Here is a 41619-nt window from a genome sequence, read left to right on the forward strand (position 1 = left end):
CGGTCTGCACACCCTCTATATCTCGCCGCTGAAAGCGCTTGCCGTCGACATCGCGCGCAATCTCGAGCGTCCCATCGCCGAGATGGGATTGCCGATCAAGGTCGAGACCCGCACCGGCGACACGCCGGTGTCGCGGCGCCAGCGCCAGCGGCGCTATCCGCCTGATATCCTGCTGACGACGCCGGAGCAGCTCGCGCTGCTGCTGTCCTCCGACGATGCACCGTTCCTGTTCTCCTCCCTGAAGCGCATCGTGCTCGACGAGCTGCATGCGCTGGTGACCTCCAAGCGCGGCGACCTGCTCTCGCTCGGCCTTGCGCGGCTGTGGCGCCTTGCGCCGCAGATGCGCGCGATCGGCCTGTCGGCGACGGTGGCCGAGCCGGACCAGCTCGCGCGCTTCCTGGTGCCGCAACCCGGCGGCAATGAAGCCGCCGCCGACATCGTCATTGCCGGTGGCGCGGCGCCGCCGTTGGTCGAGATGCTCGACACGAGCGAGCGGCTGCCCTGGGCCGGGCACAGCGCGCGCCACGCGCTGGCCGAAGTCTACGAGCTGATCAAGCAGAACAAGACCACGCTCGTCTTCGTCAACACCCGCAGCCAGGCCGAGATGCTGTTCCAGGATCTCTGGCGCATCAACGAGGACGGCCTCGCGATCGCGCTGCATCACGGCTCGCTCGACGTCGCCCAGCGCCGCAAGGTCGAGGAGGCCATGTCGGCGGGGCGGCTGCGCGGCGTGGTCTGCACCTCCTCGCTCGATCTCGGCATCGACTGGGGCGATGTCGACCTCGTCGTCAATATCGGCGCCCCCAAGGGATCCTCGCGCCTGATGCAGCGGATCGGCCGCGCCAACCACCGCCTCGACGAGGCCTCGCGCGCAGTCCTGGTGCCCGCGAACCGCTTCGAGGTGCTGGAATGCCGCGCGGCGATCGACGCCATCGCCGAGAATGCGCGGGATACGCCGCCGTTGCGGACCGGCGCGCTCGACGTGCTCGCCCAGCATGTGCTCGGCCGCGCCTGCGGCGAGCCGTTCCTCAGTGATGAACTCTATGAGGAAGTGCTCACGGCGGCGCCCTACTCAAATCTCGCACGCCAGGATTTCGACGACGTCGTCGATTTCGTCGCCACCGGCGGCTACGCGCTGAAGACCTACGAACGCTTCGCCCGGATCAAGCAGGACAAGCAGGGCCGCTGGCGCGTCGCCAATCCGAAGGTGCGGCAGAGCTATCGCCTCAATGTCGGCACCATCGTCGAGGAGCAGATGCTGAAGGTGCGGCTGGTGCGCGGCCGCTCCACCGGCAGCGGCTCGACCGGCGCCATCGCCCGCGGCGGCCGCGTGCTCGGCGAGATCGAGGAATATTTCATTGAGGGCCTGACCGCCGGCGATACTTTTGTCTTTGGCGGCGAGGTGGTGCGCTACGAGGCATTGGCCGAGGACCAGGTCTATGTGTCGCGCGCCAACGACAAGGACCCGAAAGTGCCGTCCTATATGGGCGGCAAGTTTCCGCTCTCGACCTATCTCGCCGAGCGCGTGCGCCGCATCCTCGATGACAAGCGCGCCTGGAATGCGCTGCCCGAGCAGGTGCGCGACTGGCTGTCGTTGCAGAAGGACGTCAGCAGAGTGCCCGGCGTGCGCGAGCTCCTGGTCGAGACATTTCCGCGCGGCAACAAGCATTACCTGATCTGCTATCCCTTCGAAGGCCGCCTCGCGCACCAGACGCTCGGCATGCTGCTGACGCGGCGGCTGGAGCGCGCCCGCGCGCGGCCGCTCGGCTTCGTTGCCAATGAATATGCGGTGGCGATCTGGGGGCTCGGCGATGCCTCCTTCATGATCCGCCATGGCGAACTCGATCTCGACACGCTGTTCAATCCGGACATGCTGGGCGACGATCTCGAAGCCTGGCTCGCCGAATCCGCGCTGATGAAGCGCACGTTTCGCAATTGCGCGCTGATATCAGGCCTGATCGAGCGCCGCTTCACCAGCGAGGACAAGAGCCGCCGCCAGGTGCTGTTCTCCACCGACCTCGTCTACGACGTCCTGCGAAAGCACCAGGCCGACCACGTCCTGCTGCGCGCCGCGCGCGCCGATGCCGCCACCGGCCTGCTCGATCTGCGCCGCCTCAGTGACATGCTGATGCGCATCCAGGGCCGCATCACCCATCGGGAACTCGACCACGTCTCCCCGCTCGCCGTCCCCGTGATGCTGGAAATCGGCCGCGAGTCAGTCTATGGCGAAGCTGCAGACGAGCTTTTGGCGGAAGCCGCCGACGAGTTGGTCAAAGAGGCGATGTCGTAGACGGCGAGAATGTTTTTTCGGGGCACAACTCCATCCACATCGTCATGCCCGGGCCTGTCCCGGGCATCCACGTCTTTCTTGCGGAGCCAAGAACGTGGATGGCCGGGCATAGGCGAGCGGAAGCGACGCCGTTCTTCGAACGGCTGGGCCCGGCCATGACGGAGAATGTGGCGCTGTCTATCACTTCTACGCTGGCACTAGACATTGCCGGCGTGTCGCTCCACACCGATCTCTCCGGCGCGCTGTTCTGGGAAGAGCAGCGCCTGCTGATCGTCTCCGACCTGCATCTGGAGAAAGGTTCCAGCTTCGCCGCGCGCGGCGTACTGCTGCCGCCTTACGACACGCTGGCGACGCTCAGCCGCCTCGCTGCTGTCATCTCCCGCCATGATCCCAAAGCCGTCATCGCCCTCGGCGACAGTTTTCATGACCGCGCCGCGCACGAGCGCCTGTCGGCGGAGGATCGCGACGCCGTGGCCGCACTCCAGACCGGCCGCGACTGGATCTGGATCTCGGGCAATCACGATCCGATGCTGCCGCGCGATCTCGGCGGCACCATCGCTGACGAAGTCGCAATCGGACCGATCACGTTCCGCCACGAGCCGACCGGCGCCCAGGGCGAGATCGCCGGCCATCTGCATCCCAAAGCCCGCGTCTCCGCGCGCGGCCGTTCCATGGAGCGCCGCTGCTTCGCCAGCGACGGGATGCGCGCCGTGATGCCTGCCTTCGGCGCCTATGCCGGTGGCCTCAGCATCCGCGACGCCGCGTTCGCAAAAATCTTTCCGAAGAACGGTTTTGTGGCGCATCTCCTCGGCGATCGCCGCGTGCATGCCATCGCCGCGTCGCGGTGCTATAGGCCGCGCTCTCGTAGGGTGGGTTAGCCGAAGGCGTAACCCACCACTGTTTCTCTCCCCAGATGCAAAAGAGGTGGGTTACGCCGAGCAGATGCGCTTCGCACATCCGCTCAGCTAACCCACCCTACCTATCCCGTCACGCCGCCTTCGCCTGCACGTCCTCGCAGAACTCCGCGAGCCGGTCCGCCAGCCGCAGCGTCGCCGGGCTCGCGCCGGGCGAGGCCATCAGCGCGACCTCCGTCTTGTTGATCGGCGCAAAGCCGTCCTTCGCCGTCAGCACACGGTGGTCGGACTGGATCGACATCTCGGACAGAATACTCAGCCCCATGCCGGCGGCGACCGCGGCCTGGATGCCGGCGAGGCTCGATGACGAATAGGCCATGTGCCACGCACGCCCGGCGCTTTCCAGTGCGTGGATGGCGCCGGCGCGATAGAGGCAGCCGAGCGGAAAGCCGATCAGCGGCACCGACGCGGCGGTCACATCCACCGGGTGGCTCTTGCTGGTGACCCAGTGCACCCGTTCCGGCCACACCGCGATCGCGCCCTTCTCGCCGGCGGCACGCTTGAACAGCGCCAGGTCGAGCTCGCCGCGCTCGAGATCGCGGGCGAGGTTCTTGCTCTGGTCGGCGCGCACGTCCATCCGCAGGCCCGGATGCGAGCGTGCGAACGTGCCGAGCAGCTTTGCAAGACGATAGGCGGCAAAGTCTTCGGGAATGCCGAGCCGGATCGCGCCTTCGCCGCCGGGCTCGCGCAAGACGTCGCGGGCTTCCTCGGCAAGCGACAGCAGCCGCCGCGCATAGGACAACAGCCGCTCGCCGGCCTCGGTCGGGCGCACATCCTTGCCGTCGCGGTGCAGCAGCACCTGGCCGACATCCTCCTCCAGCCGCTTGATCTGCTGGCTCACGGTCGATTGCGTGCGGTGGACGCGCTCGCTGGCGCGGGTGAAGCCGCCGGCCTCGACCACCGAGACGAAGCTGCGCAGAAGCTCGAGATCGAGCATGTCCGGCCTCCATTCAGAAATCCACTGGACGGCAGTTAATCATTTAATTTCCAAATGGCAAGCGGCGTCCCTAGATCGAGGGCCAGGAGAATGCCCCCATGTCCCTCGCCACCTCGATTCCCGCCCCCCGCAGCCGTTTCAACACGCTGCCGCTCGCCATCGGCCTGTTCTGCCTGCTCTGGAGCTATGCCTTCGTCGCCGGCAAGATCGGCGTCACCCATTGCCCGCCGCTGATCCTGCTCGCCGCGCGCTTCTCGCTCGCGGGCATTCTGATCCTGGGTGCAACGCTTGCTCGCGGCGAGGGCTGGTCGCTGTCCTGGCGCGATGCGGTGGTGTTCGCCGTGCTCGGCATCGCCAACAACGCGCTCTATCTCGGCCTCGGCTACACCGGGCTGCAATCGGTGTCCGCCGGCCTCGGCGGCCTGATCGTCTCGGCCAATCCGGTGTTCACCGCGGCGCTCGCCGCGCTCCTTCTCGGCGAAGGCATGACCTGGCGCAAGGCGAGCGGACTGCTGCTTGGTGTCATCGGCGTGACGGCGATCGTCTGGCATCGCCTCTCGGTCGGCACCGACAGCCTGGACGGCATCGTCTTCACGCTGGCCTCGCTGGCCTCGATCGTCGCCGGCACCATCCTGTTCAAGCTGCTCGCGCCGAAGGGATCCTTGTGGGTCGGCAACGGCGTGCAGAACCTCGCCGCCGGCATCGTGCTGACGCCGGTCGCGTTCACCTTTGCCGATATCCACGCGATCGACGTGACGCCCGGCCTGATCGGCGCCTTCTCGTTCCTCGTGCTCGGCGGATCGATCCTGGCCTATTGGCTCTGGTTCCATCTCCTGAAAGTGTGCGGCGCCACCGCCGCCAGCGCCTATCATTTCCTGATGCCGCCGCTCGGCATGCTGTTCGCCTACATCGTGCTCGGCGAGCACGTCGAGGCCCGCGACCTGCTCGGCATCATTCCGGTGGCGCTCGGCATCTATCTGGTGACGCGCCCCGCGAAGTCCGCATCGTAAGGAGAGTTCATCATGCCCATTTCCATCACCCTGATCGGCGGCCCCACGGCGCTGATCGAGATCGACGGCTTTCGGTTGCTCACCGATCCCACTTTCGATGCGCCCGGCGCCTACCAGCTGCCGCATGTGACGCTGGAGAAGACCATCGGACCCGCGCTCAAGGTCGACGCGATTGGTCCGATCGATGCCGTGCTGCTCAGCCACGACCAGCACTCCGACAATCTCGACAATTCCGGACGCGACTATCTGCTGAAGGCGAAGCGCGCGCTGACGACGGAGGCCGGTGCGAAGCGCCTGGGCGGCCATGTCGAGGGCCTCGCGCCCTGGGCGACGGCGCATCTGAAGGACCGCGACGGCAACACGCTGACGATCACGGCAACGCCGGCGCGTCACGGCCCGGCCGGGATCGAGCCGCTGTCCGGCGACGTCATCGGCTTCGTGGTGACCTCGAGCCGCAAGGACACGAGCTCGGTCTATATCAGCGGCGATACCACCTGGTTCGACGGCGTCGCCGAGGTCGCGCGCCGCTTCAAGTGCGGCGTGGTGCTGCCGTTTGCCGGCGCCGCGCAGACCCGCGGGCCGTTCCATCTCACCATGGACACCAACGACACCATCGAGACCGCCCGCGCGTTTCCCGATGCGATGATCGTGCCGGTCCACACCGAAGGCTGGGCGCATTTCCGCCAGAACAGCGAGGATCTGCGCAAGACCTTCGACGTGCTGGGCTTCGGGACGCGGCTGCGGCTATTGGAGCCCGGCGTGCCGACCGTGGTCGAGGCGCCGTAAGGTCAGCCGCATACTCCTTCTCTTCGTCATGGCCGGGCTTGACCCGGCCATCCACGTCTTTGTCACCGCGTCCAAGAATTTGGATGCCCGGGACAAGCCCGGGCATGACGGCGACGAGGCAGCGTGCGCCCCCTCAATCCTTCCGGAACACGATCGAGGCCATCCACCCGGTCATCAGCGCCATGGCCGCGGTGGCGAGGCCGTAGATCAGGCCGTTCTGCCGCGCGGTGGTGGCGACGAACTGCTCGAAGCCGACCTTGACGATCTCGAACGCGGTCTCGGTCTTGGTGACCAGCGCGCCGTTCGCGAACAGCTTGATCTCGATCTCATAGGTGCCGATCGGCACTTCCGCCGGCAGCGGAATGCCGGTGCGGAACAGCGTCGGCGTCAGGAACGTCACCGCGCTCGGATCCTCGCGATAGAGTCCGCGCTGGGTGCGCAGGCGGATGAAGGCCGAGCGGAAGGCGTCGTTCGGCACCACGTCGGCATAGTCGCCGCTGACACGCTGGGTCAGCAGCACGTTGTTGAGTCCGATCTGCTGCCGCCGCGCGATCTCGGGCGAGGTGATGGCGTCGAACGGGCGGTTGGAGAACAGGGCCAGATAGCTCGGCACCTCCAGGAACTGGCGGTAATCCGTGTTGATCCAGATGCCGAACTTCCGCTCCTTGCGCCGCGTCACCATGTCGGCGCGCGGGCCGATCACGGTGACGACGAGGTCGTAGGCGGTGCGGTCCGCAGGTGTCGTGGCGTCCTTCTCGACCGAGCCGAACAGCACCAGCTCCTCGCCGGAATAGTTCGGCGTCACCGTGACGCGATGGTTGGAGACCGACACGATCAACCGCTCGGCGCGCGCGACCGAGCCGAGCATCAGGACGAGAAGCACTGCGAGGAGGACGCGCATCAGCTGCTCACCCCCAGCTCGCGGATGGTGAAGAGATCGGCAGGCTGGATCACCAGCTCGATGGCAAAGCGGATGCCGACCGAGAGGATGAGCAGGCCCAGCAGCAGCCGCAGCTGCTCGCCGCGGATCTTCTGGCCGGCACGGGCCCCGAACTGCGCGCCGGTGACGCCGCCGACCATCAGGATCAGCGCCAGCACGGCATCGACGAGGTGATTGGTCACCGCATGCAGCATGGTCGCGACCAGCATGGTGACGAGGGTGAGGACCATCGAGGTCCCGATCACCGTCGAGGTCGGCACCCGCAGCACGTAGATCATGATCGGCACGAGGATAAAGCCGCCGCCGATGCCCATGATGGCGCCGATGAAGCCGATCACGATGCCGACGATCACCACGGGGATCACGGAGAGATAGATCTTCGAGCGCTTGAACCGCATCTTTAGCGGCAGGCCGTGGATCCAGTTGTGCGTGCGCCGCGGCGGCACCGCGCCGCGGCGGGTCCGCATCAACGCGCGCAGGCCCTCGGAGAACATCAGGCTCCCGACGGTGGTGAGCAGCACGACGTAAGACAGCGCGATCATCAGGTCGAGCTGGCCGAGCGCGCGAAGCTGCGTGAAGGCCCAGACGCCGAGCGCCGTCCCGGTCACGCCGCCGGATAGAAGGACACTCGCCAGCGCCGGATCGATCGCGCGCCGCCGCCAGTAGGAGAGGGCGCCCGAAAACGAGGAGGCGGCGATGTGGCTCGCCACGGAGGCGACCGCGACCGCCGGCGTGATGCCGATGAAGATCAGGAGCGGCGTCATCAGGAAGCCGCCGCCGATGCCGAACATGCCGGAGACGAAGCCCACGGCCGCGCCCATCGCCAGCACCAGGAAGACGTTGACCGGGAGATCGGCGATCGGAAGGTAAAGCTGCATTGAACCTGCGCACCGGCGAGACGGATCGACGAATGCGGAATGCTCGCGGAAAGAACGGAACGATTGCCGCGTCCCTCAATAGCGGAATTTGCGGCGAAGCGGATCAGGAAATTTGGGCGTGGTGAACGGTGCGCCGAGGGTGTGTTCGCTGCCACGAGGGAGGTGCTCTCCCTCCCCCGCTCGCGGGGCAGGGTTGGGGAGAGGGTATCTCCGCAGTGAGACTCCCCAAGAGGATAGAACCCTCACCCGGCGCGCGGGACGATGCTTTGCATCGCCCGGGACGCGCCGACCTCTCCCGCAAGCGGGAGAGGTGCAGCGAGCTCGTGGCCCGCTTGGTTCGATCTAATGCTATGCGGCTTAACGCGCCGCCGACGCCGACTTCTTGCTCGCTACCGCTTTCGGCGCGGGCTTGGCGTTTGCCTGCGGTGCGCTGTCCCAGCCGCCGTTCGGGGCCGAAACGTTGACGGCATCGTCGGGCTGCGGCTCGGCGCTGAAGGTCTGGATCGCGAGCTTGGCGGCGGCCAGCGATTGCGGGTCGAGGCGCTTGGCGACGTCGTCACGCTTGCCGGCAGCGTCCGCATCGCCCTGGGCGGCTGCGAGGCTGAACCATTTGTAGGATTCGGCGAGGTTCTGCTCGACGCCGATGCCGCGGGCATAGAGGATGCCGAGGTTGAACTGGCTGTCGGCGACGCCGCGATCGGCGGCTTTCCGGAACCACTGCGCCGCGCTCTTGTAATTGGCGCCGCGTCCGCCGCCGTCGGCATCGAGCACCGCGAGATTGTGCATCGCCTTGGCGTTGCCGCGCTCGGCGGCCTGGGTGTAGTAGCGACGCGCGATGTCGGCGTCCTTCTTCACCCCTAAGCCCTTTTCGTAGAGCGTGCCGAGGCGGAAGGTCGCCGGCACCACGCCGGCCTGGGCCGCGCGGTCATACCACTTCGCTGCTTCGTCGTAGTTGTTGGCGACGCCCTTGCCTTCCGCAAAGCGTACGCCGATCTCGTAGGCGGCGGTCGCATCGCCCTTCATCGCGGCGGTGCGCAGGGCCGGCCCGCCGATGGCGTCGGGCAGCTTCTCGCTCGGCGGCACCTGGACAACGCCGAGTCTCGCGCGGCTGGTGCCCGACAGCGCGCCGGTGACGTCGCTGCTCGCGGCAGTCGGCGGCGCTGCCGTCGCAGGCGCCGGCGGAATCTCGACCGAGGCCGAGTTGCCCGTGTTGGCGGGCAGCGCCGGTGCGGCATTGTTCTGGGACTGCCGCCCGATCGGCGTCGGCGAGGTCATCGACGGCGTGATCTGTTCGGGCGCGGACGGCTTGGTCTCGACCGGCGGCGGCGGGGCGGGCAAGACCGGCTCGCTCGGAACGGTTTGCATCGCCTGCGGCGCAGGCGGCGCGCTGCCGCCATCGAGCAGGTTCATCGCCATCTTGAAGGCGCCGAGCACGATCACGACCACGCTCGCCCCGACCAGCAGCGAGCGGATTTTCGAGGTGATGGTCGAGGCGCCTTCCTGGCCCTTGTCCTTGGCGCGGGCAATGGCTGCCTTGGCGCCGCGCGCGGGCTTTTCCGGCGGCTGCGCGGCGGCGGCTTGCGCCGCGCGGCGTGCGGCGGCGATGAAGCTCGACGACGACACCGGCTCCTTCGGAGCTGCGGGAATTTCGCTGATTGCGCTCTCGGAGGCGGCGATGCGCTCCGACGGCGTGGCGGCGCGGCCGCCCGGCCGTGTGCCCGGCTCGAGCGGATGATCCGGCGGCAGGTCCGGCGCGATCGCGGCGCGCGCGGGCGCCGTATGCGGCTCCAGGATCTCGCTGATCGCGCGCGGCGGCACGGGGGCTGTGACTTGCGGCGCCGGCGGAGCCGGTGGCATCGGTGGCGGTGCGGCGGGTGCAGCGGCGTGGAATTCGCGCGGCGCGGCGACGAAGGCGGCCTGCTGCGGCTGTTGCGCAGCGGCCGGATTGGGCAGCTCGGGCTTTGGATCGTATTTCGGCTGTTGCTGCGGGGCTTGCGGCCGCGGCTCGCGCGCGACCGGCGCGTACTCCATCGGAGCTGCCGCCGCCATCGGCATCGGCATCGGCTGCGGTGCAGGAGCCGGCGGCGCGCTGCGCACGGCGCGCAGATCGCCCTCGATCATCGAGAGGCGGTCGACGACATGGCCGAGCGCGCTGTGGACCGCGTCCAGCGAGTCCTGGGTGCTGCGGTTGGTCTCGGCCTGGCTGAAGCGGATGTCGGAAAGCTCGCGCTTGACGAGATCGACCACGCCCGTGTCGGCGGGCGGCGCAGCGTTGCGGCTCTCGGCGAGCGCCGAATAGGTCGCCTGCTGGCGCTCGAGGTGCCTGAGGATGTCGTGCAGGCCGTCCTCGACGCGGCTCAGATTGCCGTTGCGCGGATCGGCGGCGGCCTCGATCCGCTCCAGCAGATACGAGACGCGCTGCTCGAGATGCGCGAAGGTCGAGGCGGAATCGTTGCCGACCTGCATGCGGTCGAAGCGGTCCGACAGCGCGCGGATCGCGGATTCCAGATGCTCGGTGCTCTCGGTGGCTTGCGGCCGTTCGCGGGTTTCGAGCGCGGCGGTGAGTGCGGCGATGCGCTGCTCCAGCACCGCGAAGCTGTCGCTGTGGCCGGACGAACGGGTGATCTGGTCGACCTTGGACGACAGCAGCTGCACGTCCTCGGACAGCCGCCCCAGCGCCTCGTTGGAGGCGACATTGGAGACGATGCCGCGCAGCGCCGAGATCGCGCCTTCGAGCTGGCGCACCGTGGAGGGATCGTCATTGGCGCGCAGGATCAAATCGAGCTTGGCGCCGAGATTGCGGATCGCCTCGTCATAGCCGGTGAGCTGCTCGGCCGGGGTCAGCGTGCGCAGCACCTGCTTGATGTCGGAGAGCGCGCGCTCGATCCCCGACAGCACCTGGCCGTCGGTGCCGTTGGAGCGGGTCTCGTCGATGCGCCGGTGCAGCGAGCGGATCTCGTTCTCGATCGATTCGATCGCACGCCGCGGCATCGCCTCGGTGATGGCGGTGCGAATGTCCGCGAGCTCGCTGCGGAAGGCGTTGATCGCCTGCTCGGTATGGTCGGGCCGCTGCAGCGATTCGATCTGGCTTGTGATCTTGAGCAGATGGCGCTCGAGCGCCGAGAAATCCGGTCCCGCCTGCGGCGGCGGCGGGGCATAGGCCGGCGCAGGCGGCGCCATCGGGGGCGCGTAAGGTGCTGCGGGTGCAATCGGCGGCGCGGCGCGCGGCGGCATCTGCCGGGGCGTAAAGCCGTCGAGCTCGCTCTGGCGCGCGGTGATCTCGGCGACCGCGACGTCGAACGAGGCGGGGCTCAGGGGTGGTGAGCTGCGATAGACCTGCGCGGCGGCGCGCTCGACCGCATCGGCCTGGCGCTGGCGCATTTCGACGGGAGACGGGGCAGGGGCCGGCCGCGGAGCCTGAGGCTGTTGCGGCTGCTGCGGGCGGGAGATCTGCGACAGGCGCGCATCGAGCCGCGAGATCGCGTCGTTGAGCTGGCGCGCAACGCCCTGCTCGCGCGACACATCCTGGCGCGGCGCAGCGGGCTTTGAAATCCGTTCGATCTGCTGCGTGATCGCGTCGAGCCGCTGGTGGATGTCGGCGACTTCGCGAGCCTCCTGGCTCGGTCCCTGCGGCGGCATCTGTTGCGGACGCTGATCCTGACGCTGATCGTAAGGTCCGCGAAATTTCGGCGGGGCAGTCTCGCCGAGCGTGGAGTTCAGCCAATCGTTGAGTGACATGCCAGCGCGACGCGCAGCAGCTTCGGCCCGCTCCCTGACGGATGGATCGATGCCGTCAACACTCCACGATACGCGCGAATTCATGACTCTGTCCGGTTCCGACTCCGGCGCCCCACCCGGCGCCTCCAGCCTTCCCACGCGTGCCGGTTGCAAAGACAATCGAATTTGGCGCGGGTCGTCTGCCTCGAAAACCGACTTTTTCCTGTTACGGTAAATAACGGGTTAAGGAACGCTGGCCCGGTGTCTTAAAGTTGGGCGGGGGGAACCTTGGTCTTCAGCTTTCGCCACACAACCGGTGCGCTCCCTCCCCCGCTTGCGGGGGAGGGCTGGGGAGAGGGTGTTTCCGCAATGGGACAATCCCCAAGAGGAGAGAGCCCTCACCCGCGCCTTCGGCGCGACCTCTCCCGCAAGCGGGAGAGGTGATAACACCGCCGCCGCCGATCTAACCCTTCTCCCGCTTACCCTCCTCGATCGGCACCACCGCGGCCTTGCCGCTCATCGACGACAGCGCGTCGAGGGTCTCCTCGCAGAAGTCGGCCACCATCTGCTCGTGGCGGGCGCCCAAGCGGAGCAGGAGCAGATTGCCGAGATCGAGGCGGCCTTCCGCCGTGCCGTCGGGAAAGCGCTTCTTCAGGATGCGCTCGTAATTGGCGTGGCGGTCGCGATGGTGCTCCAGGCGGGCCATCAGGTCGGTGCGCAGCGGCTCGATGTCGATGCTGTCGAGCGCATGGAGGCGGACCAGCAGGTCGTCCTTGGTCGAGGCCGGCGTGCTTGGCCGCGCGGCCCAGTGCCGCAGCGCTGTTCTACCTTCGGGCGTAAGCGTATAAACCAGCTTGTTGGGCTTGCCTGTCTGCACGACCTCGCGACCCTGGATGTAGCCGCGGTCGCGCAGCTTGGAGAGCTCGCGGTAGATTTGCTGGTGGTCGGCCTTCCAGAAGAAGCCGATCGAGGAATCGAACGTCTTGGCGAGCTCGTAGCCCGTCATCGGACGTTCCGTCAGGCATGCGAGGATTGCGTCGCCCAGTGCCATGACCGGCCTCCTGTTCTCGAACTCTGACCAATCCGCTTGACTTTATGCGCATCGGCGCATATGCGTCAATGTGCATATGAGGCGGCTCGCGGGAAGGGCCGAAGGCCCGTCCCGAAATCCAATGGAATCAACCTCCTCGCTACTGTGCATGGGGTTGTTTTCGCAACTTTTTGGACAAGGCTCCTGGAAAGCCCGTTAGGGAGGCACCCGAGAATGACCGGCCTCGATTCCTGGTACGCCTACATGAAGTCCCATGACCGCGCTGCAGCCCGTACAGCGCTCTGGGACCTGCTCCACCCCGACGCCGTGTTCGAAAGCCCCGTGGTGCATTCGCCCCAGCGCGGCCGCGACATCACCTTCAAATACCTCTCCAGCGCCGAGAAGGTGCTCGGCGGCCCCGGCTTCACCTATGTCGGCGAGTGGAAGAGTGAGAGCGGCGCCGTGCTCGAATTCAAGAATGTGATCGACGGCATCGAGATCAACGGCGTCGACATCATCAGCTTCGATACCGAGGGACGCATCACCCATTTCAAGGTGATGGTGCGTCCGCTCAAGGCGATCAACATGCTGCATCGCCTGATGGCGGAGCAGCTTGCCGCCGCCCAATCATAAGCCCAACATCATCCCTTAGAAGGCCCTGCCGGGAGAACGCCATGCCGATCTACAAAGCCCCCGTCGAAGACGTGAACTTCCTGCTCAACGACGTCTTCCAGATCGACCGCTACGACAACCTCGCCGGCTTCTCCGATGCGTCGAGCGATGTGCGCGAGGCGATCCTGGGCGAAGCCGCCAAGCTCGCCGAAGAGGTGCTGCAGCCGCTGAACCGCGTCGGCGATCTCGAAGGCTGCAAGCGCGCCGACGACGGCAGCGTCACCACGCCGAAGGGTTTTAAGGACGCGTTCAAGCAGGTCGCCGAAGGCGGCTGGCTCGGTCTCTCCGCGCCACAGGAGTTCGGCGGCCAGGGCCTGCCGGTGACGCTGTCGCAGGCGGTCAACGAATTCCAGATCTCCGCCAACATGGCGTTCTCGATGTATGGCGGCCTCACCATGGGCGCGACCGCGGCGCTGCTGGTGCACGGCACGCCGGATCAGAAGAAGACCTACGTTCCGAAGATGATTGCCGGCGAATGGACCGGCACCATGAACCTGACCGAGCCGCATTGCGGCACCGACCTCGGCATGCTTCGCACCAAGGCGGTGCGCCAGCCCGACGGCAGCTTCAAGATCACCGGCACCAAGATCTTCATCTCGGCCGGCGAGCATGACCTTGCCGACAACATCATCCACCTCGTGCTCGCCCGCATCGAGGGCGCACCCGCCGGCATCAAGGGCGTGTCGCTGTTCGTGGTGCCGAAATTCCTGGTCAATGCCGATGGTTCGGTCGGCACCCGTAACGGCGTCGTCTGCGGCTCGATCGAGCACAAGATGGGCATCCACGGCAATTCGACCTGCGTGATGAACTACGACAGTGCCACCGGCTGGCTGATCGGCGAAGAGAACAAGGGCATGCAGGGCATGTTCGTGATGATGAACGAAGCCCGCCTCGGCGTCGCCGTGCAGGGCCTCGCGCAGTCGGAAGTGGCCTATCAGAACGCCGTCGCCTATGCCCGCGAGCGCATCCAGGGCCGCGCGCTCACCGGTGTGAAGGCGCCGGACAAGGCGGCCGATCCGATCATCGTGCATCCCGACGTGCGCCGCACGCTGCTCTCGATCCGTGCCTTTAACGAAGCCGCGCGCGCCTTCGTGATGTGGACCGCGCTGAAGAGCGACGTCGCCCACCGCTCCGAAGACCCGAAGGACCGCCAGGCCGCCGACGACCACATGGGCCTGATGACGCCGGTGCTGAAGGGCTTCCTCACCGACTACGGCTTCGCCAACGCCGTGCAGGCGCAGCAGATGTATGGCGGCCACGGCTACATCGCCGAGCAGGGCATGGAGCAGTTCGTGCGCGATGCGCGCATCGCCATGATCTATGAAGGCGCCAACGGCATCCAGGCGCTCGATCTCGTCGGCCGCAAGCTGCCGCGCGACGGCGGCCGCGCCATCATGACCTTCTTCGGCGAGGTCATGGCCTTCGCCAAGGAGAACGGCGGCGACGAGGCGATGAAGCCCTTCATCACCCCGCTCTCGGCTTCGCTCGGCCATCTCCAGCAGGCGACGACCTGGCTGATGCAGAACGCGATGATGAAGCCGGACAATGCCGGCGCCGCCGCGACCGATTACCTCCATCTCTTCGGCTTCGTCGCGCTCGGCTACATGTGGGCGAAGATGGCCAAGGTGACGAACGCCAAGATTGCCGAGAGCGGGGCGACGCCCTATCTCTCGACCAAGCTCGTCACCGGCCGCTTCTTCATGGAGCGGATGCTGCCGGAGACGGCGGCCAATCTCGCGCGCATCCAGTCCGGCTGCGCCACCATCATGGAATTGCCGGCGGAAGCCTTCTGAGGCCTTCCGCTTCGCCAGAGATCGCGACCGCGCAGCGGTCGCCGCGACAATAACTGCAATCAGGAGGCTCCCCATGGCAGATGCCTATATCTACGATCACGTCCGCACTCCCCGCGGCCGCGGCAAGGCCGACGGCGCGCTGCACGAAGTCACCGCGCTGGCGCTCGCCACGGTGCCGCTGAAGGCGCTGAAGGACCGCAACAATTTGCCGGAAGATTCGGTCGACGACGTCGTGCTCGGCGTGGTCGATCCGGTCGGCGAAGCCGGCTCCGACATCGCGCGTTTCGCCGCGCTGAAGGCGGGCCTCGGCGAAGCCGTCCCCGGCGTGCAGATTAGCCGCTTCTGCGCCTCCGGCCTCGATGCCGTGAACTTTGCCGCCGCGCAGGTGATGAGCGGACAGCATGAGCTCGTGATCGGCGGCGGAGCGGAGTCGATGAGCCGCGTGGGCATCGGCGCCTCCGGCGGCGCCTGGCCGATGGATCCCTCGATGGCGGTGCCGGCTTATTTCATGCCGCAGGGCGTCTCGGCCGACCTGATCGCCACCAAGTACGGCTTCTCCCGCGACGACGTCGACGCTTATGCAGTGCAGAGCCAGCAGCGCGCGGCGAAGTCCTGGGAGGAAGGCCGCTTCGACAGGTCGATCGTGCCGGTGAAGGACATCAACGGCCTCACCATCCTCGCCAAGGACGAGCACATGCGTCCCTCGACGACGATGCAGTCGCTAGCGCAGCTGCAGCCGTCGTTCACGATGATGGCGCAGATGGGCGGCTTCGACGGCGTCGCGATCCAGTCGCATCCGGAGATCGAGCGCGTCAATTACGTGCACCATGCCGGCAATTCCTCGGGCATCGTCGACGGCGCCGGCGCCGTGCTGCTCGGCAGCAAGGAAGCGGGCAGCAAGTACGGCCTCAAGCCGCGCGCCAAGATCCGCGCGTTCGCGAATGTCGGCTCCGAGCCGGCGATGATGCTGACCGGTCCGGTCGACGTCACCGAAAAGCTGTTCGCGCGCTCCGGCATGAAGAAGTCGGACATCGACCTGTTCGAGCTCAACGAGGCCTTCGCCTCGGTCGTGCTGCGCTACATCCAGGCCTTCGACATCGACAATGCCAAGATCAACGTCAACGGCGGCGCCATCGCGCTCGGCCATCCGCTTGGCGCGACCGGTGCGATGATCCTCGGCACCGTGCTCGACGAGCTCGAGCGCACCAACAAGTCCACCGCCCTGGTGACGCTGTGCATCGGCGGCGGCATGGGCACCGCGACCATCATCGAGCGCGTGTAACGAGCAGCCGTAGGGTGGGTTAGCGCAGCGTAACCCACCTCTTCTGTTTCCGCGGATGAAGACAGCGGTGGGTTACGCCTTCGGCTAACCCACCCTACGAGACCCCGATCAACCGCCGCGCCTGAGACCGGCTGCGGCACCGAGGAGCAACCAACATGTCGTACAAGAACTTCAGGGTTGAGACCGATTCCGACGGCATCGCGCTCGTCACCTGGGACATCCCGGGCCGTTCGATGAACGTGCTCGACGAGACCTCCACCAGCGAGCTCGACGCGATCGTCAAGGCGACCACGGCCGATGCCGCCGTGAAGGGCGTCGTCATCACCTCGGCCAAAGAGGCATTCTGCGCCGGCGCCGACCTCTCCATGCTCGAGGGCATGAACCAGGCCTACGCCAAGGTCTTCAAGGAGCAGGGCGAGACCGCCGCGAACCAGATGCTGTTCGACCAGAGCCGCCGCTTCTCGCAGGTGCTGCGCTCGATCGAAACGTCGGGCAAGCCGTGGGCGGCTGCGATCAACGGCCTCGCGCTCGGCGGCGGCTTCGAGATCACGCTGTGCTGCCACTACCGCGTCGCCGCGGAGAATCCCAAGACCCGCCTCGGCCTGCCCGAGGTCAAGGTCGGCCTGTTCCCCGGCGCCGGCGGCACGCAGCGCGTGCCGCGCCTGGTCCCACCGCAGGATGCGATGACCATCCTGCTCAAGGGCGATCCTGTCACCGTCGAGAAGGCGAAGGCGCTGAATTTGATTCACGCCATCGTTCCCGCAGCCGACCTCGTCAAGGCCGCGAAGGACTGGATCAAGGGCGGCGGCAAGGCCGTCGCGCCCTGGGATGAGAAGGGCTTCAAGCTGCCCGGCGGGCCGGTGTTCTCCAAGGCCGGCATGATGATGTTCCCGGCCGGCAACGCGATCTATCGCCGCGAGACCTACGACAACTACCCGGCCGCGCGCGCGATCATGAGCTGCGTCTATGAGGGTCTGCAGTTGCCGATCGACGCGGCGCTTCGCGTCGAGTCGCGTTACTTCACCTCGGTGCTCCGCTCGAAGGAAGCGGCTGCGATGATCCGCAGCCTGTTCCTGTCGATGCAGGAGCTCAACAAGGGCGCGCGCCGTCCGAAGGACGTGCCCGCGACCAAGGTGAAGAAGATCGCCGTGATCGGCGCCGGCTTCATGGGCGCGAGCGTCGGCTACGTCTCGGCCCGCGCCGGCCTCGACGTCGTCCTGATCGACCGCGACCAGGAGAGCGCCGACAAGGGCAAGGCGCATGCGCAGAAGGTGATCGAGGACCAGATCAAGAAGGGCCGTGCCAAGCCCGCGGACGCCGAGGCGCTGCTCGCGCGCATCACGCCGACCGCGGACTATGCCGCGCTGAAGGACGTCGATCTCGTCATCGAGGCCGTGTTCGAGGACCGCAAGGTCAAGGCGGACACCTTCGCCAAGGCGCAGGAATATCTGAAGCCCGACGTGATCTTCGCGTCGAACACCTCGACGCTGCCGATCACCTCGCTGGCCGAGGGCTTCAAGGACCAGGGCAAGTTCGTCGGCATTCACTTCTTCTCGCCGGTCGAGAAGATGATGCTGGTCGAGATCATCCTTGGCAAGAACACCGGCGATGTCGCGCTCGCGACCGCGCTCGACTACGTCCGCCAGATCGGCAAGACGCCGATCGTGGTCAATGATAGCCGCGGTTTCTTCGCCAACCGCTGCGTCGGCCGTTACGTCGCCGAGGGCAACGAGATGTTCCTCGAGGGCGTGCCGCCGGCGATGATCGAGAACTGCGCCAAGATGGCCGGCATGCCGGTCGGCCCGCTCTCGCTCTCGGATGAAGTCGCGCTCGACCTCGGCCTCAAGATCATGAAGGCCACGGAAGCCGATCTCGGCCCCAACGCCATCAACCCCGATCAGAAGAAGCTGATGGTGGAGATGGTCGAGAAGCAGGGCCGGCTCGGCCGCAAGAACAGCAAGGGCTTCTACGACTATCCCGAGAAGGGCAAGGGCTCGAAGAGCCTGTGGCCGGGTCTGTCGGCGCTGCAGCCGAAGCAGCTCGACCCCGACACGCTCGACATCGAGGAGCTGAAGCAGCGCTTCCTGGTGGTGCAGGCGGTGGAAGCCGCGCGCACGGTCGAGGACCACGTCATCACCGATCCGCGCGAGGCGGATGTCGGCTCGATCCTCGGCTTCGGCTTCGCGCCGTTCACCGGCGGCACGCTGTCCTACATCGACTTCATGGGCACGAAGAAGTTCGTCGAGCTCTGCCACAAGCTGGAAGCGAAGTACGGCTCGCGCTTCACGCCGCCGAAGCTGTTGGTGGAGATGGCCGCGAAGGGCGAGACCTTCTACGGCCGATTCGCGCCGAAGAAGGCGGCAGCCTGATCGGATCTCGTAGCCCGGATGGAGCGTAGCGAAATCCGGGACAGAGTTTGCAACAGGCAAGACCCCGGATTGCGCTTCGCTGCATGCGGGCTACGCGCCTAAACAAAAGGCCGGATCATCGATCCGGCCTTTTTGCTTTCTGCGGGCGTCATCACGGTTGTGTCAGATTTGTTCCAGGTTGTGGAACCGATCACAGAATCCGCGTAGGAACCGTGCGAGAGTCCCTGCTGCCGCAGCGTCGCGCAATTGTCATAGGCGCGTCAAAGCGGCGCCGTTCTTTTGCTCGGCCCTGGCACTAGTCTTGCTGCGGGTCAGGGTCACGAATGCGTTGGGACACTTGCCGATCCCGTCGGCAAGCCGAAGACGAAAAGAAAGTTGTCCTTGATGAACTCCTTGGTGCTGCGGAAGACCGCGCTCGATCGCGATCTCACCGCAAGACATGCCGTTGCGTCCGCAACGGACCGACTCCATTCGCAACAGAAGCCGGCGCGCTTGCGCCGCAAGGGTCCGGCGCTCTGGGCCGCGTTGGCGCTACTTGTGCTGGCGGCGGACTTTTTGCTGGCCTATCTCGCCTGGGTTGCCGTCGACTTCGTCATGGGGTGAGACCGCGCGCGCGTGCAGCAGGTACGATGCCGCGAGATAGGCGAGCTGGGAGGCGGCAAGACAGATGGCGACGACGGTCACGCCCCCCACCATCCCGAAATCGTAAGCGCGCAGAACGATCGCCGCGACGATCGCGATCACAGGCGAAAAGACGACCAGCGCCCAGATCCTGAAAAAGCGACCTGTCGCTACTCCTACCAGAGCGCTTGCAACGATCAGGACGATGGCAATCGTCAACTTCAACCTCAATGAGCGCGCAAATAATCTTCAATCAATAGTGCTAGACTCGCCCGCTTCGCGGGTGCTGACAAGACAGCACCACTTAATCTTCGCGAACAGTAGTTCATAAGTCTAATCAAGGTACGATGATCCGGCGCAAACGGGGCTCGCGCCTTTGCTGTACTGCAGCAAATATGGCGGCGGGATCGGCGATCCGGCCTGCTTATTTCTGGTCGCCGAACGGCGAGAAGGCGCGGCCCGAGACCGCGTCGTCGGCCAGGCTGGCTTTCCAGGTGCCTTCATCGCCGCGGCCGATGCGGACCTCGAAACGCCAGCCGTTCTGGTTGGTGAAGGCGATGTCCGCTCCGCCCTTCGTCCTGGCGTAGCTGCAGGGGTATTCGGTCGGCCGGTCCGGAAAGACGATCTTCCCTTCCTTGCTTTCGAACACGATCGAGGTGATCTGCGGATGGACCATGAAGATGCAGCTGCGCTGCGGCGTGACCGGTGTCGACAGGCCGAGCATCGCGAGCGGCGCGCCGGCGGCAGTCATGAGGACGATCATGTTCATGGCGCAACTGTCTCGCGGGAGGTGATCCTTCGACGCCGCCGCCGATCGATTGGTTCACAATGAAGAAAGGCCGGATCTTCGATCCGGCCTTTCGATCGTCACGACTTGCGAGCGCTCAAGCGGCCTGCGCGAGCCCTTCCTTTTTCAGCGCCTCCTGCACCTGCGGGCGCGCCGCGACGCGGGCCTTGTAGGCGGCAAGGTGCGGCATGGCCGAGAAGTCGAACTTCATACGGTCGGCCCAGGTCAGCATCGTGAAGAGATAGCCGTCGGCGACCGTGAACTGCTTGCCCATCAGGTAGTCGCGGCTAGCGAGCTGGCTGTCGATATATTTCAGCTTGCCCATGACACGGTCTTTGAAGAACGCCTTGGCCTCGTCGTTCAGGGCCGGGGCGAACAGCGGGCCGAAGCTCTTGTGCACCTCGGAGGTGAGGAAGTTCAGCCATTCGAGCAGCTTGTAGCGCTCGGCGCTGCCGTGGGCCGGCGCCAGCGCCTTGGCCGAGGCCTGATCGGCGATCATCTGGACAATCACCGGGCCTTCGGTCACGATCTCGCCGCTGTCGAGGCCCAGCGCAGGGACCTGGCCCTTGGGGTTCAGCTTCAGATAATCCTCACCATTTTCGAGCTTCTTGGCCCGGATATCGACCTTGACCAGTTCGTAGGGCAGGCCGGCTTCCAAAAGCGCGATATGGGGGGACAGGGAGCAGGCGCCGGGTGAGTAATAGAGTTTCATGGAATTTCCTCCTCTTGTTGCTTGGCTCGGGCGAAAGAACGCCTACATGCATCTGCATGCAATAGTCAAGATTGATGCAGGTGCATCGAATGAGGTAAGAGACGGGCGACGAGCTTGAGCGGGACCATGAAACGCAAACCATCGACCGAGGCCACTTCCGCCTGGATCCGCCTGATGCGGGTGCAGAGCCGCGTGCTCGACTGCGTCGAGCAGGATTTGAAGAAGGCGGGGTTCCCGCCGCTGGCATGGTACGACGCCCTGCTCGAATTGTCGCGCGCGCCGTCCGGCGAGCTGCGGCCCGTCGAGCTCGAGCGGCAGATGCTGATCCCGCAATATTCCACCTCGCGCCTGATCGACCGCCTGGTCGACGAGGGGCTCGCCTCCCGGCGCGAATGCAAGATCGACAAGCGCGGCCAGTTCGTCGAGATCACCGAAGCCGGCCGCGAGCTGCAGAAGCGGATGTGGGGCGCCTATTCGGCCGCAATCGAGAAATATGTCGGCTCGAAACTATCCGATGCCGACGCCGTCAAGCTCAGCGGCCTGCTCGACCGGCTGGGCTGCTCGTGCGGCGAGATGAAACTGCCGCCCGTCGCCAGCGTCAACGAAACTTCGCCGTCGCGATGATCGACGGCAACCCAGCACGTCCGCGCGCCCGGTGGGTTCGCGGACCATCCCTGTCACCCGCGCATTCGGTCGAAGCGCTTTTGATTAGAGTTTGAAATGGCGCGAGACCAGATCGATATGACGCCGCTGCAATCGCGTGACGAACTCGTCGCGTGGTTCGAAGCCGGCTGCAAGGACCCGTCCGAATTCCGCATGGGCACCGAGCACGAGAAGACGCCGTTCACGCTCGAAGGCCATCGTCCGGTGCCTTACGAGGGCGCGCGCGGCATCGGTGCGCTGCTCGAAGGCATGAAGCTCCTGCTCGGCTGGGAGCCGATCATGGAGAAGGGCAACATCATCGGCCTCTACGACGTCACCGGCGGCGGCGCGATCTCGCTCGAGCCGGGCGGACAGTTCGAGCTCTCGGGCGCACCGGTCGAGAACGTGCACCAGACCCAGAGCGAGCTGATGGCGCATCTCGCCCAGGTGCGCGAGATCGCAACGCCGCTCGGCATCGGCTTCCTGGGCCTCGGCATGACGCCGTCATGGTCGCGCTCCGACATCCCGGTGATGCCCAAGGGCCGCTACAAGATCATGACCAATTACATGCCGAAGGTCGGCCAGTACGGCCTCGACATGATGTACCGGACCTGCACCGTGCAGACCAATCTCGACTTCTCCTCCGAAGCCGACATGGTCAAGAAGCTGCGCGTCTCGCTCGCGCTTCAGCCGGTTGCGACGGCCCTGTTCGCCAATTCGCCGTTCACCGAAGGCAAGCCGAACGGCTTCCTCTCGTTCCGCTCCGAGATCTGGCGCGACACCGACAATGCGCGCGCCGGCATGATGCCCTGGGCGTTCGAGGACGGCATGGGCTTCGAGCGCTATGTCGACTACGCGCTCGACGTGCCCATGTACTTCGTCAAGCGCGGCGACGATTACATCGACGTGTCGGGCTCCTCGTTCCGCGCCTTCTTCGACGGCCGCAACAACAACCTGCCCGGCGAGCGTCCGACGCTGTCGGACTGGGCCAACCATCTTTCGACGATCTTCCCGGAGGTGCGGCTGAAGCGCTATCTCGAGATGCGCGGCTCCGATGGCGGTCCCTGGGGACGCCTGCCGGCGCTGTCGGCATTCTGGGCCGGGCTGCTCTATGACGATGTGTCGCTCGATGCCGCCTGGGACATGGTGAAGCACTGGAGCGCGCATGAGCGCCAGGCGCTGCGCGACGACGTGCCGCGCTTCGGCTTCAAGGCGCGGATCAAGGATCGCTATCTGTTCGAGATCGCCAAGGAATGCCTCGTTCTGGCACATGCGGGCCTGCGCCGCCGCGGCCGGATCGACCAGCTCGGACGCGACGAGACGCGGCACCTCGAGCCGCTCGACCGCATCATCGATTCCGGCCGGACGCCGGCCGAGGAAATGCTCGAGAAGTTCAACGGCCCCTGGAAGGGCTCCGTGGAACCGGCCTACGCGGAATACGCGTTCTAGAGCCATTTCCGTTCCGATAAATCGGAACGGGGCTCTGGATTCTTATTTTGACGCGTCTTTACGCGAACCGGTACCCACTTCGCGCGAAAGCGCTCTACGCCGATAGGCCAACGCCCAGGACTTCAGCCGTTCATCGCCCATACAGGTTTGCGGCGATCAAATGACCGGCTGAAAAACCCGAGCGTCGTCAATAACTCGAAAGCTGTTCCGATGGGGAAGGGCCGCCTGCATGGGGCCGTCATGGCAAGCCTCGTGGCATGCGCCGCGCTGCTGTTGCTCGCGTTCGCGGGCGTGCCGGCGCGCGCCCAGACGGCGTTCGACCGGCCCGGCGGCGATTATTTCAGCCAGCCGGTGACCTCGGGCGACCCCGAGGATTGCGCGCTGTTGTGCGAGCGCGACCGCAAGTGCCGCTCCTGGAGCTTCAGCTATCCCGACATCGACGGCGCCGCGGCGGTGTGCTGGCTCAAGAACACCGTGCCGCCGCGCGTGCCCGGCAATTGCTGCATCTCCGGCGTCCGCGGCGCCGGCGTGATCGAGCCGCGCGTCGAAGGCGTGGAGACGTCGATCGACCGCCCCGGCGGCGACCTGCGCAATTTCGAGCTCAAGGACGGCGAAAGCGTCGAGGCCTGCAAGGCCGCCTGCACCGCCGACAACAAGTGCCGCGCCTTCACCTATTCCCGCCCCGGCTACACCGGGCGCGAGGCGCGCTGTTACCTGAAAAAGGAAATCAAGCCGCCGCGCCGCAAGCCGGGGTTCACCTCGGGAGTGGTGAGATAGGCCGGTGCCGTAGGGTGGGTTAGCTGCGCGAAGCGCGGCGTAACCCACCACTGTTTGTCTCCCACGGAAGCGAAAGAGGTGGATTACGCTTCGCTAATCCACCCTACGGATCTCACTCTGCCGCGATCACCGTGAGCTCCGGCCACAGCGCCTTCCAGCGCGCGGCCTTCGCCGCGTAGCTCGCTGCGGAAAAATTCGGGCCTGGATTGGGCCGTGCGATCAGCCCTGCGACATCACCAAAGCCATGCGGCGCGTAGACCTCGTAGCCGTCGCCGGCGCGTCTCGCTCCGATTTGCGTGTTCTGCGTCAGGAAACGATCGATGCCAGCGGCCGAGCAGCTCAACGGCGGATAGGGCAGGCCATGCTTGGCCGGGTACCACAGATGCACGCGCGCCTGGTTGCGGATCTCGATCTTGACGCCGAGATGCCCGAGCCGCGCGTGCAGCGTGCGGATCACCGTATCCTCCGCCTCCCACGAGGTATCACGGTCGAAATAGAACGCGTCGTAATCGGCGATGCCGTGATCGATCGGGCGGCCCGTAAGCACGTTCCACACCGTCTGCACCAGGCAACCCGAGACCAGCCAGGCGTCGGGAAGGGCGAGACGTGCGAGTTCTTCGATGATCGTAACGTTGACGGGATTTCTCAGCGCGAGCGCGAGGAATTCGTCTTGGTTCATCGCGAGGCGAGGCGACTTCTGTTCAATGCACGGCGGTGAAGAACCGCGCGAGCCGGAAGCCGGACAGCCAAGTGTAGACAGGCTGGCTGCGCATGCCGAGATCCCAGGAGCCGACCACGGCATCCGCACGCCCGATCAGATTGTCGATCGGCAGCAGGCCGACGCCACCGGAGCGCAGGGGCACACGGCTGTCGGCGGAGTTGTCGCGGTTGTCGCCGAGCACGAAGAGGTGGCCGGGCGGCACCGTCACCTCCTGCGTGTTGTCGAGCGGACCGTTGTCGCGCATCTTGAAGATCAGGTGAGAGACGCCGTTCGGCAGGGTCTCGACATAGCGGTAGGCCGGCTCGCTGCCGCCATTGTCGTCCTCGGCAGAGCCGACGCCGTCGGGCTTCAGCTCGGCGGGGCGGTCGTTGATGAAGAGCTGGCCCTGCCGCATCTGGATGCGGTCGCCGGGCAAGCCCACGACACGCTTGACCCAGGCCTGGGAGCGATCGCCGGGCCAGCGGAACACCACGACGTCGCCCTGCTTCGGCGTTTCCGCGAAGACGCGGCCGCTCTCGGGCAGGTTGATCTGGATCGGCAGCGACGAGGTGCCGTAGCCGTAGGGGAATTTCGAGGCGAGCAGGGCATCGCCGATCAGCAGCGTCGGCTCCATCGAGCCCGACGGCACGTAGAACGGCTCGGCGAGCGCGCCCTTGGCGATGAACACGGCGGCCACGATGCCGGCGAGCTGAATGATCTGTCCGCCCCAGCCGCTGCTCTTGCGCTTGGCGGGCGCAGTTACCTTGTCTTCAACGCTCATGCGCCCGTTCCACCCACCGTAATGCGTTCCATCAGAAGCGACGGCTGGCCGACGCCGACAGGCACGCCCTGGCCGTTCTTGCCGCAGGTGCCGATGCCGGTGTCGAGCGCAAGGTCGTTGCCGATCATGCGGATGCGATGCAGGTCGGTCGGCCCGTTGCCGATCAGCATGGCGCCCTTCAGCGGCGCGCCGATCTTGCCGTTCTCGATCTTGTAGGCCTCGGTGCACTGGAACACGTACTTGCCCGAGGTGATGTCGACCTGGCCGCCGCCGAAATTCGCGGCGAACACGCCGTTCTTCACGGAGGCGAGAATCTCGGCCGGATCGCGGTCGCCGGCGAGCATGTAGGTGTTGGTCATGCGCGGCATCGGCACATGGGCATAGCCCTGGCGGCGGCCGTTGCCGGTCGGCTTCATGTTCATCAGGCGCGCGTTCTGGCGGTCCTGCATGTAGCCGACCAGGACGCCGTCCTCGATCAGCACGGTGCGGTTGGTCGGCGTGCCCTCGTCGTCGATCGAGAGCGAGCCACGCCTTGAGGCGATTGTGCCGTCGTCGACCACGGTGACGCCCTTGGCCGCGACCTGCTGGCCCATCAGGCCGGCGAAGGCGGAGGTCTTCTTGCGGTTGAAGTCGCCCTCGAGGCCGTGGCCGACCGCTTCATGCAGCATCACGCCGGGCCAGCCGGCGCCGAGCACGACGTCCATCTCGCCGGCCGGGGCCGGAATCGATTCCAGATTGACCAGCGCCTCGCGCAGCGCGCCGTCGGCGGCGTCGCGCCAGTTCTTGCTCTCGATGAATTCGGCATAGCCGGCGCGGCCGCCATAGCCCTTGCTGCCGCTCTCCTGGCGGTCGCCCTGTCCGGCGACGACGGAGACGTTGACGCGCACCAGCGGACGGATGTCGCGATAGCTCTCGCCGTCGGGCCGCAGGATCTCGACGACCTGCCAGGTCGCACCCAGGCTGACGCTGACCTGCCGCACCCGCGGATCCTTGTCGCGCAGATAGGCGTCGATCTCGGCCAGCAGCTTGACCTTGGTCTCGAAACCGGGGGCATCGAGCGGATTGTCGTCGCTGTAAAGACGCACGTTGGTATGCGCTGGCGGGGCGGCAAAGCTGCCCGAATAGCCGCCGCGCACGGCCGCCACCGCGTCGGCGGCGCGAATCAGCGCCGGCAGCGACACGTCGGAGGAATGGGCGTAGCCGACCGCGTCGTCCTTGACGGCGCGCAGGCCAAAACCCTGGGAGGTGTCGTAGGTCGCCTGCTTCAGCCGCCCATTGTCGAACATCAGCGCTTCGGTCTGGCTGTACTCCAGGAACAATTCGCCGTCGTCGGCGCCGGCGAGCCCGCGCGCGACCTCGTTGCGAACCTGGTCGCGATCGAGATTGGCACGGTCGAGCAGGGAGGTCGTGGCAGGGTTGGTCATGTGTCCGTCCATTATCGGGGGATGCGGGCAAGATAATGGTTTCGGCCCGGTTCCGCGAGGGCGCGAAGCCTCACATTACGGAAACAATAGGATTGCAGCGGCCAAGCTTACGGCAGCTTGTCGTAGCCTTCGCCGAGCCCGTTCAGGCTGAGCGGGAAGCCGATGCCCTCTTCCGGCGTCTCGAAGATGATGAAGGTGGCGGTCTTGGCGCTGCGGAGCTGGCCGAGCAGCTTGTCGTCCATGACGACCTCGGCGACGCAGCCATTGGGCAGGCAGCGGACGAAGCCGGCGCGGCCGACGTCCTGGTTGTCGAGCTTGAGGCCGAGGCCGGAGGGCAAGAGGACGCCGAGCGGGGCGACGACCCGCATCAGGCGGCTCTTCTGGTCGGCGGTCTTGAGCACGATCACGGTCAGGCCGGCATTGGAGCGGTCTTCGGCCACCACGCTCTGGATCAGGGCGCATTGCTCGGTCTGGGCGCCGGGCGGGGTGTCGCAGCGAATCTGCCAGTCGCCATGGACGGAGCGCACCGCGCCCTGCGCATGGGCAAGGCCCGGGAGGGCCAGGAGGACGGCCGCGGCAAGCAGGGCCGCAAGCGCCGTGAGGCCGTTAGCCTGCCTCTGAGCCAGCCTTGCCATGCATCTCGAAAGCCCCATCGGGGTCGGTCCCTCTGCTCGCTTGGGTCGCTTGCGCGGGTGGACTGATACGGAAATGACGGCGTCTTGAAGGCAATTCCCAAGCAAATTCCGCGCCGCCGTGGCCGCCGCCGCCGGCACGAATCAGGTTCCTGTGCGGCCGTTCGCAAGTGCCTACAGCGGGCAATTCCGCTGTCAAGCCGCGCCATCCCGGGAAACGGTATTTTTGTCTGATCTTACTAGGAAATATCTTGCGGGTGATCGCTGACAGACGGGCCTCAAGACTGCATTGCGATAGATCAAGAATTATGGTTTGAGAGGCTTGATTTCGGCGTTCTAGCGATCTGGCCCCAATTCCTCTTAGAGGTATTCTTGAGCGGCGGTTTGTCAGACGGACGAATCGAATAAGCGTTCCCCAGAAATAGGGGAGTGCACTTGGGGTGATTTCGTAAGGGGAGCGCGACGGCATGAGGATGTCGATGGGCCGGGTAGGCCGGCATATGCTGGGATTGGCCGTTGCTGGCCTGACGCTGGCGACGGGCGGTTCGGCATTCGCCGAGCTTGGACAGCCGGCGCCGTGGGAGTGGACGCTCCAGCAGTCCGCCTCGCCGGTGATGGATAACATCGTCTGGTTCCACAACTTCCTGTTCGTGTTGATCACCCTGATCACGCTGTTCGTCCTGGCGCTGCTGGTGGTCGTGGTGCTCAAGTTCAATGCGAAGGCCAATCCGGTGCCGTCGCGGACGACCCACAACACGCTGATCGAGGTGGTGTGGACCCTGGTTCCGGTGCTGATCCTGGTCGGCATCGCGGTGCCGTCGTTCCGCCTGCTGTTCCTGGAGCTCGACGTGCCGAAGGCGGACCTGACCATCAAGGCGACGGGCAAGCAGTGGTACTGGTCGTATGCCTATCCCGATAACGGCAAGTTCGAGTTCGACTCGCTGATGGCCCAGGACAAGCAGCCCCGCCTGCTCGGCGTCGACAACGAGATGGTGGTGCCGGTCAACAAGGTGATTCGCGTCCAGGTCACGGGCGCCGACGTCATCCACGCCTTCGCGCTGCCGGCTTTCGGCGTCAAGATCGACGCCATTCCGGGGCGGCTGAACGAGACCTGGTTCAAGGCCACCAAGACCGGCATGTTCTACGGCCAGTGTTCGGAGCTTTGCGGCAAGGACCACGCCTTCATGCCGATCGCGATTCGCGTCGTGGAGGACAAGGAGTTCGCCTCCTGGGTCGAGACGGCGAAGAAGAAGTTTGCGAGCGGCGGCACCAGCACCTACGCCTCCGCGGCCGGCCCGACGCAGTAAGCGCCGGGTCCAGGCTCGAGGGGATCGAAAGCGAAATAAAGGGCGGGACCTCCAAAGGTCCGATTGGGACGCAAGGCAGGATTTGAAAATGGCAACCAGCGCAGCGGCACACGGCGATCACGCGCAAGACCACGGACATGACCACGAGCACGCCCATCCGACCGGATGGCGGCGCTACGTCTATTCGACCAACCACAAGGACATCGGCACGATGTACCTGATCTTCGCGGTCATCGCGGGCATCATCGGTGCCGCGATGTCGATCGCGATCCGTGCCGAGCTGATGTATCCGGGCGTGCAGATCTTCCACGAGACGCACACCTACAACGTCTTCGTGACCTCCCACGGCCTGATCATGATCTTCTTCATGGTCATGCCGGCGATGATCGGCGGCTTCGGCAACTGGTTCGTGCCGCTGATGATCGGTGCGCCCGACATGGCCTTCCCGCGCATGAACAACATCTCGTTCTGGCTGCTGCCGGCCTCCTTCGCGCTGCTGCTGATGTCGACCTTCGTCGAGGGCGAGCCCGGTGCCAACGGCGTCGGCGCCGGCTGGACCATGTACGTGCCGCTGTCGAGCTCCGGTCACCCGGGCCCGGCGGTCGACTTCGCGATCCTGTCGCTGCATCTGGCGGGCGCTTCGTCGATCCTCGGTGCCATCAACTTCATCACCACCATCTTCAACATGCGCGCGCCGGGCATGACCCTGCACAAGATGCCGCTGTTCGTGTGGTCGATCCTGGTGACGGTGTTCCTGCTGCTGCTGTCGCTGCCGGTGCTCGCCGGTGCGATCACGATGCTGCTCACCGACCGCAATTTCGGCACGACGTTCTTCGCGCCCGACGGCGGCGGCGACCCCGTGCTGTTCCAGCATCTGTTCTGGTTCTTCGGCCACCCCGAGGTGTACATCCTGATCCTGCCGGCCTTCGGAATGGTCAGCCAGATCGTCTCGACCTTCTCGCGCAAGCCCGTGTTCGGCTATCTCGGCATGGCCTACGCCATGGTCGCGATCGGCGGCATCGGCTTCGTGGTGTGGGCACACCACATGTACACGGTCGGCATGTCCTCGGCGACGCAGGCCTACTTCGTTGCTGCGACCATGGTCATCGCGGTCCCGACCGGCGTGAAGATCTTCTCGTGGATCGCCACGATGTGGGGCGGCTCGATCGATTTCCGCGCCCCGATGATCTGGGCGGTGGGCTTCATCTTCCTGTTCACGGTCGGCGGCGTCACCGGCGTCGTGCTGGCGAACGCCGGCGTCGATCGCGTGCTGCAGGAGACCTATTACGTCGTCGCGCACTTCCACTACGTGCTGTCGCTCGGCGCGGTGTTCGGCATCTTTGCCGGCTGGTACTACTGGTTCCCGAAGATGACGGGCTACATGTACAACGAGACGCTGGCGAAGGCGCATTTCTGGGTCACCTTCATCGGCGTGAACCTCGTGTTCTTCCCGCAGCACTTCCTCGGCCTGTCGGGCATGCCGCGCCGCTACGTCGACTATCCCGACGCGTTCGCGGGCTGGAACCTGGTGTCGTCGGTCGGCTCCTACATCTCCGGCTTCGGCGTGCTGATCTTCCTCTACTGCGTGCTCGACGCTTTCATGAAGAAGGTCCCGGCGGGCAACAATCCGTGGGGTGCGGGCGCGACCACGCTGGAGTGGACGCTGCCCTCGCCGCCGCCCTTCCATCAGTTCGAAGTGCTGCCCCGCGTGCAGTAAGCCATCTTCCGCGGCGCCCGCCATGGGCGCCGCGGCTCTATAACGAAGCGAGTTGAACTAGTGTCCGTCCTCGACCAGAACGCCATCGATATCAATCCCCGCATCTCCGAAGCGGAGGTTGGCGATTATCTCGCGCTCCTCAAGCCGCGGGTGATGTCGCTGGTGATCTTCACCGCGCTGGTCGGCATGGCGATGGCGCCCGGGCATTTCCACTGGGTGCTGGCGATCACTTCGCTGCTCTGCATCGCCGTCGGTGCCGGTGCCTCCGGCGCGCTCAACATGGCGCTGGAAGGCGACATCGACGCCAAGATGTCGCGCACGGCGAACCGGCCGATCCCGCGCGGCCGCATCACCCGCGGCGAAGCGATGGCATTCGGCCTGACGCTGTCCTTCTTCTCGGTGATGACGCTGGGCATCCTCGTCAACTGGATCGCGGGCGCGCTGCTCGCCTTCACCATCTTCTTCTACGTCGTGATCTACACGATGGGCCTGAAGCGCTGGACCACGCAGAACATCGTGATCGGCGGCGCCGCCGGCGCGCTGCCGCCGGTGGTGGCCTGGGCCGCGGTCACCGGCACGGTCGACGTCGAGCCGCTGCTGCTGTTCGCCATCATCTTCTTCTGGACGCCGCCGCATTTCTGGGCGCTGGCGCTGTTCCGCTCCGACGATTATGCGCGCGCCGGCATTCCGATGCTGCCCAACGTCGCCGGTCCCGACGCGACGCGTCTGCAGATCCTGCTCTACACCATCGTGCTGATCGCGGTCGCCGCCGCGCCCTGGGCGCTCGGCTATTTCGATGCCGTCTATGGCGTGGTCTCGCTGATCCTTGGCGCCGGAATGCTGGTGCTCGCGATCAACGTCTATCTGCGCCGCGAGCGCAGCCAGTCGCTGCGCGCGACCCGCAAATTGTTCGCCTTCTCGATCCTGTATCTGTTCGCGCTGTTTGCGACCCTGCTGGCCGAGGTCGTGTTCCGGGCGCTTGCTCCGATGGTTGGGGGCGCATGATCGCAGCAATGGCCGACAAACCCGAGCCAGATGGAATCGTCCTCACCGAGGCGCAGAAGAAGAGCCGTCGTCAGCGCTCGATCGCGATCGCGCTCGCGCTCGGCGTGCTCGTCGTTCTGTTCTTCGCCGTCACCATGGTCAAGGGACCGGCGGTGCTAGTCCGGCCGATGTAGGAAACATGGATCACGAGCCGACCATATCGCAGGATGTCAGCGCCAAGCCGGCCAATGGGGCCGCCAAGGGCCGCGGGCTGGGGCGTGATGTGGTGGTCGCCTCGATCTGCGGCGCCGTGGTGGCGCTGATGGTCGGCGCCTCCTACGCGGCGGTGCCGTTCTACAACTGGTTCTGCCGCGCCACAGGCTTCAACGGCACCACCCAGGTCGCGACCTCGGCGCCCACCACCGGTCCGATCGCGCGGAAGATCGCGGTGCGTTTCGATTCCAACGTCGCGCCGGGCCTGCCCTGGAAGTTCGAGCCGGAGCAGAGCGAGATCGAGGTCAATATCGGCCAGGTCGTGACCGTGTTCTACACCGTGACCAACCAGGCCGCGCGGACCACCGCAGGCCAGGCCGCCTACAATGTCGCGCCGCTGACGGTCGGCTCCTACTTCCAGAAGATCAATTGCTTCTGCTTCACCGAGCAGACCATGGCGCCCGGCGAGAAGCGCGAGATGCCGGTGGTGTTCTACGTCGATCCGTCGCTCGCCGACGACCACGAGAACGACGGGCTGAACACGATCACGCTGTCCTACACGTTCTATCCGGTGAAGGATCCGGTGGTGAAGCCGCTCGCATCCGGCGAGAACGACAAACGCAAGGGAAATCTCTGATCGCCGGGCTTTGGGCGCGGCAGGTTGGAAACAAGGGGATAAGTGCCTGATAGGCACGGGATTGAGGAGAGAGACGGAAATGGCTACGGCTCAAGGCAAGCAACACGACTATCACCTGGTCGATCCCTCTCCCTGGCCGGCCGTCGGTTCGCTCTCGGCCTTCATCATGGCGGTCGGCGCGATTGCCTGGATGCATCACATGTTCTCGGCGGCGCCGATCGTGTTCGGTGTCGGCACCGTCGGCGTGCTCTACACCATGGCGAGCTGGTGGGCCGACGTGATCAAGGAAGCCCAGTACAAGGGCGACCACACCCGCGTCGTGCAGCTGCATCACCGCTACGGCATGATCCTGTTCATCGCCTCCGAGGTGATGTTCTTCGTGGCCTGGTTCTGGGCCTATTTCAACGCAGCGCTGTTTCCGGCCGACGCCGTCCACGCCACCCGCGACGCCGTGTTCGGCTGCGGCCTCGGCACCCAGGCCGGCGCCTGCGCGGTCCCCGGCACCTGGCCGCCGAAGGGCATCGAGACCTTCGATCCCTGGCACCTGCCGCTGCTGAACACGCTGATCCTGCTGACGTCGGGCACCACCGTGACCTGGGCGCACCATGCGCTGCTCGAGAACGATCGCCAGGGCCTCAAATACGGCCTGATCCTCACCGTCGTGCTCGGCGCGCTCTTCACCTGCGTGCAGGCCTATGAGTACAGCCACGCGGCGTTCTCCTTCGCCGGCAACGTCTATGGCGCGACCTTCTTCATGGCGACCGGCTTCCACGGCTTCCACGTGCTGGTCGGCACCATCTTCCTGCTGGTCTGCCTGTTCCGCGCCTATGCCGGCCACTTCACGCCGAAGCAGCACCTCGGCTTCGAATTCGCCGCCTGGTACTGGCACTTCGTCGACGTGGTCTGGCTGTTCCTGTTCCTCTGCATCTATGTCTGGGGACACGGTGCCGAGGCCATGGCTCACGGCGCGCACTGAGCCGCAATGGATTGATGGGAAAGGGCGGCCGCAGGGCCGCCCTTTCGCTTTCTGCCCGCCGCAGGTTTCGGCGGAACTGTGATAGAGTCTGCCATCATGAACGACACCGCCGGCCCCTCGGAGCCCGAAACCACCGTCCTGCAAAGCGCGCTGCGCGGGCTTGCCTGCAAATGTCCGCGCTGCGGCCAGGGCAAGCTCTATGCGGGCTTCCTGACGCTTGCCCCCGCTTGCGACCGCTGCGGGCTCGACTATGCCTTCATCGATGCCGGCGACGGTCCGGCGATCTTCATCATCATGCTGGCGGGCGCGATCGTCGTCGGCTGCGCGCTGGTGGTCGAGGTCAAATATCAGCCGCCGTTCTGGCTGCATGCGGTGCTCTGGCTGCCGCTGATCCTCGCCACCACGCTGTTGCCGCTGCGCTCCATGAAGGCCCTGCTGATCGCGCTGCAATACCACCACAAGGCGGCGCCGGGCCGGCTGATCGACCGCGCGAAATGAACTCAACCGCGCGCAAGCCTCGCGTGGCCGGCTTCGCGCTGTTCACGCTTTTCCTGACCGCCGTCTTCGTGGCGCTCGGCGTCTGGCAGCTGCAGCGCCGTACCGCGAAGCACGAGCTGGTCGCGGCCCTCACCGAGCGGCTCGCGCAGGCGCCCGTCGCGCTGCCTTCGCCCGCGCAGTGGGCCGCGCTCGATCCCGCACGCGACGAATTCCGCCGCGTCACCTTCACCGCCACCTACGCGCCCTTGCCCGACGCGATGGTCTATTCGTCCGGCTCGGCCGTGCGCAAGGATGCCTCCGGCCCCGGCACCTGGGCGTTCCTGCCGGCGCGGCTTGCAGGCGGCGAGGTCGTCGTAATCGACGCCGGCTTCGTCGAGAACACGATGCAGGACCGCAGCGTGGAGGATCGCGCGGTGAAGAAGCTCGTCACCGGACAGCCGGTCGTGCTCACCGGCTATCTCCGCTTTCCGGAGGCCTCGGGCTGGATGAATCCGGCGGAGAATCGCGACAAGCGGCTGTGGTTCGTGCGCGATCATCGGGCGATCGCAAGCGCGCTTGGCTGGGGCGCGGTGGCGCCGTTCTACGTTGACCTCGAGCAGCCGGCGCCGGAGAACAACGTCCCGCGTCCGGGGCCGCTCGACGTGCATCTGAAGGACGACCATCTGCAATACGCCATCACCTGGTTCACGCTCGCAGGCTCTGTGCTGATCGCATTCGGCGTCTGGGTGAGAACGCGGCGGGAAAGCCAGGGACGCCCGTAGGTTCCCGGTGGGAACCCGGAATCGTCCGGGCTTTATTATTCAGCACATATTCACGACTGTGATCCTAAGCCGCGCTTGAGTTTGTCCGCGGCAGAACAGGAATGCGCCGTGAGTGATTTTGATCAGATGGGTGTTGTCGTCGATTGGGTGGATGCCTGCAGGACGGGCGACCTTACGATGTTGCTCGACCTCTATGCCGACGATGCGCAGGTCGAATGCACGTGCAACGGCACGCAGCATTATCATCGCGGCCGGCGCGAACTCGAAAGCTATTGGGGCTCGCGGCTCAGCGCCTATCTGGCGGCGGGTTTCGGCCTGGAGGAGATCGAGCCGGCGCCGCATGGCGTCGATCTCGAATATTCCGTCGCCGGCGCGCTGCGTATCCACGCCTCGTTTCGTTTCAGCCCGGAAGGCAAGATCTACAGCACGCTGTGCACGCCCTCGCGACAGAACGCCCACGAGGGCTGCGCCTGCTGACGCATGATCCGCGTGACGCCTCACGCGGGCGCGTTTCGCACCCTTTCGATGGGCAAGCGGCAGCGCACATAGGTTCGTTGATCCGCGCGCAGCAATGACAGCGATCCGCTGAGTGCGCGCGCGCGCTCGTGCATGCCGGTCAGGCCGCGGCCGAACCTGTTGCCCTCGGGAAATCCGCCGCCATCGTCGGAGACCTCGATGTCGAGCGCGTCGCCCGCGATGGTCGCCTGCACATGGGCATGGTTGGCCCCGGCATGGCGCAGCACGTTGGTCAGCGCCTCCTGGATGACGCGATAGACGGTCTGGGCAAGCGGTCCGTCGATCGCGTTGAGGCCGGGATCGATCGTGGACGTCAGGCCGATATGCGGTGCCTGCTTGCGAAAGTTCTGCAGCAGCGTCTGCACACTCGTCTCGAGCCCCAGCTCTTCGATGTAGAGCGGGCGCAGCCGGTCGAGGATGCGGCGGTTGGTCTGCTGCAGCGCCTCGACCGATTGCAGCACGTCCTCCGCCGAATTGCCGAGATTTCCCGGCGGCGGGGAGGCGGCTTCCATCAGCGAGATCGTGCCGGCGCGGATGCTGAACAGCAGCGGGCCGAGCTCGTCGTGCAGCTCGCGGGCGAGATCGCGCCGCTCATCGTCCTGAAGCGACACCAGGCGGTGCAACAGGTCGCGATTGTCCTGACTCAATTGCGCGAGCGTCGTGGACAGGGCATTCGCCGCCTCGCAGCTGCGCCGCACCTCCGGCGGTCCTCCGACCGGGATCGGCGTCGCGTAGTCGCCCCGTCGTATTCGCGTCAGTCCTTCACCGAGGTGCTGCAGCGATCGCATCGCCGATTTCGCGAAGAGATAGGCGATGGTGCCCGTCAGCGCCATCAGCACGACGACGAGGCCGGTCAGGGCAAGGAAGCCGATCCACTTCTCGAACAGGTCGGCCGACAAGTCCGGCAGGAACACGAGATCGCCGACATGCCTGCCGTCAATGAGCACCGGCGACGCCGCGTCGATGTCCGGCATGGTCAACAGGTTGACGAACCATTGGGGAACCGCCTGCAGGTTGCGCAGACCCTCCTTCGCGGAGGGAGGGGGGCCCGCGCCGGCTGCCCGGAATTGAATATCCGAGGAGGTGCCCAGGGACTGGACGAAGGCATCCAGCGTCGTCTGCGGATGGTCCGAACTGCGCAGCGTGTTGTTGAGCGCCGCGGCGATCACCCTGGTCGAGCGCCGGGCCGGCTCGTTCTCGTCAGCCAGCTGGCCAGTTGCAAATATCTGCAGCAATATGCCGCCCAGCACCAGCGCCGCGAGAAAACTGGCGCCGAGTGGAAGAAACAGTTGCGTCCGGAAGGAAAGTCGTTGCCACATTAGGCCAATTCTAACGCGCATCGGCGGGATTTTCTCTTTCCATTTGTTCCCGCCGGTCTATGAGTCGGAAAACAAGAGAGCGCGCGATGCAAGATACCGCCAAACCGGCGACCAGAATTCTCATTGTCGACGACCACCCCGTTGTGCTGTCCGGCTGTCGCACCCTGTTTGCCTCGGACAATACGATCCGGATCGAGGAGGCGACAGACGCCAAATCCGGGCACCGTGCCTATGTCAGCAAGCGGCCGGATGTCACCGTGATCGACATCAGCTTGCCCGATGTCTCCGGTTTCGAGCTGATGCGACGCATACGCAAGGACGACCCCGACGCCAAGATCATCATGTTCAGCATGAATGACGATCCCGCCTTTGTGGTGCGGGCCGTCGAGCTTGGCGCGCAGGGCTATGTCTCCAAGGGCGACGATCCCCGGATCCTCCTGAAAGCGGTTCGCAAGGTGGTCGCGGGCGACAACTTCATCTCGCCGCAGCTTGCCGAAGCCGTGACGTTCTCAGGCGCTGCGATCAAGGCCAATCCGGCCTCGCAGATGACGCCGCGGGAGCTGGAAATCCTTCGTCTGCTCGGGCGCGGCGACAAGATCGTCGAGGTCGCCGAGGCGCTCGGCATCTCCTACAAGACCGTCGCCAACACCACCTCGCTGCTCAAGCAGAAACTGGGCGCCAAGAACCATTCCGACCTGATCCGGATCGCAGTGGAAATCGGGATCGGCTGACCTGCCCCAGCGACCGAACCGGCTGCTCCAGGATGCAGCGGTTCGGTCGACGGATGGCACCTCCGCCAGCCGGGCAATGCGTCGCCGGCGGTCGATGCCATCCGGCGACACAATGGGCGAGGGCGATGTTCGTTCCTGCCTTGCTCTTCAATTCGGGAAAAAGCGGCAATGCGCCTGCGCAGTAGGCTCGTAGCTGCGAGCGTCATTCGCAGGCTGCCGGGAAAAGCAGGAACATTCGTCGGGCCCAGCGGTTTTGGCCTTGACGATTTCGTGACAGGCGTCGAAAGCTTGCACCGACAGTTTTAACGGGCGGGTGTCCCGGACGAGCAAAACCGGTCTGCACATATCAACGACAGACCTTCCAAGAGAGGGCTGCGGCATCGCCGCAGCCCTTTTTCGTTGGAAAGGGCTCGGTGGGAAGCGGTTTCCCGATGCCGCAAAACACTTTATGGTGGCGCGAAGCCTCTGGCTGTTGACAAGTATTTTCGTAAAATCAAAGGCTTACGGATCTGGCTCAGGCTCGGCCGGCCTTTGGAGGGCAGTTTGACTCGTTATATCTCGACCCGGGGGGAGGCCCCCGAACTCGGCTTCTGCGACGTGATGTTGACCGGGCTGGCCCGTGACGGCGGCCTGTATGTGCCGGCGACGTGGCCACAGCTCAGCGCCGAGACCATCGCCGGCTTCTTCGGCCGTCCCTATTGGGAGGTCGCTGTCGACGTGATCCGTCCCTTCGCCGGCGGCGAGATTTCCGATGCCGAGCTCGGCCGTATGGCGAACGAGGCCTATGCCACCTTCCGCCATCCCGCCGTGGTGCCGCTGCGCCAGATGTCGCCGCACCAGTTCGTGCTGGAGCTCTTCCACGGCCCGACGCTCGCCTTCAAGGACGTGGCGATGCAGCTCATCTCGCGGCTAATGGACCACGTGCTCGCCAAGCGCGGCCAGCGCACCACCATCGTGGTCGCGACGTCAGGCGACACCGGCGGCGCCGCGGTGGAGGCGTTCGCAGGCCTGGAGAACGTGGACCTCATCGTGCTGTTTCCGCACGGCCGCATCTCCGAGGTGCAGCGGCGGATGATGACGACGACGGGCGCAGCCAATGTCCATGCCCTCGCCGTCGAGGGCAATTTCGACGACTGCCAGGCGCTCGTGAAGGGCATGTTCAACAACCATCGCTTCCGCGATGCGACCTCGCTGTCCGGCGTCAACTCCATCAACTGGGCGCGCATCGTCGCCCAGGTGGTCTACTACTTCACTTCCGCGGTCGCCGTCGGCGCGCCGGCGCGCGCGGTGGACTTCGTGGTGCCGACCGGTAATTTCGGCGACATCTTCGCGGGCTACGTCGCCAAGCGCATGGGCCTTCCCGTCCGCACCCTGCGCATCGCCGCCAACGTCAACGACATCCTGGCGCGCACGCTGAAGACCGGCATCTACGAGGTGCGCGAGGTGCACGCGACCGCCTCGCCCTCGATGGACATCCAGATCTCCTCGAATTTCGAGCGGCTGATGTTCGAGGCCGGCAAGCGCGATGCAGCCGGCGTCCGCCGTCTGATGGATTCGTTGAAGCAGTCCGGCCGTTTCGTGCTGCCCGATGCGACACTGGCCGCGATCCGCGAGGAGTTCGACGCCGGCCGCGCCGACGAGACCGAGACCGCCGCCGCCATCCGCGCCGCCTGGCGCGAGGCGGGCGAACTGGTCGATCCCCATACCGCGGTGGCGCTCGCCGTCGCCGACCGCGACACCACCGACACCACGGTTCCGAGCATCGTGCTCTCCACCGCCCATCCGGCCAAATTCCCGGACGCGGTCGAAGCGGCCTGCGGCCAGCGGCCGCATTTGCCGGCCTGGCTCGATGGCCTCATGACCAAATCCGAACACATGAAGGTGATGAAGAACGACCAGGCCGAGGTCGAGCGGTTCGTGCTGTCGGTCAGCCGCGCCGCAAAACAGGGAGTTGCCGGATGAGCGTCGAGATCTCCAAGCTTGCATCCGGCCTGACCGTCGTCACCGACAAGATGCCTCATCTCGAGACTGCCGCGCTCGGCGTCTGGGCCGGCGTCGGCGGACGCGACGAGAAGCCGAACGAGCACGGCATCTCGCATCTGCTCGAGCACATGGCGTTCAAGGGCACGACGAAGCGCACCTCGCGCGAGATCGTCGAGGAGATCGAGGCGGTCGGCGGCGACCTCAACGCCGGCACCTCGACCGAGACCACGTCCTATTATGCCCGCGTGCTGAAGGCCGATGTGCCGCTCGCACTCGACGTGCTCGCCGACATCCTCGCCAATCCCGCCTTCGAGCCGGACGAGCTGGAGCGCGAGAAGAACGTCATCGTGCAGGAGATCGGAGCCGCGCAGGACACGCCCGACGACGTCGTGTTCGAGCACCTCAACGAGCTCTGCTATCCCGACCAGCCGATGGGCCGCTCGCTGCTCGGCACGGCGAAGACGCTGCGCGCCTTCAACCGCGACATGCTGCGCGGCTATTTGTCGACGCATTATCGCGGCCCCGACATGGTGGTGGCGGCCGCCGGCGCGGTCGACCACGCGCAAGTCGTTGCCGAGGTCGAGAAGCGCTTTGCGAGCTTCGAGGGGACGCCGGGCCCGAAGCCGCAGGCCGCCCAGTTCGGCAAGGGCGGCGCCAAGGTGGTGCACCGCGAGCTCGAGCAGGCGCATCTGACGCTGGCGCTGGAAGGCGTGCCGCAGAACGATCAGTCGCTGTTCTCGCTCCAGGTCTTCACCAACATCCTCGGCGGCGGAATGTCGTCGCGGCTGTTCCAGGAGGTCCGCGAGAAGCGCGGCCTGTGCTACTCGATCTACTCGTTCCACGCGCCCTATACCGACACCGGCTTCTTCGGCCTCTACACCGGCACCGATCCGGCCGATGCGCCGGAGATGATGGAGGTCGTGGTCGACATCATGAATGATTCGGTCGAGACCCTGACCGAGGCGGAGATCGCGCGCGCCAAGGCGCAGATGAAGGCCGGCCTGCTGATGGCGCTGGAGAGCTGCTCGTCGCGGGCCGAGCAGCTCGCCCGCCACGTGCTGGCCTATGGCCGGCCGCAGACGGTGCAGGAACTGGTGGCCCGGATCGACGCCGTCAGCGTCGAATCGACCCGGGACGCGGCGCGTGCACTGCTTTCGCGCAGCCGCCCTGCAGTGGTCGCATTGGGCAGCGGCAGGGGTCTGGACACGGCGGTGTCTTTTGCGGAAGGATTGACCCGGGCACGCGCCAAGGCGCGGCTGCATTAGGAGCCGCGCGCGGGCCGCCTCGCCCCGGGAAGCATCACCATGGCCCTCTTTCGCCTGCCATCCAGTGGACCCGCCGCCCTCGCGCCGCGCGGCAATGGCTTGGTCCTTCGCGCGCCGCAGATGTCCGACTTCCTGCAATGGGCCCATCTGCGCGAGACCAGCCGCGACTATCTCACGCCCTGGGAGCCGATCTGGCCCTCGGACGACCTGACCCGGTCCGGCTTCCGCCGCCGCCTGCGCCGCTATTCCGAGGACATCGCCGCGGACCGCTCCTATCCCTTCCTGATCTTCCGTGAGCTCGACGGCGCCATGGTCGGCGGCATCACGCTGGCCAACGTTCGCCGCGGCATCGTCCAGGCCGGCACCATCGGCTACTGGGTCGGCCAGCCCCATGCCCATCGCGGCTACATGACGGCCGCGCTGCGGGTGCTGCTGCCGACGCTGTTCGGCGAGCTCAACCTGCACCGCGTGGAGGCCGCCTGCATCCCCACCAATGCGCCCTCGATCCGGGTGCTGGAGAAGTGCGGCTTCTCCCGCGAGGGCCTCGCACGCCGCTATCTCTGCATCAACGGGGTCTGGCAGGACCACCTGCTGTTCGGCCTCCTGCACGAGGATTTCCGCGGCTGAGCCGCCGGGGGCGTGCGGCCCGAATACCCTTTTTGCTGCCTTGGGTTCGCCGATTTTGGCGATATAACGCGCTTGGGCCGACCGTTCGGCCGGAACATTGTCATGGAGTATGGGCGTCGATGGTGAAGGTGCTTCGGTCATCGCGGACCAATTTGCTGCGGGTCATGGCGGTCGCGCTGGCGTCGTCGGTTGCGCTCGCCTCTGTCTCGCCCGTGGCGGCCCAGTCGCTAACCGACCGCTTCAAGAACCTGTTCGGCGGCAAGTCCGACGAGCCGGCCGAGGCCAAGCCGGCGCCGGCACCCGGCCAGCCGGCCGAGGACGACGTCGATTGTCCGCAGGTCACGGTGCGCGCGGGCGCCTCGACCTACGCAGTCGGCGCCGGCGGCAAGCCTGCCACCGGCAATGAGATCCGCTACCAGGCCACCATCACCAAGATGGCGCGCGAATGTTCCCGCAGCAGCGCCGGCATCACCGCCCGGATCGGCATCCAGGGCCGCGTCATCGCCGGCCCTGCCGGTGCGCCCGCCACGGTCGATGTCCCCTTGCGCGTTGCCGTGGTGCACGGCGGCGTCGGCGAGAAGGTGATCGCCTCGAAGGCCTACCGGACCACGGTCGAGATGTCGGAGGGCGGCAGCGTGCCCTTCACCTTCGTCGCCGAGGACCTGTCCTATCCGGTGCCGTCGGCCGCGGTCGCCGATTCCTACATCTTCTATGTCGGCTTCGACCCGCAGGCGCTCACGCCCGAGCCGAAGGCGCGGGGGAAGAAGAAGTAGGGAGGGAGTCTCTGCAAGGGGTCTCTTGCCCCGGACGCGGCGCAGCGCGCAGCGGTGCGACGCAGAGCCGGGGCCCAGGAGCTGCGGATGCATGGGTCCCTGTGTCTTGAAAGTCTGTCAGGATGGGTTGGGCGGGAAGCCGTTGGGTCCTTGGCGCTTGACGCCGTGA

At 66.0% G+C, this 41619-nt stretch carries 38 protein-coding genes (1 of these 38 running past the window's edge); 25 read left to right on the forward strand and 13 right to left on the reverse strand.

What is annotated here, in order from left to right; all coding sequences use genetic code 11:
• Together JQ617_RS37050 and pdeM are read left to right on the forward strand one after the other, a co-directional pair.
• Window positions 1-2290 carry the 3' portion of a ligase-associated DNA damage response DEXH box helicase gene (locus JQ617_RS37050; RefSeq protein WP_212030660.1) on the forward strand. The gene continues 290 nt to the left of window position 1, outside the view, so 2290 of the gene's 2580 nt are visible here — the last part of the coding sequence; its start codon lies beyond the left edge, outside the window; it ends in the stop codon at window positions 2288-2290.
• 155 nt (window positions 2291-2445) lie between these two features.
• Window positions 2446-3168, forward strand: a complete 723-nt coding sequence (gene pdeM, locus JQ617_RS37055; RefSeq protein WP_212030689.1) for a ligase-associated DNA damage response endonuclease PdeM — start codon at window positions 2446-2448, stop codon at window positions 3166-3168.
• A 109-nt stretch (window positions 3169-3277) separates the two neighbouring features.
• Here pdeM and JQ617_RS37060 read toward each other — a convergent pair whose 3' ends face one another.
• Window positions 3278-4141, reverse strand: a complete 864-nt coding sequence (locus JQ617_RS37060) for a LysR family transcriptional regulator (RefSeq protein WP_212030661.1) — start codon at window positions 4139-4141, stop codon at window positions 3278-3280.
• Between the two features lie 98 nt (window positions 4142-4239).
• Here JQ617_RS37060 and JQ617_RS37065 point away from each other — a divergent pair, with 98 nt between their 5' ends.
• The gene (locus JQ617_RS37065; protein ID WP_212030662.1) at window positions 4240-5151 is read left to right on the forward strand and encodes a DMT family transporter; all 912 of its coding nucleotides are present in this window, start codon (window positions 4240-4242) and stop codon (window positions 5149-5151) included.
• A gap of 12 nt (window positions 5152-5163) precedes the next feature.
• Entirely contained in the window at window positions 5164-5937 is a 774-nt protein-coding gene (locus JQ617_RS37070; protein ID WP_212030663.1) for an MBL fold metallo-hydrolase, read from the forward strand.
• Between the two features lie 133 nt (window positions 5938-6070).
• On the opposite strand, the gene JQ617_RS37075 is transcribed toward JQ617_RS37070, so the two are convergent.
• The 4 genes from JQ617_RS37075 to JQ617_RS37090 all read right to left on the reverse strand — a co-directional run bounded on the left by JQ617_RS37075 (window position 6071) and on the right by JQ617_RS37090 (window position 12523).
• Complete coding sequence (locus JQ617_RS37075; RefSeq protein WP_249157821.1) at window positions 6071-6838, reverse strand: TIGR02186 family protein; 768 nt, start codon at window positions 6836-6838, stop codon at window positions 6071-6073.
• A complete protein-coding gene (locus JQ617_RS37080; RefSeq protein WP_212030664.1) occupies window positions 6838-7755 on the reverse strand; it encodes a sulfite exporter TauE/SafE family protein in 918 nt (305 codons plus the stop codon). Before JQ617_RS37080 ends, JQ617_RS37075 begins: the two co-directional genes overlap by 1 nt.
• A gap of 357 nt (window positions 7756-8112) precedes the next feature.
• A complete protein-coding gene (locus JQ617_RS37085) occupies window positions 8113-11577 on the reverse strand; it encodes a tetratricopeptide repeat protein (RefSeq protein ID WP_212030665.1) in 3465 nt (1154 codons plus the stop codon).
• Window positions 11578-11935: 358 nt separating this feature from the next.
• Window positions 11936-12523 (reverse strand): PadR family transcriptional regulator, encoded by a 588-nt coding sequence (locus JQ617_RS37090; protein ID WP_212030666.1) that lies wholly within the window; start codon window positions 12521-12523, stop codon window positions 11936-11938.
• 213 nt (window positions 12524-12736) lie between these two features.
• Here JQ617_RS37090 and JQ617_RS37095 point away from each other — a divergent pair, with 213 nt between their 5' ends.
• From JQ617_RS37095 to JQ617_RS37110, 4 genes are all read left to right on the forward strand, one after another.
• On the forward strand, window positions 12737-13135 hold the full coding sequence (locus JQ617_RS37095) for a nuclear transport factor 2-like protein (RefSeq protein ID WP_212030667.1): 399 nt from the start codon (window positions 12737-12739) through the stop codon (window positions 13133-13135).
• Between the two features lie 41 nt (window positions 13136-13176).
• Window positions 13177-14967 (forward strand): acyl-CoA dehydrogenase C-terminal domain-containing protein, encoded by a 1791-nt coding sequence (locus tag JQ617_RS37100; RefSeq protein ID WP_212030668.1) that lies wholly within the window; start codon window positions 13177-13179, stop codon window positions 14965-14967.
• A gap of 73 nt (window positions 14968-15040) precedes the next feature.
• Window positions 15041-16249: an acetyl-CoA C-acetyltransferase gene (locus tag JQ617_RS37105; RefSeq protein WP_063686486.1), complete on the forward strand. Its 1209-nt coding sequence runs from the start codon at window positions 15041-15043 to the stop codon at window positions 16247-16249.
• 155 nt (window positions 16250-16404) lie between these two features.
• Window positions 16405-18618: an FAD-dependent oxidoreductase gene (locus JQ617_RS37110; RefSeq protein WP_212030669.1), complete on the forward strand. Its 2214-nt coding sequence runs from the start codon at window positions 16405-16407 to the stop codon at window positions 18616-18618.
• 531 nt (window positions 18619-19149) lie between these two features.
• Here the strand turns inward: JQ617_RS37110 and JQ617_RS37115 are convergent.
• The 3 genes from JQ617_RS37115 to gstA form a co-directional block, all read right to left on the reverse strand.
• A complete protein-coding gene (locus tag JQ617_RS37115) occupies window positions 19150-19458 on the reverse strand; it encodes a hypothetical protein (protein ID WP_063687738.1) in 309 nt (102 codons plus the stop codon).
• 205 nt (window positions 19459-19663) lie between these two features.
• Complete coding sequence (locus JQ617_RS37120) at window positions 19664-20008, reverse strand: hypothetical protein (protein WP_212030670.1); 345 nt, start codon at window positions 20006-20008, stop codon at window positions 19664-19666.
• 115 nt (window positions 20009-20123) lie between these two features.
• Entirely contained in the window at window positions 20124-20738 is a 615-nt protein-coding gene (gene gstA, locus JQ617_RS37125; protein ID WP_212030671.1) for a glutathione transferase GstA, read from the reverse strand.
• Window positions 20739-20864: 126 nt separating this feature from the next.
• Here gstA and JQ617_RS37130 point away from each other — a divergent pair, with 126 nt between their 5' ends.
• From JQ617_RS37130 to JQ617_RS37140, 3 genes are all read left to right on the forward strand, one after another.
• A complete protein-coding gene (locus JQ617_RS37130; protein ID WP_063686495.1) occupies window positions 20865-21362 on the forward strand; it encodes a MarR family winged helix-turn-helix transcriptional regulator in 498 nt (165 codons plus the stop codon).
• Window positions 21363-21458: 96 nt separating this feature from the next.
• The gene (locus JQ617_RS37135; protein WP_063686497.1) at window positions 21459-22829 is read left to right on the forward strand and encodes a glutamate--cysteine ligase; all 1371 of its coding nucleotides are present in this window, start codon (window positions 21459-21461) and stop codon (window positions 22827-22829) included.
• Window positions 22830-23039: 210 nt separating this feature from the next.
• Window positions 23040-23606: a PAN domain-containing protein gene (locus tag JQ617_RS37140; RefSeq protein ID WP_063686499.1), complete on the forward strand. Its 567-nt coding sequence runs from the start codon at window positions 23040-23042 to the stop codon at window positions 23604-23606.
• Window positions 23607-23718: 112 nt separating this feature from the next.
• Here JQ617_RS37140 and JQ617_RS37145 read toward each other — a convergent pair whose 3' ends face one another.
• The 4 genes from JQ617_RS37145 to JQ617_RS37160 form a co-directional block, all read right to left on the reverse strand.
• On the reverse strand, window positions 23719-24285 hold the full coding sequence (locus JQ617_RS37145; protein WP_212030672.1) for a nucleotidyltransferase family protein: 567 nt from the start codon (window positions 24283-24285) through the stop codon (window positions 23719-23721).
• 22 nt (window positions 24286-24307) lie between these two features.
• Window positions 24308-25087 carry a signal peptidase I gene (gene lepB, locus JQ617_RS37150; protein ID WP_212030673.1) on the reverse strand — a complete coding sequence of 260 codons (780 nt, stop codon included), beginning with the start codon at window positions 25085-25087 and terminating at the stop codon, window positions 24308-24310.
• Window positions 25084-26511: a metalloprotease TldD gene (gene tldD, locus JQ617_RS37155; protein ID WP_212030674.1), complete on the reverse strand. Its 1428-nt coding sequence runs from the start codon at window positions 26509-26511 to the stop codon at window positions 25084-25086. The genes lepB and tldD overlap by 4 nt, the downstream gene beginning before the upstream one ends.
• 107 nt (window positions 26512-26618) lie before the next feature.
• Complete coding sequence (locus tag JQ617_RS37160; protein WP_063686505.1) at window positions 26619-27164, reverse strand: invasion associated locus B family protein; 546 nt, start codon at window positions 27162-27164, stop codon at window positions 26619-26621.
• A 446-nt stretch (window positions 27165-27610) separates the two neighbouring features.
• Here JQ617_RS37160 and coxB point away from each other — a divergent pair, with 446 nt between their 5' ends.
• The 9 genes from coxB to JQ617_RS37205 all read left to right on the forward strand — a co-directional run bounded on the left by coxB (window position 27611) and on the right by JQ617_RS37205 (window position 34713).
• On the forward strand, window positions 27611-28450 hold the full coding sequence (coxB, locus tag JQ617_RS37165; RefSeq protein WP_063686507.1) for a cytochrome c oxidase subunit II: 840 nt from the start codon (window positions 27611-27613) through the stop codon (window positions 28448-28450).
• An 88-nt stretch (window positions 28451-28538) separates the two neighbouring features.
• Window positions 28539-30167, forward strand: coding sequence for a cytochrome c oxidase subunit I (ctaD, locus tag JQ617_RS37170; RefSeq protein WP_063686509.1), 1629 nt, complete (start codon window positions 28539-28541; stop codon window positions 30165-30167).
• A 60-nt stretch (window positions 30168-30227) separates the two neighbouring features.
• Complete coding sequence (locus JQ617_RS37175; RefSeq protein WP_063686511.1) at window positions 30228-31172, forward strand: heme o synthase; 945 nt, start codon at window positions 30228-30230, stop codon at window positions 31170-31172.
• A complete protein-coding gene (locus JQ617_RS37180) occupies window positions 31169-31345 on the forward strand; it encodes a cytochrome c oxidase system small membrane protein (protein WP_063686513.1) in 177 nt (58 codons plus the stop codon). The genes JQ617_RS37175 and JQ617_RS37180 overlap by 4 nt, the downstream gene beginning before the upstream one ends.
• A gap of 5 nt (window positions 31346-31350) precedes the next feature.
• Window positions 31351-32001, forward strand: coding sequence for a cytochrome c oxidase assembly protein (locus JQ617_RS37185; protein WP_212030675.1), 651 nt, complete (start codon window positions 31351-31353; stop codon window positions 31999-32001).
• Between the two features lie 79 nt (window positions 32002-32080).
• Entirely contained in the window at window positions 32081-32977 is an 897-nt protein-coding gene (locus JQ617_RS37190; protein WP_212030676.1) for a cytochrome c oxidase subunit 3, read from the forward strand.
• A gap of 96 nt (window positions 32978-33073) precedes the next feature.
• Window positions 33074-33475 (forward strand): DUF983 domain-containing protein, encoded by a 402-nt coding sequence (locus tag JQ617_RS37195; RefSeq protein WP_063686518.1) that lies wholly within the window; start codon window positions 33074-33076, stop codon window positions 33473-33475.
• Window positions 33472-34236: an SURF1 family protein gene (locus JQ617_RS37200; protein WP_212030677.1), complete on the forward strand. Its 765-nt coding sequence runs from the start codon at window positions 33472-33474 to the stop codon at window positions 34234-34236. Before JQ617_RS37195 ends, JQ617_RS37200 begins: the two co-directional genes overlap by 4 nt.
• 108 nt (window positions 34237-34344) lie before the next feature.
• Window positions 34345-34713 (forward strand): Cif family virulence factor, encoded by a 369-nt coding sequence (locus tag JQ617_RS37205; RefSeq protein WP_212030678.1) that lies wholly within the window; start codon window positions 34345-34347, stop codon window positions 34711-34713.
• Window positions 34714-34733: 20 nt separating this feature from the next.
• Here JQ617_RS37205 and JQ617_RS37210 read toward each other — a convergent pair whose 3' ends face one another.
• Window positions 34734-36071 (reverse strand): histidine kinase, encoded by a 1338-nt coding sequence (locus JQ617_RS37210; RefSeq protein ID WP_212030679.1) that lies wholly within the window; start codon window positions 36069-36071, stop codon window positions 34734-34736.
• Window positions 36072-36157: 86 nt separating this feature from the next.
• Here JQ617_RS37210 and JQ617_RS37215 point away from each other — a divergent pair, with 86 nt between their 5' ends.
• The 5 genes from JQ617_RS37215 to JQ617_RS37235 all read left to right on the forward strand — a co-directional run bounded on the left by JQ617_RS37215 (window position 36158) and on the right by JQ617_RS37235 (window position 41450).
• Entirely contained in the window at window positions 36158-36802 is a 645-nt protein-coding gene (locus JQ617_RS37215) for a response regulator transcription factor (protein WP_063686526.1), read from the forward strand.
• Window positions 36803-37345: 543 nt separating this feature from the next.
• Complete coding sequence (gene thrC / locus JQ617_RS37220; protein ID WP_212030680.1) at window positions 37346-38764, forward strand: threonine synthase; 1419 nt, start codon at window positions 37346-37348, stop codon at window positions 38762-38764.
• A complete protein-coding gene (locus JQ617_RS37225; RefSeq protein WP_212030681.1) occupies window positions 38761-40050 on the forward strand; it encodes a M16 family metallopeptidase in 1290 nt (429 codons plus the stop codon). The genes thrC and JQ617_RS37225 overlap by 4 nt, the downstream gene beginning before the upstream one ends.
• 39 nt (window positions 40051-40089) lie before the next feature.
• The gene (locus tag JQ617_RS37230) at window positions 40090-40677 is read left to right on the forward strand and encodes a GNAT family N-acetyltransferase (protein WP_063686532.1); all 588 of its coding nucleotides are present in this window, start codon (window positions 40090-40092) and stop codon (window positions 40675-40677) included.
• A 119-nt stretch (window positions 40678-40796) separates the two neighbouring features.
• The gene (locus tag JQ617_RS37235; protein ID WP_212030682.1) at window positions 40797-41450 is read left to right on the forward strand and encodes a hypothetical protein; all 654 of its coding nucleotides are present in this window, start codon (window positions 40797-40799) and stop codon (window positions 41448-41450) included.
• Window positions 41451-41619 lie beyond the last annotated feature (169 nt).

The sequence above is a fragment of the Bradyrhizobium sp. KB893862 SZCCT0404 genome, from assembly GCF_018130885.1.
GTDB lineage: Bacteria > Pseudomonadota > Alphaproteobacteria > Rhizobiales > Xanthobacteraceae > Bradyrhizobium > Bradyrhizobium stylosanthis.

What these genes read in the sequence shown, in the direction of transcription:
- JQ617_RS37065 (WP_212030662.1), top strand. Translation starts at nt 4,240, where the DNA reads ATGTCCCTCGCCACCTCGATTCCCGCCCCCCGCAGCCGTTTCAACACG.
- lepB (WP_212030673.1), bottom strand. Translation starts at nt 25,087, where the DNA reads ATGAGCGTTGAAGACAAGGTAACTGCGCCCGCCAAGCGCAAGAGCAGC.
- JQ617_RS37070 (WP_212030663.1), top strand. Translation starts at nt 5,164, where the DNA reads ATGCCCATTTCCATCACCCTGATCGGCGGCCCCACGGCGCTGATCGAG.
- JQ617_RS37215 (WP_063686526.1), top strand. Translation starts at nt 36,158, where the DNA reads ATGCAAGATACCGCCAAACCGGCGACCAGAATTCTCATTGTCGACGAC.
- JQ617_RS37105 (WP_063686486.1), top strand. Translation starts at nt 15,041, where the DNA reads ATGGCAGATGCCTATATCTACGATCACGTCCGCACTCCCCGCGGCCGC.
- JQ617_RS37120 (WP_212030670.1), bottom strand. Translation starts at nt 20,008, where the DNA reads ATGAACATGATCGTCCTCATGACTGCCGCCGGCGCGCCGCTCGCGATG.
- JQ617_RS37080 (WP_212030664.1), bottom strand. Translation starts at nt 7,755, where the DNA reads ATGCAGCTTTACCTTCCGATCGCCGATCTCCCGGTCAACGTCTTCCTG.
- JQ617_RS37180 (WP_063686513.1), top strand. Translation starts at nt 31,169, where the DNA reads ATGATCGCAGCAATGGCCGACAAACCCGAGCCAGATGGAATCGTCCTC.
- tldD (WP_212030674.1), bottom strand. Translation starts at nt 26,511, where the DNA reads ATGACCAACCCTGCCACGACCTCCCTGCTCGACCGTGCCAATCTCGAT.
- gstA (WP_212030671.1), bottom strand. Translation starts at nt 20,738, where the DNA reads ATGAAACTCTATTACTCACCCGGCGCCTGCTCCCTGTCCCCCCATATC.
- JQ617_RS37195 (WP_063686518.1), top strand. Translation starts at nt 33,074, where the DNA reads ATGAACGACACCGCCGGCCCCTCGGAGCCCGAAACCACCGTCCTGCAA.
- JQ617_RS37140 (WP_063686499.1), top strand. Translation starts at nt 23,040, where the DNA reads ATGGGGAAGGGCCGCCTGCATGGGGCCGTCATGGCAAGCCTCGTGGCA.
- JQ617_RS37185 (WP_212030675.1), top strand. Translation starts at nt 31,351, where the DNA reads ATGGATCACGAGCCGACCATATCGCAGGATGTCAGCGCCAAGCCGGCC.
- JQ617_RS37060 (WP_212030661.1), bottom strand. Translation starts at nt 4,141, where the DNA reads ATGCTCGATCTCGAGCTTCTGCGCAGCTTCGTCTCGGTGGTCGAGGCC.
- ctaD (WP_063686509.1), top strand. Translation starts at nt 28,539, where the DNA reads ATGGCAACCAGCGCAGCGGCACACGGCGATCACGCGCAAGACCACGGA.
- JQ617_RS37110 (WP_212030669.1), top strand. Translation starts at nt 16,405, where the DNA reads ATGTCGTACAAGAACTTCAGGGTTGAGACCGATTCCGACGGCATCGCG.
- pdeM (WP_212030689.1), top strand. Translation starts at nt 2,446, where the DNA reads ATGACGGAGAATGTGGCGCTGTCTATCACTTCTACGCTGGCACTAGAC.
- JQ617_RS37230 (WP_063686532.1), top strand. Translation starts at nt 40,090, where the DNA reads ATGGCCCTCTTTCGCCTGCCATCCAGTGGACCCGCCGCCCTCGCGCCG.
- JQ617_RS37130 (WP_063686495.1), top strand. Translation starts at nt 20,865, where the DNA reads ATGAAACGCAAACCATCGACCGAGGCCACTTCCGCCTGGATCCGCCTG.
- JQ617_RS37100 (WP_212030668.1), top strand. Translation starts at nt 13,177, where the DNA reads ATGCCGATCTACAAAGCCCCCGTCGAAGACGTGAACTTCCTGCTCAAC.
- JQ617_RS37235 (WP_212030682.1), top strand. Translation starts at nt 40,797, where the DNA reads ATGGTGAAGGTGCTTCGGTCATCGCGGACCAATTTGCTGCGGGTCATG.
- JQ617_RS37160 (WP_063686505.1), bottom strand. Translation starts at nt 27,164, where the DNA reads ATGGGGCTTTCGAGATGCATGGCAAGGCTGGCTCAGAGGCAGGCTAAC.
- coxB (WP_063686507.1), top strand. Translation starts at nt 27,611, where the DNA reads ATGAGGATGTCGATGGGCCGGGTAGGCCGGCATATGCTGGGATTGGCC.
- JQ617_RS37200 (WP_212030677.1), top strand. Translation starts at nt 33,472, where the DNA reads ATGAACTCAACCGCGCGCAAGCCTCGCGTGGCCGGCTTCGCGCTGTTC.
- JQ617_RS37095 (WP_212030667.1), top strand. Translation starts at nt 12,737, where the DNA reads ATGACCGGCCTCGATTCCTGGTACGCCTACATGAAGTCCCATGACCGC.
- JQ617_RS37225 (WP_212030681.1), top strand. Translation starts at nt 38,761, where the DNA reads ATGAGCGTCGAGATCTCCAAGCTTGCATCCGGCCTGACCGTCGTCACC.
- JQ617_RS37075 (WP_249157821.1), bottom strand. Translation starts at nt 6,838, where the DNA reads ATGCGCGTCCTCCTCGCAGTGCTTCTCGTCCTGATGCTCGGCTCGGTC.
- JQ617_RS37085 (WP_212030665.1), bottom strand. Translation starts at nt 11,577, where the DNA reads ATGAATTCGCGCGTATCGTGGAGTGTTGACGGCATCGATCCATCCGTC.
- JQ617_RS37145 (WP_212030672.1), bottom strand. Translation starts at nt 24,285, where the DNA reads ATGAACCAAGACGAATTCCTCGCGCTCGCGCTGAGAAATCCCGTCAAC.
- JQ617_RS37090 (WP_212030666.1), bottom strand. Translation starts at nt 12,523, where the DNA reads ATGGCACTGGGCGACGCAATCCTCGCATGCCTGACGGAACGTCCGATG.
- JQ617_RS37210 (WP_212030679.1), bottom strand. Translation starts at nt 36,071, where the DNA reads ATGTGGCAACGACTTTCCTTCCGGACGCAACTGTTTCTTCCACTCGGC.
- JQ617_RS37135 (WP_063686497.1), top strand. Translation starts at nt 21,459, where the DNA reads ATGGCGCGAGACCAGATCGATATGACGCCGCTGCAATCGCGTGACGAA.
- JQ617_RS37190 (WP_212030676.1), top strand. Translation starts at nt 32,081, where the DNA reads ATGGCTACGGCTCAAGGCAAGCAACACGACTATCACCTGGTCGATCCC.